Source organism: Streptomyces sp. NPDC002386 (genome assembly GCF_053593175.1).
The window spans coordinates 54816-110047 of the sequence record NZ_JBSFBX010000003.1 but is presented as its reverse complement, the minus strand read 5'-3'; the positions used below and the strand labels follow the sequence as shown (position 1 = coordinate 110047).

Here is a 55232-nt window from a genome sequence, read left to right as displayed (position 1 = left end):
CGTGATCCTCGACCGCGGCACCGAGGAGCGCTACACCGTCCGGGCGGACTACCTCGTCGCCGCCGACGGCCCCCGCAGCCCCGTCCGGAACGCCCTCGGCATCGGCCAGAGCGGCCCCGGCGACCTCTTCGCCAACGTCAGCGTCACCTTCCGCTCCACCCGGCTGGCCGACACCGTCGGCGACCGCCGCTTCATCTGCTGCTACCTCACCGACCCCGAGGCCGACGGCGCCCTGCTCCCCGTCGACAACAAGGAGCACTGGGTCTTCCACGCCCCCTGGCACCCCGAGCACGGCGAGACCCTGGAGGAGTTCACCGAGGAACGCCTCCAGCGCCACATCCGCCGGGCCGTCGGCGTCCCCGGCCTCGACGTCGAAATCACCGGAAAGGCGTCCTGGCGCGCCGCCGAACGAGTGGCCGACCGCTACTCCCACGGCCGCGTCTTCCTCGCCGGCGACTCCGCCCACGAGATGTCACCCACCGGCGCCTTCGGCTCCAACACCGGCATCCAGGACGCCCACAACCTCGCCTGGAAACTCGCCGCCGTCCTGGACGGCTGGGCGGACCCCGCCCTCCTCGCCACCTACGACACCGAGCGCCGCCCGGTCGCGATCGCCACCAGCGCCCGCGCCTCCGCCCGCTCCGTCGAGCACAGCCACCCCGGCTTCGCCCCCGCCCCCGGCGTCGGCAGCGGCAGGCGCGGCGGCATCCTCAACGTGGTCCTCGGCTACCACTACCCCCACGGAGCCGTCCTCGGCGCCGACACCGACCGGCCGATCGTGCCCGACTCCCTCGACCTCACCGGCCGGCCCGGCACCCGCGCCCCGCACCTCTGGCTGCGCCGCGCCAACCGCCGGCTGTCCACCCTGGACCTCTACGAGCGCTCCCTCGTCCTGCTCAGCGACGCCCCGGACGACGCGGGCTGGTACACGGCGGCCCGGAAGATCGCCGAGGCGGACGGCGTACGCCTGGACGCCTACCGCATCGGCCCGGGCGCGGACGCCGACCTGACCTACGAGGACGACGCCGCCGACTGGGCCGAGCTGCACGGCGTCACCGCCGACGGCGCGGTCCTGGTCCGCCCGGACGGCTTCGTGGCCTGGCGCGCGACGGGCGCCGCGGCCGACCCGGAGGGCGTGCTGCGCGAGGTGCTCGGAACCCTGCTGCGAACCGGCTGACCCCGGACGGCCGACAGGGCCACCCGCACCGGTGCGTGCGGGTGGCCCTGTCGTGCGGAGCCCCCTGTCGGATTCGAACCGACGACCTTCGCTTTACAAGAGCGGCGCTCTGACCAGCTGAGCTAAGGAGGCCTGCACGCGCGCGTGGCGCCGCGTGCCTGTGCAGTGTACCCACGTCCTGGCCGGGCCCCGGAGAGAAATTCCGCGAAGTTCACAGGGGTCCGGGTACTGACAGACCGCGTGCCGCCAGGTACCGTCCAGAGCCGGTTCACTTCGGTGGACTACACCAACCACCTTCCTACAACGGATCGTCCGGCACGTTCCTGCCGGTAGAAGGGGGCCCATTCACCATGGCCACTGTCACGTTCGACAAGGCGACCCGGATCTACCCGGGTTCCACCAAGCCCGCCGTCGACGGTCTCGACATCGCGATCGAGGACGGCGAGTTCCTCGTCCTGGTCGGCCCGTCGGGCTGCGGCAAGTCCACCTCCCTGCGCATGCTCGCGGGCCTGGAGGACGTCAACGGCGGCGCGATCCGCATCGGTGACCGCGACGTCACGCACCTGCCGCCCAAGGACCGGGACATCGCCATGGTGTTCCAGAACTACGCCCTCTACCCGCACATGACGGTCGCCGACAACATGGGCTTCGCGCTCAAGATCGCCGGCGTCAACAAGGCGGAGATCCGGCAGAAGGTCGAGGAAGCCGCGAAGATCCTCGACCTCACGGAGTACCTGGACCGCAAGCCGAAGGCCCTCTCCGGCGGTCAGCGCCAGCGTGTCGCCATGGGCCGCGCCATCGTGCGCGAGCCGCAGGTCTTCCTCATGGACGAGCCGCTGTCCAACCTGGACGCCAAGCTCCGTGTGTCCACCCGTACGCAGATCGCCTCGCTGCAGCGCCGCCTCGGCATCACCACCGTCTACGTCACCCACGACCAGGTCGAGGCCATGACGATGGGCGACCGGGTGGCCGTGCTCAAGGACGGTCTGCTCCAGCAGGTCGACTCGCCGCGCAACATGTACGACAAGCCCGCGAACCTGTTCGTCGCCGGCTTCATCGGTTCCCCGGCCATGAACCTGGTCGAGGTGCCGATCACCGACGGCGGTGTGAAGTTCGGCAACAGCGTGGTGCCGGTGAACCGGGACGCGCTGAAGGCCGCCGCCGACAAGGGCGACCGCACGGTCACCGTCGGTGTCCGCCCCGAGCACTTCGACGTGGTCGAGCTGGGCGGCGGCGCGGCCGCCACCACGCTGTCCAAGGACTCCGAGGACGCCCCGGCCGGCCTCGCCGTCTCCGTGAACGTCGTCGAGGAGCTGGGCGCCGACGGCTACGTCTACGGCACCGCCGAGGTCAGCGGCGAGGTCAAGGACCTGGTGGTCCGGGTCAACGGCCGCCAGGTGCCGGAGAAGGGCGCCACGCTGCACGTCGTGCCGCGTCCGGGCGAGACCCACGTCTTCTCCACCTCCACGGGTGAGCGTCTCTCCGACTGAGCCGCGCCCCGGCCGCGAAACCCCGGGTGAATCCGGGACGAACCGGTCAGGTTGACGCCAGAGGCCCCGCGAACTGCCGCGGGGCCTCTTCCGTTATGGAGATATACCCCGGCAGAGCGATCATTTCGGGCGGTCGACGTCAACCCCTTACCCAGAAAGTGAGGGCACTTCATCCCCCATAGGGGTGACTAAATGTCGCCAAATCATTACCGGGCGCTACCCTCACACGCGTGAAGCACTCCACCATCCCTCAGACACGACGCGGCCACCGGGGCGGCCCTGCCCGCCGTATCGGCCGCACTCTCGCCCTCGTCCTGCCCGTCGTCCTGGTGCTCTCCGGAACCCTCGCGGTCACCCGGGTCAACTGGACGGGGAGCTCATCCAGCTCGGTGCTCATGGCCTCGGACGTCTCCTCGGCGTCCGTCTCCTCCAAGGCCGTCTCCCGCGCCCCGCAGGACGTGCTCCGCGACCAGCTCATGACCGAGCTGCAGGACAAGAACCCGGGCGTGGTCCTGACCCACCTCCAGCAGGCGGTGAACGGGCACCCGTCACTGGCCCGGCACTGCGGCTCCATCGCCCGCGCCCTGGGCAGGGCCGCCGTGCGCATCTACGGCCCCACGCGCGCGCAGTCGTACGCCCGCCCGGTCTGCGACACGTCCTTCGCCTCCGGGGTGCTGACGGCACACAGCTGAGCGGCCGGGGCGCCACGTACAGTTCGGGACATGACCCATCCGAACGCGGCGTCGCGCCCCACCCAAGCCGTCGTCCTGGCCGGTGGCCAGGGCTCACGGCTGCGCCCCTACACCGACGACCGGCCCAAGCCGATGGTCGAGATCCCCGGCACGGGCACTCCGATCATCGGCCATCAGCTGGCCTGGCTCGCCGAGGAGGGCGTGACGGACGTGGTGGTCTCCTGCGGCCATCTCGCCGAGGTCCTGGAGAAGTGGCTGGACTCGGCCGATCTCCCGGTGTCCGTCACCACCGTCGTCGAGACGGAGCCCCTCGGCCGCGGCGGCGGCCTGAAGTACGCCGCCGCGCGTCTGCCCCACCCCGACCGGCCCTGGTACGCCACCAACGGCGACATCTGGACCCGCTTCTCCCTGCGGGACATGGCCGACTTCCACACCGAGCGGGACGCCGTCGCCACCCTGGCGCTGGCCCGGCCGCGGATCCCCTGGGGCGCGGTGCGGACCGACGGCTTCGGGCACATCACCGACTTCATCGAGTCCCCGCCGTCGACATTCGAGATCAACGCGGGTGTCTATGTGTTCTCGCCCGGGTTCGCCGGTCTGCTGCCCGAGCGCGGCGACCACGAGCGGACGACGTTCCCCCGGCTGGCCCGGGAGCGTCAGCTGGCGGGCTTCCCGATCCCGCAGGGCGCCTACTGGCGGGCCATCGACACCGCGAAGGACCTCGCCGAGGCCGCCAAGGAACTGGCGGCTCTGGGCCGGTAGCCCGGCCGCACACCGAACACGCCGAAGGGCCCGTACCGCGCTGGTACGGGCCCTTCGCCGTCCCTACGGCGGGGGTACGGCGGGCTAGCCGAGCAGGCCGCCCACCAGCCCCGGCTGACCGGAGGAGGTGCTGCCGCCCGAACCGGTGCCGCCGGTCGACCCGCCGCCGCCCGTCGAGCCGCCGCCCGTGCTGCTCGGACCCGCCGAGGTGCTCGGAGCGCCACCGGTCGGGGAGGTCGGACGGGGCGGGACCCGGCCCGTCGTGCCCTGGGTCTGGCTCGGCGTCGTCGTGGTGGTGCCGGCGCTGCTGCGGCTCGCTCCGGGCGTGGTCGCCGCACCGGACGGGCCGGTGGTGGCGCTGCCGCTGGGCGCCCTTGAGGCCGGCGGAGCGGACCGCCGCCCCTGACCGGGCTTCTCCGGGAGGGGGGAGCCGGGCGCGTTGTTGCGGGGGGCCTCGCCGGGACCGGGCACGACCACCCGGCTGGAGTCGCGCACCGCGCCGCCCAGCAGGGAGCCGACGAGCAGGGTGAGACCGACCGTGACGGCGGTGACGAGGGCGCCGCGGCGCAGGACGTAGCGGCGCAGCTCCCAGATGTCGGAGCGGGGTCCGAGCCTGCGCCAGGCGCTGCCGGCGAGGCGGCCGTCGACCGAGTAGACCGGCGCGCCCGCGATGATCAGCGGGGACCAGGCGGCCAGGTAGATGATGTCGGGCGCGTCGTAGGCCGGGACCGTCTTCCAGCTCACGGTGACGATCAGCGCGGCGGAGAGCAGGGCACCCACGACGGCCGCGACCCGCTGCCAGCAGCCGGCGATCGTTAGGACGCCGACGACCACCTGGAGGAAGGCGATGACCAGCCCGGAGCCGATGGGGTGGTGCAGGGCGAACTGGCGCAGCGGCTCGGCCACTTCCCACGGGTGCAGGGTGTTGAGCCAGGTGACCATGGAACCGCGCTTGCCGCCGTCGAAGTAGACGGGGTCGCACAGCTTGCCCATGCCGGCGTAGATGGAGATGAAGCCGAGGAAGATGCGCAGCGGGAGCAGGACGACGCCGAGGTTCATCCGGCGGCCCGGGAAGTAGGCGTGCCGGGCCGGGTCGTCACCGTGCCGCCCGCCGCGGCGGGGGCGGTCGGCGGCCGCCTCGGCGGAGTCCTCGTAGTCGTCGAACCCGTCGTCGCCGTAGGCCGGTTCGCCGTAGCCGGCGTCGCCGTACGCCGACTCGGCGTAGCCCGGTTCGTCGTAGACGCTGCCGCCGCCGCGCAGGGGCGGCAGCAGCCGGGTGCCGTCGTCGGAGGAGGTGCGCTGGTGGCCGACGACGGGGGTCTCCACGGTTCCGTCGAGGCCGCCGTAGGCGTCCGGGTAGCCGCCGCCGACGCGCGGGATGACCTGGGTGGCGCCGGGCTCGAGTCCGGGCTCCTCGGTGTGGCGGACGCTGCTGCCCCGCACGGCCTGGAGCAGCCGGTGGGCGCCGGTGTCGTCGGGGGCGGACCTGCCGCTCCACACGACGGGCCGGCGGCGTCCGGCCGCCCCGGCCCGGCCCGCCGCGCCCATGGACGGCATGTGGGAGGTGTCCTGGGCGGCACTCAGGTGACGGGCGATCCGCGGGGACTGGCTGCGCCTCGACGACGCGCCCAGCTGCACGCGGAAACTGGCGTGGGTGACGATGACCTGCGCCGGATCGCTCGGCACCTTCACCATGCTCAGCGCGGGAGCGTCGTCGTACCCCGACGAGCGGTCCCCCGTGGGTGTGCGGGGTGTTCTGGTGTCCACACTCATCTAACCGAGTGACGTGGAGTTAGGACACTGCCGTGATGGGGCGGATGTGTCCGGACCCCGTCAAAGGTGTCCCGAACACCCCGTGGACACCGGAATTCCCTCGTGCGAGTGAAGTCGCGGACGGGTGTTCAGTCCCGTCCGCGTGACGTCACGTCAGCTCCGGCGGCGCGCCGCCTCGTACAGCACGATGCCCGCCGCCACACCGGCGTTCAGCGACTCCGCGCCACCCGGCATCGGGATGCGGACCCGGTAGTCGCAGGTCTCGCCGACCAGGCGGGACAGGCCCTTGCCCTCGGAGCCGACCACGATGACCACCGGACCGCCCAGCGCCTCCAGGTCACCGAGCTCCACCTCGCCGTCGGCGGCGAGGCCGACGACCGAGATCCCGGCCTTCTTGCAGGCCTCCAGGGTGCGGGTGAGGTTGGTGGCGCGGGCGACCGGGGTACGGGCGGCCGTACCGGCGGAGGTCTTCCAGGCACCGGCGGTCATACCGGCCGAACGGCGCTCGGGGACGACCACGCCGTGCCCGCCGAAGGCGGAGACGGAACGGACGACGGCGCCGAGGTTGCGCGGGTCGGTGACGCCGTCGAGGGCGACGATCAACGGGTCCGCGCCCTCGTCGTGGGCGGCCGCGACGAGGTCCTCGGGGTGCGCGTACTCGTACGGCGGGACCTGCAGGACCAGACCCTGGTGGTTCAGGCCGTTGGTCATCCGGTCCAGCTCCGGGCGCGGGGCCTCCATGAGGTTGATCCCGCCGCGCTCGGCGGCGAGCTGGAGGGCCTCGCGGACGCGCTCGTCGTTGTCGATGAACTGCTGCACGTACAGCGTGGAGGCGGGCACGCCCTCGCGCAGCGCCTCGACGACCGGGTTGCGGCCGACGACCAGCTCGGAGGCGGACCTGCCGCCGCGGCCCCGGGCCACGGGGCGGCGCACGACCTGCTTCGCCTTCGCGTTGGCGATGCGGTTCTTCTTGTGGCCCTTGCGCATCTCGGCGGGCGGCGTCGGGCCCTTGCCTTCCAGACCCTTGCGCCGCTGGCCGCCACTGCCGACCTGCGCGCCCTTCTTGCCGGACATGCGGCGGTTGTTCGCGGCCATGACCTACCTGTTCTCTGACGGAAGTGTTCGTACGTCTATGCAGTGTGCCGCCCGGAGGGCCGGACGGCACAATCGATCACCGGATCGCCCGCGGGTTCAGCGCGGGCCGAGGCTCCAGCGCGGGCCCTGCGGGCCGTCCTCGATGGCCAGTCCGGCCTGGCCCAGCTGGTCGCGGATGGCGTCGGCGGTGGCCCAGTCCTTGCGGGCGCGGGCGGACTCGCGCTGTTCGAGGACGAGGCGCACGAGGCTGTCGACGACACCGTGCAGGTCCTCGCCCCGGTCTCCCTCGCCGGCCCACTGCGGGTCGAGCGGGTCGAGACCGAGGACGCCGAGCATGGCCCGCACCTCGGCGAGCCGGGCGACGGCGGCCTCCTTGTCGTCGGCGGCCAGCGCGCTGTTGCCCTGCCGGACGGTGGTGTGCACCACGGCGAGGGCCTGCGGGACGCCCAGGTCGTCGTCCATGGCGTCGGCGAACGCGGGCGGGACCTCGGCGGCGGGCTCGACCACTCCCCCGGCCAGTTCCACCACGCGCTGCACGAAGCCCTCGATGCGCGCGAACGCCGACTCGGCCTCGCGCAGCGCCTCCTCGCTGTACTCGATCATCGACCGGTAGTGCGGGGTGCCGAGGTAGTAGCGCAGGACGACGGGGCGCCACTGCCTGACCATCTCGGAGACCAGGACGCTGTTGCCGAGGGACTTGGACATCTTGTCGCCGGCCATGGTGACCCAGGCGTTGTGCACCCAGTACCGGGCGAACTCGTCGCCGTAGGCCTTGGCCTGGGCGATCTCGTTCTCGTGGTGCGGGAAGATCAGGTCGAGGCCGCCGCCGTGGATGTCGAAGGCGCTGCCCAGGTACTTGTGGGCCATGGCGGAGCACTCCAGGTGCCAGCCGGGCCGGCCGATGCCCCACGGGGTGGGCCAGGTGGGCTCGCCCGGCTTGGCCGCCTTCCACATGGCGAAGTCGCGCGGGTCCCGCTTGCCGGTCTCGCCCTCGCCGGCCGGCTGGAGCAGGTTGTCCAGCTCCTGCCGGGACAGCTCCAGGTAACCCGGGAAGGACCGCACGTCGAAGTAGACGTTGCCGTCGGCGGCGTAGGCGTGCCCGCGCTCGATGAGGCCCTGCATCATCTCGACCATCTCGGTGACGTGGCCGGTGGCGCGGGGCTCGTAGGTGGGCGGCAGGCAGCCGAGGGCGGTGTAGCCGTCGTTGAAGGCGCGCTCGTTCTCGTAGCCGATCGACCACCAGGGCCGGTTCTGCTCCTTGGCCTTGGCGATGATCTTGTCGTCGATGTCGGTGACGTTGCGGACGAACGTCACCTCGTAGCCGCGGTACTCGAACCAGCGGCGCATGATGTCGAAGTTCAGGCCCGAGCGGATGTGCCCGATGTGCGGGGCCGCCTGCACGGTGGCGCCACAGAGGTAGATCGAGACACAACCCGGCACGAGCGGGGTGAAGTCACGGATCTGCCGGGCGCTGGTGTCGTACAGGCGAATAGTCACCTCTCCAGGGTAGTGGGCCCGGAGAGGTGCCTCGTGCCGGTTGGCTAGAACATGCCCACGACCTTCTCGGGGGTGATCCGGACGACCACCCGATCGGCGTCGTCGACGGACGCCGGGTTGAACTCGGCGTACCTCTTGCCGGTGTATTTCACCGACAGCTCGTCGATGAGGTCGTCGGCGCCGTCGGTGGTGAACTCCGCGGTGCCCCGGATCTCCCCGTAGACGTACGGCATCTCGGGGTCCTGGACGACCACGCTCACCCGGGCGTCGCGGTCCATGTTCTTCTTCTTGCGGCGGTCGACGGTGGTGGAGAACAGGATCTGGTCGCCGTCCCGCTTCACCCACACCGGGGACAGTTGCGGGCTGCCGTCGGGCTGGATCGTGCCGACCACGATGAAGACGGGTCCGTCGAGCAGGGACTTGAGCCGGTCGGACAGGGCGGCGGGCATGGGTACCTCCACAACCTCGAGTCTGCGGTGACTCTGCAGGTACCCTCGCACGCCCTCAGCGCACCCGCACCACGAGTGCGGTGGCGACCGCCATGAGGCCTTCGTCGCGTCCGGGGAAGCCGAGGCCGTCCGTCGTCGCGCCGGACACCGACACCGGCGCCCCGGCCGCCTCGGAGAGGATCTTCTGCGCCTCGTCCCGCCGCTTGCCGATCTTCGGGCGGGGCCCGACGACCTGGACGGCGACGTTGCCGACGGTGAACCCGGCCTCGCGGACGATCCGGGCGGCCTCGGTGAGCAGGGTGACGCCGGAGGCGCCGGACCACTCGGGACGGCCGGTGCCGAAGTGCTGACCGAGGTCGCCGAGACCGGCCGCGGAGAAGAGCGCGTTGCAGGCGGCGTGGGCCACGACGTCGGCGTCGGAGTGCCCGGCCAGGCCCGGCCCCTCGCCCTCCCACTTCAGTCCGGCGCACCACAGCTCGCGGCCGTCCTCGAAGGCGTGGATGTCGGTGCCGATGCCGACCTGGGGCAGCACGGGGACGTCAGAAGCCATCGTTGAGCCTCCTGCGGGCCAGGACCGCCTCGGCGAGGACGAGGTCGAGCGGGCGGGTGACCTTGAAGGCCTCCTCGTGGCCGGGGACGGCGACGACCCGCGGGCCGAGCCGCTCGACCATGCTCGCGTCGTCCGTGACGTCCTCGGTCACCGTCTCGTGGGCGCGGACCAGGGTCTCGCGGTCGAAGCCCTGCGGGGTCTGCACGGCGCGCAGCCGGGACCGGTCGGGTGTGGCCACGACCGGCTCGGGGTCGCCGGGAACGGCGGCGGGCTCGACCTCCTTGACGGTGTCGGCCAGCGGCAGCGCGGGTACGACCGCGGACGCTCCGTCGCGCACGGCCTCGATGACCGCGTCCACGGTGTCGACCGGCACCAGCGGGCGGGCCGCGTCATGGACGAGGACGACGCCGTACTCGGGCGGCAGGGCGTCGAGGCCGAGCCGGACCGACTCCTGGCGGCTGTCCCCGCCGGGCACCACGAGGAAGTCGGTGCGGTCGGGCAGGGCGTGCGCGTCGAGCAGCGACTTGACCTCGGCGGCGCCGTCGGGCGGCGCGACGACGATCACCAGGGAGACGTGGCGGGACGCGGCGAGGGCGCGCACCGCGTGGATCAGCATGGGCGTGCCGTTCAGCGTGCGGAGCGCCTTGGGGGCGCCCGGGCCGAGGCGTACGCCGCGGCCGGCGGCGGGAATCACGGCGGCGACGGGGATCTGCGCGGGTGAGGGGCGCGAATCGTCAGACATCGGTTCCTGTCAGGTTTGTGTGCTCGACCTAGGTGGGTATGGCCTGGAGAGTGCCGGGCACGACCGCTCGACCGGACCCTTCCGTGACCCTGGTCGAGCCATCTGCCCGGGCCCGGCACACCAAGTATCGGGGGCTCTCCCCCGAGATGAACGGCAGACGCCCGCGGCGGCCCGGCTCGACGGCCGGTACGTCCGGGGACGAACATGCCGCAGCGCCCGGCGACAGGTTCAAGTGTCATCGGGCACCGCGGCATTTTCACTGCGCTGAGCGTGCCGACGGCGGCGGGAGCCGCCTGTCGTGCGTCAGGAGGCGAGCACCTCGTCGAGCAGGGCCTCGGCCTTGTCCTCGTTGGTGTTCTCCGCGAGGGCGAGCTCGCTCACCAGGATCTGGCGGGCCTTGGCGAGCATGCGCTTCTCGCCGGCGGAGAGTCCGCGCTCTCGCTCGCGACGCCACAGGTCACGCACGACCTCCGCGACCTTGATGACATCGCCGGAGGCGAGCTTCTCCAGGTTTGCCTTGTAGCGACGGGACCAGTTCGTGGGCTCCTCTGCGTACGGCGCGCGCAGTACCTCGAAGACCCGGTCCAGCCCGTCCTGACCGACCACATCACGCACGCCGACGAACTCCGCATTGTCCGCTGGCACACGTACCGTGAGGTCACCCTGGGCGACCTTCAGCACCAAGTAGGTCTTGTCCACGCCTTTGATCTGACGAGTTTCGATGGCCTCGATCAGCGCGGCCCCGTGATGGGGATAGACCACGGTGTCGCCAACCTTGAACGTCATGTGACAGGTACCCCTTCCGTGGCTATCCAGGGTAACACGGATACGGCGTGTTCTGAATGGCGTTTTCGCAGGTCAGGGCATATCTCGGGGCTTGACAACAGCAACACGAACGTGCTGCGAGGGGGCCGGCCGAGCCGGGGGGCGGCGGGAATTCGCAGGTCGGAGGGGCTCTCCGGGCAAGGCGAAACACGTACGCCACACACGCTCCGAGCCGCCTCCGAAACGTTGAACGTCCCGATATGTCCGCTCCCAAGCGTACGACTTCCGCTACTCCGTTCGGCGGCGGAGGTCGGGTCCGAGACGAATCCGGAATTGATCACAAGGCCCCGGAAGGGCGCCGGGTGATCAATATCCGGGGTGGTCGCACATTCCTTCACGGAAATTTCGCGCAGCGTGTTGCCGGGATGCGGACCGCGCTGTCGCGGGCGCGTTATACGAATGCGGCCGGCCGCTCCGGCAATGTGACCGGTGAGTCAGCCGAGGCCCCCGAGGTACCCCCAGCCGGAGGGAAGCGGGGCGCTTGGGGGAGGGTCGGGTGCGATCACGCGGGAACGGCTCGGTAACCTGAGGCCGCTGACAGCCACTTAGGGCGGCTTTATACGGGAGCCGCCCCTGCGTTCAAGGAGATGCCGCCGCCGTGAGCAGCAGCCTTCGACGCGGCGCCCTCGGCGCCGCCGCCATCGCCTTCTCGGTCGCCTCGCTCGCCGCGTGCGGCTCCGGCAACGACGCCCAGACCCTGCAGATCAAGCCGGACAACGCGGCGACCAGCGTCGGAAGCATCAAGGTCCAGAACGCCACGGTCATCACGCAGCCCGACCTGACGTCGACCGGGCCGGCCGTCGTGTCCGCCACCATCTTCAACACCGGCAAGACCGCGCAGACGCTGCAGTCGATCGCCGTTCCGGGCACCGGCAAGACCGCCACGCTGCACCCCGCCAAGGGCCAGAGCCTCACCATCCCGCCGCAGGGCTCGCTGATCCTCGGCGGCAAGGACAACGCCTCCGCGGTGCTGGAGAGCAGCCGCGAGGCGGTCCGCGACGGCAACGCCCAGAAGGTCACCTTCACCTTCGACAAGACCGGTGACGTGAGCCTGCGCGCCTTCGTGGTGCCGGCCACCAGCTTCTTCAGCGGCTGGGGTCCGAGCACGGTCCCGTCCGCCTCGGCCTCCGCGGCCCCGGGCGCGAACGCCTCCGACAAGGGCAAGGGCAAGAACGACAAGGCGAGCGCCTCGGAGGGCACGACCGTCTCGGGCGGTGACGCCTCCGGCGGCGACGCCACCGGCGCCACCCCGAGCGACTCCGCGTCGCAGTCGGCCGCCGGCAACTGAGCCGCGCCCGGACACGCGAAGGGCGGCACCCCGCACGGGGTGCCGCCCTTCGTCGTAGACGCTCGCCGCGGGCCTGCGGCTCGAACTCGCAGCCCAGCCCCCGCACCGTCACCAGACAGCGCGGCGCGCCCGGGCCGGGCCGATCACGGCTCGAACTTGTAGCCCAGCCCCCGCACCGTCACCAGATAGCGCGGCGCGCCCGGGTCGGGCTCGATCTTCGCGCGCAGGCGCTTGACGTGGACGTCCAGGGTCTTGGTGTCCCCCACGTAGTCGGCGCCCCAGACCCGGTCGATGAGCTGCATGCGGGTCAGCACGCGGCCCGCGTTGCGCAGCAGCATCTCCAGCAGGTCGAACTCCTTCAGCGGGAGGTCGACCTTGGAGCCGGAGACCGTCACCACGTGCCGGTCGACGTCCATGCGGACCGGGCCCGCCTCCAGAGCGGCCGGGGTGACCTCCTCCGGCTCGCCGCGGCGGCGCAGCACCGCGCGGATCCGGGCGACCAGTTCACGGGAGGAGAAGGGCTTGGTGACGTAGTCGTCGGCTCCTATCTCGAGGCCCACGACCTTGTCGATCTCGCTGTCCTTCGCGGTCACCATGATCACGGGGACGTTGGAGCGGCCGCGCAGCTGACGGCACACCTCCGTACCGGGCAGACCCGGCAGCATCAGGTCGAGGAGAACGAGGTCGGCGCCGTTGCGCTCGAACTCGTCGAGTCCGTCGGGGCCGGTCGCCGCCACGGCGACCTCGAAGCCCTCCTTGCGGAGCATGTACGACAGGGCGTCGGAGAAGGACTCCTCGTCCTCGACGACGAGCACTCGGGTCACGGAAGGACCTCCGGGGCGGGAAGCGGTTCGTAAGGAGATGAGTCGGGGGCACCGCCGGTCTCGTCATCGAGGTCGGGGTGCTGCTGTGCGCGGTCGCGGGCCGCGCCCGCCTCCGGCAGCCTGAGGGTGAACGTGGAGCCCTGGTTCTCGGCGCTCCACACCGTGACCTCCCCGCCGTGCGAGGCGACCACGTGCTTGACGATCGCGAGACCCAGGCCGGTGCCGCCGGTGGCCCGGGAGCGGGCCGGGTCGACGCGGTAGAAGCGCTCGAAGATGCGCTCCTTGTCCCGGTCGGAGATGCCGATGCCCTGGTCGGTGACGGCCAGCTCGATCAGGTCGCCGCCCGGGGCGCTGATCCTGCGGGCGGCGATGCCGACGCGGGTGCGGGCCGGGGAGTAGTTCACGGCGTTCTCGACCAGGTTGCCGAGGGCGGCGGCGAGCTGGCCGCGGTTGCCCCAGACGTGCAGGTCCGCGGTGCCTCCGGCGGCCATGGTGATCTGCTTGGCGCCCGCCTGGTGGCGGCAGCGGTCGACGGCCTCGGCGACCAGCTCGTCCACCCGGACCGGCTCGGCGTCCTCCAGGGGGTCGTCGTTCTGGACCCGCGACAGGTCGATGAGCTCCTGGACCAGGTTGGTCAGCCGGGTCGCCTCGATCTGCATGCGGCCGGCGAAGCGCTGGACGGCCTCGGGGTCGTCGGAGGCGTCCATGACGGCCTCGGAGAGCAGGGAGAGCGCGCCGACGGGCGTCTTCAGCTCATGGCTCACGTTGGCCACGAAGTCGCGCCGCACGGCCTCGATCCTGCGGGCCTCGGTCAGGTCCTCGACCAGCAGCAGGACCAGCCGGGAGCCGAGCGGGGCCACACGCGCGGAGACGGCGAGCGCCTCGCCGCGTCCGGTGCCGCGCCGCGGCAGGTCCAGCTCGACCTGGCGTATCTCGCCGTCGCGTCTGGTGTCCCGCGCCATCTGCAGCATCGGCTCGACCGAGAGCTTGCCGCCGCGGACCAGCCCGAGGGCGTAGGCGGCGGAGCTGGCCTTGACGACGGCGTCGGCCTCGTCGAGGACGACGGCCGAGGAGCGGAGCACGGACAGCACGGTGTCCACGCCGGGCGGGAGTACGGCATCGGTGTGCAAGGAAGTCCTGGTGGGTCGCTTCTGGTCGCGTTCGCTCCAGCGGAACGCCAGCATGGCGATGACACCGGTGAGCACCCCGGCGATCGCTGCCGCTGCGGCGACCGCCGCGTTCACGTCCATGCCACCAGGTTAGGCATGGCGTGCCACCTGACCACAGCCGTCGAGGTGCGACCTCGAACACTCGTCGCCCAGAGTTCACCTTGGAGCCAGGACTGATTCATTTGGGGTGGCGGAAACGGACGCGTACGGGGCAGAACGTGGGAGCGTGGGGTTCATACCGCCGGTCACGCCACGGGGCGCCTGGTGTCACGGCCCCCGGAACCCCGAAGGAAGAACGTACGAGAGGGAATCTCTGATGCGGGACGCGTACCACGAGGAACTTGACTCGATCGGCGACAGCCTGGTGGAGATGGCCCGGCTGGTCGGGTCGGCGATCGGGCGCGCCACGACCGCCATCCTCGACACCGATCTGAAGCTGGCCGAGAACGTGATCGAGGCCGACAAGAAGGTCGACGAGCTCCAGCACGACCTGGAGGCACGGGCGATAGCCCTGCTCGCCCGCCAGCAGCCGGTGGCGACCGACCTGCGGATCGTCGTCACCTCGCTGCGCATGTCGGCCGACCTGGAGCGCTCCGGCGACCTCGCCCAGCACGTGGCGAAGCTGGCCCGGCTGCGCTTTCCCGAGCGCGCGGTCCCGCACGACCTGCACGCCACGATCCTGGAGATGGGCCAGCTCGCCCAGCGTCTGATGGCGAAGGCGGCCGAGGTGCTCGTCACCAAGGACGTCGACCTCGCGATGCAGCTCGAGCAGGACGACGACGAGATGGACCTGCTGCACCGCACCCTCTTCCAGCACCTGATCGACGACCGCTGGCAGCACGGCATCGAGACCGCCGTCGACGTCACCCTGCTGGGCCGCTACTACGAGCGGTACGCCGACCACGCGGTGGCCGTCGCCAAGCGCGTCGTCTACCTGGTGACCGGCGAGCACGCGGACGATCTGCAGCAGGACATCCAGCCGGTGACCAAGGTCGAAGGGGCGTAGGGCCTCCCGACGGGAGCGGACGGTTCCCCCGGGCCGGCTCGTGCCCGGCTCGCGGGGGGGGCCGGGCGGGGACGCCGGACGCCTCGATGCGCCGTTGATGCGCCCGGCGGAACGGGCATGGAATGGGCGAAGGCACTTTGCCGAGCCTCTGAGGAGGGGACCCATGGCCGAATCCCCCGGCACCACGCCCGACCCCACGCAAGCGCGTGAGTCGGACCAGCCCACCGAGAGCAGGCACCTCCCGCTCGTCGCCGCGTGCGGCTGCGGGTCCGGCTGCGGCTGCGGGTGCCAGTCGGGCGCTCCCTGCCAGTGCGGCTGACCCGGAACTAACCCCGAGGGCCGGTGCGAACCCGTTTCGCACCGGCCCTCCGGCCTTCCCGGTCCCCGCGCGCCGGCGTTCAGGACTCCTGTGCGCTGCCGTGCAGGTCCTCCAGCGCGTCCAGCACCGTGGTCGTCCGGTGCCAGTCCAGCCACGCCCCCGCCTCCCGGGCGACCCTGTCCAGGGCGGCGAACTGAGCGCCGGTGAAGTCGTGGCCCGGCCGGGCGTGGTGGGTGGAGAACACGCCCAGCGCGCGTCCGGCGGGGCCGGGGATGGGCGTGCACTGCACCGAGCGGCTGTGCGCGGCGAGCGCCACGGCGCGTGAGGGCTCGTCGAAGTCCGGGGCGCGGGCCACGTCGTCCACCACGACCCGTTCGCTCTTGCGGACCGCGTGACCGCACGGGGTGCCGGTGCCGTCGACCACCGCGAAGAAGTGCGCGAACTCGGCGGGGAAGCCGCGGTGGGACTCCAGCCACAGCGTGTTGTCACTGGGGTCCAGGAGCTGCACGTCGCCCATGTGGGTGCGGGCGATGGCGCAGCCGGTGTCGCGCAACGCGTCCAGGAACACCGACAGCGGCAGCGCCCGGCCGTCGGGCGGGGGCAGGAAGCCGACGGCGGGCTCGGCGGGGTGCCCGCGGCCGGGGAACCAGGGCTCGCCGGGCCGCGGCGCCTCGGTCCGCGCCAGGACGCCGGCGAGCCGGACCGCCGGCATCCCGTGCCGCCGGGCCACCGTGCGCAGCAGTGCGCCGGCCACGTCGGGGCCGGCAAGGCCGTACCGCTCCGTGAGCAGGCCCTGCGCGCGGGCGACCAGGGCGTGCGCGAGCAGGCGGTGCCGCATACCCACCGCGTCGGTGCGCACGAACGACGGCCCGGGCGGCGGCTCCGGTGCCGCCGCGGCCGCCGACATCACCGCGGCGAGCGCTTCGGCCACCGTCGCGAACAGCTCGGGCCCGGTACGGCCGTCCCGTTCCCGGGCCGCCCCGGTCCGGGCGAGCACGGCGGCGGCCTGGGCGGTGCAGCCGGTCACGCGCAGCGGGCGGCCTTCGGCGGCCGACTCCTCGGCGAACCGGTGCAGGGCCTCGGCGCCCGCCGGCTCCAGCCGGTACAGGCCGGTCAGGTCGACGACGAGCTGGGCGGGTCCCGGCGCGGCGAGGGCGGCGGCGACAGCGGCACCGGTCGTGGCGTCGGCGACGCCGTGCACGGCGAGCACCGTCAGCCTGCCGGTGGCCAGTCCGGGGACCGCCACGTCGGCCACGGTCTCGCAGGAGAAGTGCTGCACGGCCGCTCCCTGTGCTGGGGGGCACGGGACCTGCGGGCCTCGCTGCCGGGCGCTTCCCGGCTCTCTCAGCGTAGTCGCGTGCGGACGGGACGGCAGATCAGCACGACGGGGCCGATGTCGTCGGCGAAGGAGTCGGCCGGCCCGACGAGCGCCCGGGCGAGCCGCCGTTCCCGGCTCATGACCGGTCCCCGTGCCTTCCCTGCTCGTCGCCGCGGCCGTCCGGCTCCGGATCGAAGCGGAGCCTGCGGGTCACGACGCTCCGGGCCACCTGGCTGACCGTGAGGCCTTCGGCGAAGGCGCGGGCGCGCATCCGGTCCAGGGCCTGCTCGGGGTCCACGTCGGACTGCACCATCACCATGCCGACCGCCTGGTAGACCTCGGTGTGGCCGGCTTCCGAGGCCTCCACCCACGACGCCGGCCCGTCCGACGCCTCGTCATCGGGGTCGTCGTAGGCGGGCTGCACGCTCATCAGGGCGTACGTGACCGCGTCGCGCACCCACAGCGCGGTCCGCAGGTCGGGTTCGGACAGCCCGCCCGCCTGGTCGCGGTACAGATCGAGGGTGCCGACGGCCGCGCCGCTCACCCCCAGGGGCAGCGAGAACACCGCGAGCACACCCAGCCCGGCCGCCTCGTGCGCGAAGACCGGCCAGCGCCGGGCGTCCCGGCCTCCGGTCAGGTCGGCGGCGATCACCGGCGCGCCCTGCTCCAGGGCGGTGTGGCAGGGCCCGTCGCCCAGGGTGTACTGCAGTTCGGCGAGCCGCGCCGAGACGCGGTCGCTGGCGCACCAGGTCACCTGGACGCCGCGTCCGCCGGATATCGACACGGAGGCGCCGGTCACCGGCAGCAGGCGTACGCACGCCGCGCACAGCGCCTGCGGCGTCCGCTGCGGGTCGTTCCGCACCTCGCGGGCGGCGGCGGCCGGCGCTTCGTCGACATGCGGCCGTCCTCGCGCCTCGGGCGGCGTCCCACCACCGTCCGGCTGCTCGGGCTGCTCGGGCGGCATGGTCGTCACCCCCGTCGGGCCAAGCGGTCAGCGGACATGATCCCTCGGTATCGCGTCCCCGGGTCGCTGCCCGGGGTGCTACGGGGGCCGAGTTCCCCGCCTGGCGGAAGTAGCACGGGAAACCGGGACCGACCGCGGGACGGAGCGGCCAGGACGACGGGTCACCGGGGATCAGCGGTCCGCGGACGCCGCCACGACCCCGTAGGTGACCAGGCCGTAGACGAGGTGCGGGATCACGTCCGAGGCCCAGTCCGTCGCGGACCACGTCCGGGGATCGCTCACCCCGAGGCCGGCGATCGGCGCGTCGGCCGCCGCCATCGCGAGGGCCCCGGTGAGCGGCGCGCCCAGCCACACCGGTACGCGCAGGCCCGATCGGTGAGCCAGCGCCACGGCCGCACCGGCCGCGACACCCACGGCGATGCCCGACAGGGCCCCAAGCCCGGTCAGCCGGTTCTCCCGCCCCTCCGACTCCGGAAGCGGATGCCCCAGGCCCGAGCTGACCCTGTCCACCACGGTCTCTGGGGTCCCGCTGGAGGGCCGCCCGCGCAGCGCCATGTCCGCGTACGTCACGGCGTTCAGCGCGGTGGTACCGGCAGCCCCCGCGACACACCCCCACACGATGCTTCGGAACATGCCGCTACTGGTTTCCGGAACCAGCCCGGCCCAATCGCCGCCGGCCCCACGGTCACCGAAGCGGGTCAAGCGTCAGGCGGCCGCACGGCGCAAGGGCGCCCCCACGCGCGGGGCGCCCGAGGCGGCCTGCCCGCCCGGGAGGCCACCCGCACCTCGCCCCCGGCGCCGACAGGGCCTCCGGCGGCCTGTGCCGGGATCACGGAGCCAAGACGGCCTGGACGGAGCCGAGTTGCCGCGGCAGCCGTCACGGGTTGACAGTGCCGGGGCGTGCCGACAGAGTCCCGGCTGATGGAGACGAACGATCTCTCGCCGGTCGAGCTGAGGGTGTGGCAGGCCTTCCCCAGAGGGGAGGCGGTGGACCTCCGTACCACCGAGGACGAGGACACGGCGCAGGGGGCGGACTGGGGGCCCGACCGCACCGTCCGCGCGTCCGTACTGCGGGCCCTGCTCCTCGACGGACCGCTTGAGGACGGGGAGATACCCGCCCTCAGACTGGGCGGCGCGCGCGTCACCGGCGTCCTGGACCTGTCGCACGGCACGATCGGGCATCCGATACGGCTGAGCGACTGCTCCTTCGAGGACGTGCCCCTGCTGTACGCGTCCAGGCTCCGCCACCTCGACCTCAGCGGCTCCGTGCTGCCCGGCCTCGCCGCCGCCACCATGCAGGTGGACGGCATCCTGCACCTCACGGGCTGCCGGTTCCTCGGTCAGGTCCGGCTCGGCGGGACGCACATCGCCGGGACGGTGTTCCTGGACCGGGCCGAGATCACGGCGCCGGACACCGCGCAGCGCGCGCTCCTGCTCAGCCACGCGACCATCGGCGACGATCTGTGGGCCCCCGGACTCCGCACGCACGGGGCCGTGGACCTCAACAGCACCTCGATCGCCGGCTCGGCCAGCCTCGACGAGGCACGGCTGAGTCACCCCGGCAGCTTCGCCCTGGACGCCCAGACCCTCCTGGTCGACGGCGACCTCCACATGCGGCACACCCGCGTGCAGGGCTGGATCGGCCTGCGGGGCGCCCGCATCAGCGGCCGGCTCGACCTGTCGTACGCGTCCCTGTCGAATCCCGGGGACGCGGCGCTGCGCGCCGGCAGTTGCACCATCGGGGAACTCTGGCTGCGCAGGAGCGCGCCCATGGAGGGCACGCTCAATCTGCGCCGGGCCCAGATCGAGGTCCTGTTCCTGGAACCGGAGGCGGCCCCGGAGCGGGTGCTCCTCAACGGCCTCGTCTACACCGACCTCACCCCGCACGAGCCCGCCGAACGCCGCCTGCCCATGCTGGAACGCGACGAGGACGGCTACGTCCCCCACGCCTACGAGCAGTTGACCGCCGCTTACCGGCGTGTCGGCGACGACCACGCCGCCCGGCTCGTCCAACTCGCCAAGCAGCGCCGCCTGCGCGGCACCCGGGCCTGGTACGGACGCCTGTGGGGCTACGCCCAGGACGCGACGGTCGGCTACGGGTTCCGCCCCCTGCGCGCCTGCGCCTGGCTGCTGTCGCTGCTGGCCGTCGGCTCGATCGCGTACGCCCTGCACCACCCCCGCGCCCTCAAGGCGTCCGAGGCCCCGCACTTCAACCCGGTCTTCTACACCCTCGACCTGCTGCTGCCCGTGATCTCCTTCGGGCAGGAGGAGGCCTTCGCACCGGACGGCTGGTACCAGGCGCTGTCCTACGCGCTCGTCATCACCGGCTGGATCCTGGCCACGACCGTCATCACCGGCGTGACCAGAAACGTCAGCCGTCAGTGAGCCGGCTCGCGGCCGGCCGGCGTGTCCACCGGCCGGTGTCCGTCGAGCTAGGCCGCCTTGCGCCGCCCCGCGCGGGCGGCCGGGGCCGGCTCCTCCGCGTCGTCGTACGGAAGGAATTCCTCGTCCCCGAAGTCGGGGGCCTGGAAGGGGTTGGTCGCCGGAGGCGGCGATGCCACCGTGGAGCGGCTGGGTTGGCCTTCCAGGGCGGAGAACAGCGACGTCATGTCGATCAGAGGACTTTCTCTAGGTGCAGGTCCCTGAGCGGGACCTGGTTGTGCCGTGACCGGGCACAGCGGTCCTACAGCTTGGTCATCTTGGCGTACGGGCTCAGGATCCGCCTCTGCGCCGAGCCGAAGTCCACGAGTACCGCGACTCCGTCCTCGATGCCGACCACGCGGCCGAGGCCGTACATGTCGTGCGTGACCTGGTCGCCCACGGCGAAGTACTTGGGGGCCGGTGCGACCGGCGCCTTGAAGGGGCTCGTGGGCAGATGGCGCTTCGGCGCAGCGGGCTTTGTCATGGCTCAGTATGCGCCTTCTTCGGACCCGTTTACTGTGGCCGTCGGCACAGATCAACACAGCCACGCCCACTCCACGGCGCTGACCTGCGCTTTCGAGGCCGGCGAAGTAAAAACCGGACCACGGCTCCGCTTCTCCGAGCAGGGCTGACGCACCCGGCGGACGCCTGGTGCGCCGTCCAGGTCTCCGCTGGTGTTCCTTCCCGGCTCCGCCGGTGTGCCGTCCCGGCCTCCATCGGTGTGCCGACCCGACTGCGCCGAACACCCTCCGGAAGCGGGCGGATGCCTTCGGTAACGAAAGAGCCACGCATGTGGGGAAGTTGTGTCAGATGAAACCATCGTGTGGTTATTGTTCTATCGAGACATCAGCGGACTAATCGCACAGATGTCTGCAAACGAGGCATGAGCTGCCGGCGGACCGAGGGGGGCCTCGTACCGCCGGTACCGGGCAGGGGGCCCGGCAGCCTCGGCGGTCGGTGGGGAGCCGGCCGGAAGCTCAGGGGGTAGGGAACGGTGCAACACTTAGTCGTAGCCGGACAGGGCTACGTCGGGCTTCCACTTGCCGTGGAGGCCGTGAGGGCGGGACACGTCGTCGTGGGATACGACGTCGACGAGCGGAAGATCGCCAGCCTCGAACGCGGAACCTCGTACATAGCGGACATCGACTCCGAAACACTCTCGGAGATCGCCCGAACGGGTCGCTACACCCCTTCCTCCCACTGCCGGGAGATGAAGGGGTTCGACGTCGCGATCATCACGGTTCCGACTCCGCTCCGGGACGGCGACCCGGACCTGTCCCACATCGAGAGCGTCGCCGAGACAGTCGGCCGCTTCCTCGAGAGGGGGCGCCGCCAGACAGTGGTCCTGGAGTCGACCACATACCCCGGGACCACCAGGGACGTACTCGTCCCCATCCTGGAGCGCGTCTCGAAGCTCACCGCGGGCGTCGACTTCCACGTCGGCTTCAGCCCCGAGCGGATCGACCCGGGCAACGGGACCTGGTCCTTCCGGAACACTCCGAAGATCGTCTCGGGACTACGGGACGAATGCCTGCGCAGGGTCGCCGAGTTCTACGGCTCGGTGTGCGACGACGTCGTAACCGCCCGGGGGCTGGAGGAAGCCGAGTTGGCGAAGGTCATGGAGAACACCTTCCGCCATGTCAACATCGCACTCGTCAATGAACTCGCGGCCTTCGCCGACGAACTCGACATCGACGTGTGGCACACGCTGGACCTCGCCGCCACCAAGCCGTTCGGCTACATGAAGTTCACGCCGGGACCCGGCGTCGGCGGCCACTGCCTGCCGATCGATCCCGCCTATCTCGCGTGGCACGTCAAGAAGCAGGTCGGCCGGCCGTTCCGGTTCGTGGAGACCGCGAACGAGATCAACCGGGCCCAGCCCCGGTACGTGGTGGAGCGACTCACCCGGCTGCTGAACAGCCGGCGGATGCCGGTGAACGGCGCGAAGGTCCTGATGTACGGCTACGCCTACAAGAAGGACAGCTCGGACCACCGCGAGTCTCCGGCGATCGAGATCCACGCGCTGCTCAAGGCGCTCGGGGCCACGGTCGACGTGGTCGACTCCTTCGTGGCGGGCCAGGGGATCGAGGACGTCCAGGGCGCCGTCGGGCCCGATCGGATCTCGCAGTACGACGTCGCCCTGATCGTCACCGATCACAGCGACATCGACTACGAGAAGGTCGTCCGGGACTCGAAGCTGGTCCTGGACACGCGGAACGTCGGTTGCGTGGCCGACCACGTAGAGCTGCTCTGAGCGGACAGCCAGAAGCACGGGGCAGGGCCGCCTTCCGGGGCCGGACCCGTCTCGTACCAGCGCACGCAAACCATCTCACCATCACCTTTTCGGGGGCTTTCGTATGTCTGGACGCGCGCAGCTTGCGCAAACCGGTCTTCCCGTAGTCGTCCTGGGCGGCATCACCATTCCGTTCGGCCTGTATCTGGCGCTCGCGCTCACCACCGCCGCTCTCGGCGTCCTGCTCTTCCTGAAGTTCGGCTGGCGCCGCCACCTCACGGCCGGCCAGCTGGCTCCCGCCAAGGGCACCGGCGCCGAGCGCCGTCGGCACGGTAAGTGAGCAGGACACGTCGTCCGCCGGTGCTGAGCGCCCATCAGCACCGGTCGGCAACCGTCCTGATGGGCATGATCGTTCTTCTTCTGCTGGCCGGCTGGGCCACGCACCACACCCTGGTGGTTCTCGCCACCGACCCGGCGACGCGCAGTCGCGCCACCTTCCTGTTCTCCGGGCTGTTCCTGATCTTCGTCATCCAGACGCTGCTCTACCACCTGGAACGGGCCCCGAGAATGACGCCGCGCATCGCTCGGCGTCTCGACGGACTGCACGCGGCGGTGCTCGTGCCCGCGTACAACGAGGACCCCGGATACCTCAAACTCGGGCTCCAGGCGTTCCTCGCCCAGACCCGTCTTCCGGACTCCGTCCACATCGTCGACGACGGCTCCACGAGCACGGACTACGCCGCGGTGCGGACCTGGTGGGAACGTGCCGCCGCGGAGAAGGGCGTGGCGACCACGTGGCAGCGCGTTCCCAACGGGGGAAAGCGCAGCGCCCAGGCCCACGGGGTGCGCGTGAGTCCCGACGCGGACATCTACGTCACGTGCGACTCCGACAGCTGCTTCGCTCCCACCGCCCTCGAGAACCTCCTCACCCCGTTCTCGCGGGCCCGGGTGCAGTCCGTCGCCGGCATCGTGGTCGCCACGAACAACCGGGTGAACTGGTTCGTACGGATCATGGACCTGTGGTTCACCGTCTGCCAGCTCGTCGACCGCTCGGGGCAGTCGGCCGTCGGCGCCGTCATGGTCAACTCGGGAGCCATCGCGGCGTACCGGGCGGGCGTCATCCGGGACAACCTCGACGGCTATCTGAACGAGACGTTCATGGGGCGCGGCGTCGGTTTCTCGGACGACTCCATGCTCACCCTCTTCGCGCAGGAACGCGGCCTGACGGTGCAGCAGCCTCGCGCGATCTGCTTCACGGCCATGCCGGAGAAGTGGTCGCACTTCAACCGCATGTACCTGCGGTGGATGCGGGGCTCGACCATCCGCTCGGTCTGGCGCATGCGCTACCTGTCGGCCCGGCGCCCCGCGTTCTGGCTGCACATCGTGCGCTGGGTGCAGATGATCCTCACCCAGACCATCACGGCGTGGCTGCTGATCGCGGAGCCGGTCGTCACCCGCGAGCCGCCGCCCGTCACGATGCTCGTCATCCCCGTCCTCATCGGCTGGGCACAGGGACTGAGGTACCTGAGCATCATCCGCTCCGACGAACGGATCCGCTCGCGCATCCTCACCTGGCTGGCCATGCCCGTCGCCATCGCCATCGCGTGGACGGTACTGCGCTGGCACCGCTGGTACGGGGCGCTGACCTGCCTGAAGACCGGCTGGGGCACCCGCCAGAACGGAGCCGAGGTCTCCCTGGAAACAGAGGTCTCCCTGGAAACAGAGGTCTCCCTGGAAACAAGTGACACCTCGACGCCGGCAGTCCAGAAGCTCTACGACCCGCTCGACGATTCGACACTGGAGATCAGGCAGTACCGGTCGATGTCCTCCGCTCCCTGACGCCGCGGAGCCGGAGTACGGCGATGCCCCCGAGCGGCGCGGTCTGCGCGGCTCGGGGGCGTGATCGCGAGGGCTACTTCTTCTTGACCTCGGTGTTGCCGGGGATCTTGGGGAGCTGGGTTATTGCTGGTCAGGAGGAGTGGGTTCGTGTGCCTAGTGGTCGTCGTTTGTCGTCCTTGGGCACTGTCGAGCGACCTCGGCGGCCCAGAGACGGCTCGACTTCGGTCCACTCTGCTGACGGCCGACACTTCGATATGACCCGTCTACACCTCAGCCGACGACAGTCGGCCACGATGGCGGGCGCGCCGACCGACCACACACGTGTATGCCTCACTGCACCCCCACCGCCTCAGCCAGGCTGCCGCTGCCCCCGGCCACAGCAAGCCAGGACGGCCAGCCCGTGACGACGCTTCCTGAGCCCTCAGCTCGGGAAGCTGCGAGCGTTGGCGGGCTGTTGGGCTGCTGACCTGACTGAAGCCTCGTCGGGCCCACTGGCCTCTACGGTGATCCCCCGCTGTCCGCGCTTGATCCGGTGCGCCGCTGGTGCAGGCCGCACGGCGTCGAGATTGCGCTCGGGGATGCGTTGTCAGTGGGCATGGCTGAGGTCTCAGACGCGCGGCCGGCTTCCGAGGTGTCCAGCTCTGTAGATCAGTTGCATCCCCGGTTCTGTCTGGGGGCGGCCCGGGTACGACCCGGGACCTAACCAACGGCCGGGCTTCGTCGATGGCCAAGGAGAAACCTGCCAGCGCCGGCGGCGCACCGAGCAGCGCGCTGCGAAAGCATGGGGTGGGGCCGGGTGCTGTGGTTGCTGCATCCGGCTGCTGTAAAGCGGGATCCGGGTGGGAGTACGGGTGTGGAGCGGGAACGACTCGAACGACTGCTGGTCGGTAGCGATGAGGCGTCTGTAGCCGCTCGTGTTGCGCTCCGCTGCAACGGCTCCTACGTGGTCTGGGACGGGGCTACGTCCGCCGGGTCGCTCGCCCTTGTCTATGGACGCCGGCTGCGGCTCACGCGTCGTCGGGGCATCGAGACCACGAACTTGGAACGCGCCGTGGAGTTGCTCGCTCGGCACCAGCACCCGGTTCGCGTGGGGCAGATCAGGACTGCCGATGGCTCGTGGACGTTCATGCTGTTCCTTACCGATGACGGCAGCAGCCTGATCGCGTGCACTGGCGTGCGGCGGACGCAGGTCTGAGCCCTGGCCGACGACAGTCAGCCACGATGACGGGTGCGTCAACCGATCAGGCGCGTGTGTAGCGTTGCCGACGTCCCGCTTCCTGGCCCCGTGGCCGACGCGCTTCGGGAGCAGATGAGGCGGTTCCCGCCGGTCGAGATCACCTTGCCGTGGAAGGTGGCTGGCGGCGCCAGGAGCGGACCCGCAAAGCCGTGGCTTCGGTCCTCGATCACCAGTAATGCATGCGCCGTGGGCACAGGCCGGTATTGCTGCAGCCGCACGGGCATTGCGGTGGAGAGCTTCGCTGACAAAGCAAGCGAGCAAAGTTCGCGGACAACGCTCACAAAGTTGATTCGTGATTTCACGCGTGAGAGATTGGAGCGTAGAAAGACTGCGGACCTGGATCCGGTTGCCTCCGGACCCAGGCCCTGATGCAGTCAACGAGCCCGGTCGCCTACGAGCAGACCGGGCTCGCTGCATGTACAGCTCCCGGTCGCGACCGTCCTCGCGCGTGACTCGCTCATCGAGCGAGCTGCATCACGCTGATAGCGGTGGTCACCAGCAGGCTGACTCCCGCAAGCCAAACCTGCCACTTTTCAGCGGCGGTCCACCTACGAGGCCTGTCCTTCTCAAGGCTCACCTCTACCGCCTCCCTTCTCCTCCAGCCGGCCCGCTTCTCGGGCCGGGGCCTTGGAACTCACGTGCGTCTAGACGGAGTTCAGGGAAGGTTCAGATGAGGCGCGACCAGCATACCGGGCACATCGCTTTTCACCGAGGCACACGGGAACGCTTGACAGCGGCCCCGGATCCCGTTCACGGCCCAGCGACGGCCCCAGTACAGAAACAAGCCCCCTGCTCGCGGCCAAATCGCAGGCAGGGGGCTTATTCGTGGGCGCTTACTTCTTCTTGCCCTGGTTCTTGACCGCCTCGATGGCCGCTGCCGCGGCCTCCGGGTCGAGGTACTTGCCGCCCGGGGTGACCGGGCGGAAGTCGGCGTCGAGTTCGTAGTACAGGGGGATGCCCGTCGGGATGTTGAGGCCCGCGATGTCGGCGTCCGAGATGCCGTCCAGGTGCTTGACCAGGGCGCGAAGGGAGTTGCCGTGGGCGGCGACGAGGACCGTGCGGCCGGTCAGGAGGTCGGGGACGATGTCGTCGTACCAGTACGGGAGCATCCGGGACACGACGTCCTTCAGGCACTCCGTGCGCGGGCGCAGCTCCGGCGGGATGGTGGCGTAGCGGGCGTCGTGCGCCTGGGAGAACTCGGAGTCGTCCGGGAGCGGGGGCGGCGGGGTGTCGTAGGAGCGGCGCCAGAGCATGAACTGCTCCTCGCCGAACTCGGCCAGCGTGGCCGCCTTGTCCTTGCCCTGCAGGGCGCCGTAGTGGCGCTCGTTCAGGCGCCAGCTGCGGTGGACCGGGATCCAGTGGCGGTCCGCGGCCTCGAGGGCCAGCTGGGCCGTGCGGATCGCGCGCTTCTGGAGCGACGTGTGGACCACGTCGGGGAGGAGGTCGGCGTCCTTCAGGAGCTCGCCACCGCGGACTGCCTCCTTCTCGCCCTTCTCGTTCAGGTTGACGTCCACCCAGCCGGTGAACAGGTTCTTCGCGTTCCACTCGCTCTCGCCGTGGCGGAGGAGGATCAGCTTGTACGGTGCGTCGGCCATGCCTCAGAGCGTAATCCACGTGTTCGGGCCGTTGCCCGCCCTGCTCGGTGGGCGGACGGGGCGCCCGTCCGCCCACCGAGCAGGGCGGGCGTCCGGTCGGGTGTCGGGTGCGGATGGCGTGCGGCCCTCCGTGCGGCCCCCACGCGGCTCTGGTTAATCGAGTGGCCCTCGACGGCCCCGTACATGTAACTTGCGCTTACCGCATGAGCCGCTTACATCTCCGTACCCGTGGGGGGTCCCGTCCATGTCTGCCGCGTCCGTCGCGTCCGTCGCCCGTCTCAGACGTGCCGCCCGGGAGACCGTCTCCGGACTGCCCCGCGAGTTCTGGTGGCTGTGGACGAGCACCCTGGTCAACCGGCTCGGGGCGTTCGTCGCCACGTTCATGGCGCTGTACCTCACGATCGACCGGGGCTACTCCGCCTCGTACGCCGGGCTCGTCGCCTCGCTGCACGGGCTCGGCGGGGTCGTCTCCTCGCTCGGGGGCGGGGTGATGGCCGACCGGCTCGGCAGGCGGCCCACCCTGCTGATCGCCCAGACGGCCACCGCCGTGTCCGTCGCGGTGCTCGGGTTCATGCAGGACCCGGTCACCATCGCCGGCGTCGCCTTCCTCGTCGGCATGGCCTCCAACGCCTCCCGGCCGGCCGTGCAGGCGATGATGGCCGACATCGTCCGGCCGGAGGACCGGGTGCGGGCGTTCTCGCTCAACTACTGGGCGATCAACCTCGGCTTCGCCGTCTCCTCCATGGCGGCCGGGTTCATCGCCGAGTTCAGCTATCTCGCCGGGTTCCTGATCGAGGCCGGGATGACCCTGGCGTGCGCGGTGGTCGTCTTCCTCAAGCTGCCGGAGTCGCGGCCCGTGGCCACGGCCAAGCGGGCGGAGGGTGACGTCGGTTTGGGCACGGTGCTGCGCGACGGGCGGTACATGGCCGTCGTCGGACTGTCCTTCCTCGTCGCCCTGGTCTTCCAGCAGGGGTCCGTCGGACTGCCGGTGGCCATGGGCCGGGCCGGGTTCACGGCCGCGGACTACGGTTTCGCCGTCGCCGTCAACGGCGTCCTCATCGTCGCGCTGCAGATCCCCGTCACCCGCTTCATCGAGCACCGCGACCCGCGCACACTGCTCGTGGCCTCCTCCCTGCTCGCCGGGTACGGCTTCGGGCTCACCGCCTTCGCCGGCTCGGTCGGCGTCTTCGCGCTCACCGTGTGCGTGTGGACGCTCGCCGAGATCGTCAACGCCCCGACCCAGACCGGTCTGGTGGTACGGCTGTCCCCGGCGCACGGGCGCGGGCGCTACCAGGGGATGTACACGCTGTCCTGGTCCGTGGCCGCGCTGGTGGCGCCGCTCATGTCCGGCGCGGTCATCGACCGCTTCGGCGCCGCGTGGCTGTGGGCCATGTGCGCCGGCGTGGGGACCGTGGCCGGGATCGGGTACGGGGTGCTCATGCGGCGGCCGGCCGCCGAGCGCCGGGCGCCGGAGTCCGCCCCGGCGGACGCGGACACGGAGAGCGAGCTGAGCGCGGCCTGAGCACCGACGCGACGGCGGCCGGGACAAAGGGGTGAGCCCCCTGCACGCGGTGCTCCGCGGGCAGGGGGCTCGTCGCCTTGCGCGCCGGGGGGGCGGCGCGGGGGCGATCAGAGGGAGGCGTAGACGCCGACCCGGTTGAACTGGGCGGCGGCACCCTGGAGCTGGCCGACGGCGCCCTGGACCGTGTCCGTGACGGTGCCGAGCTGGGCCAGCAGGTCCGTGCTGTCGAGGGCGGCGGGACCGGCGACGATGCCGGCCTGCGGGCTCAGGCCGCCGGAGACGTCGTCCAGCTCGGCGTCGGAGATCTCGGCGGTCTGGACCTGGGGAGCGGAGGTCATGTCGAAACTGCCCTTCGTTGGAGGTTCCACAAGGGGGGAGCGGCACCGCTGGGGACAGACGGCCGGCCGCGACCGCGGGCGTTGGGCATCCGTTTCCGGACGACCTGGCTTGAACCCGGCGGCGCGAAGGATCAAATCACGGAGCGTGTCCGGCAGCCAGTCGACCGGCCTGCGCCACACGGCAGTTGGGGCGACCGGCTCCTCATCCGTGCCCACCTGCCCATCGGTTGCGGGCAGCTTCTCCACAAGCGGTCCGGGACGGAGGGGGTCGCAGCCCTTGCCAGGGCGGACCCGAACCGGACAACTCCGCACCAACCGCGTTCACGTACGCGGGCTTGCGCATGCGCTGTGGAGATTCGGTCACCGATGCATCCGGGCACCCTTCAGCACCTTGTCGACCCCGTTGCGCGGGCCGTACACGGCGAGCCCGACGAGGTCCAGGCCGGCGGTGCCCACGGCCCGCACCGCCGCGCGGTTGTCGCGGTCGTTGCCGGTGGCGAACAGGTCGGAGGTGAACACCGACCGGGGCAGGGCGCGGGACAGGGCCCGGGCGTGGGCCGCCGTGAGCGTCTCCTTGGTGCCCTCGAAGACCAGCACCGGCTGGCGGAACATCGGCAGGTAGGACACTGCGTCCGCGTCCTCGTACGGCTCGCCGATCACCTCGGGGACCTCACTGCCCAGGCCGCTGACCAGGAACGCCGTCACGTTCAGGCGTTGCCAGGGCGCCAGGTCCTCGCGGAGCAGTACCGCGATCTTGGTGTCGAAGCGGACGGGGGCGGCGGCCGGCTCGGCGTGCGGTTCGGTGTTCATGGAGTGAGACTGCCGACCGACGCGCGCCGCGGTCTTGTACGTTTTTTGCGTGGCCGCCGACCAGTCCGACGTCTCCGCCTGGCGCCCGCGCGTCCCGGGTGTGGTGGAGGTCTTCCACGCCCACTTCACCGAGTACGCGTACCCGATGCACGTCCACGACGCCTGGACGCTGCTGATCGTCGACGACGGCGCCGTACGGTACGACCTCGACCGGCACGAGCACGGCACCCCGCACGACACCGTCTCGCTGCTGCCGCCGCACGTGCCGCACAACGGCTCCCCCGCCACCCCGCACGGATTCCGCAAGCGGGTGCTGTACCTGGACGGCAGCCACCTGGGCGACGATCTGATCGGCCCGGCCGTGGACGGCCCCGATCTGCGGGACCCGGTGCTGCGGCTGCGGGTCGGGCAGTTGCACTCCGCCCTGGCCCGGCCCGGTGACGAGCTGGAGGCGGAGAGCCGGCTGGCGCTGGTCGGCGAGCGGCTGCGGGAGCATCTGCGGCACCGGGACGCCGGGGCCCGCCGCCCCGGCCGCGGTCCCGGTCTCGCCCGCTCGCTGCGCGAGCTGCTCGACGAGCACGTCACCGAGGGGCTGGCGCTCGCCGACGCGGCGCGGCTGCTGCACGCCCACCCGGCGCACCTGGTGCGGGCGTTCAGCGGTGCGTACGGCATCCCGCCGCACCAGTACCTGACCTCGCGCCGGGTCGGCCGGGCCCGGCGGCTGCTGCTGGACGGGCTGCCGCCGGGCGAGGTGGCGGTGGCGACCGGGTTCTGCGACCAGGCCCACCTCACCCGGCACTTCAAGAAGCTGGTGGGCGTGCCACCGGGGCGTTACCGGCTCAGTGCCCGGTGAGGGCGCGCCGGGTCACCTGACGTCGACGTAGTCGCCGGCGGCCGTGGCGCCGCCGGTCGTGGCCGTCTCGCTGTAGGTCCAGCGCCAGTAGCCGTCCGTGGCCGCGGTGACCGTGGTCGACAGGTAGCCCGCGGAGTCGGCCTGCACGATCTTGACGGTGGAGTAGGTGCTGGTGCCCGCCTTGCGGAACTGCAGCTTGGCCGACTTGCCGCCGAAGCCGGTGTAGCTGTGCTTCACCCAGTCCGCGCGGGTGAGCCGCCCGGTCACGGTGAGCTTGCCGCCCTTGGCGACGGGTTCGGGCGAGGCGTTGACGGTGGCCTTCCCGGCGCGCTTGACCTGCACGGAGCTGAAGCCGGTCAGGTACTCCTCGCCCTTGAAGTTCTCGTTCGAGTCCCAGAGGCGCACCCAGACGGCCGTCTTCCAGGTCGTCGCGTCGTTGTTGGAGTCGAGCCGCCAGCGCGGGTCGATGTACAGCTCGCCCTGACAGTCGGCGGCGCGGGTGCCGGCCGCGTCGCAGCCGGTGAAGCCCGTGTAGATGCCGCCGGAGTCGGCTCCCTTGGCGGCCGTCGTGTCGTGGTACAGGTACGGGAACGGGGTCACGTCGTCGGCACTGACGCCGGACGGCAGGGACATGTGGAAGGTGAAGCCGGGCCTCACCTCCGCCGTGGTGCCCACGATGACGGGCTTGCCCTGGTTGATGACCAGGTTCGACACCGAGACGCCGGTGTCCGCCGCCGCCGCGGACGGTGCGGCGTACGCCCCCAGGGCGAGCGCTCCCGCGAGCGCGACCGCGAAGCCGGATCTGCCTGCGCGCATGCACAACCTCTTACGGAGAGAGACAGGTAAGAACCCGGTAAGGAACCGGGTCGCCGCAGGCTAACAGCAGGCGCGCGGAACCCGGTTGGAGCCCCCGGGCTCAGTCGGCCGGGCGCTCGATGAGGTGGCTGAACGCGTCCAGGTTCCGGGTCGACTCGCCGCGTGACACCCGCCAGGCGTACTCCTTGCGGATCGCCGAGGCGAACCCCAGCTCAAGCAGGGTGTTGAAGGCGCCGTCGGCGGCCTCCAGGACCTGTCCGAGGAGGCGGTCGGTCTCCTCGGGCGTGACGGCGGCCAGCGGCAGGCGGGCGGTGACGTAGATGTCGCCGAGCCGGTCCACGGCGTAACTCACCCCGAACAGCTTGAGGTTGCGCTCCAGCAGCCAGCGATAGACGCCCGCCTCGTTCTCGTCGGGCTGCCGGATGACGAAGGCGTTGAGGGAGAGGGTGTGGCGGCCGACGATGAGGCTGACCGTGGTGGAGAGCTTGCGGGTGCCGGGGAGCTTGACGACGTACGTCCCGGAGTCGGGGCTCTCCCATTCCAGCTCCGCGTCCTTCAGGACGTCCTCGACGACCCGCGTGGCCTGCTCGGTGTCACCCATGCTGGGAGCGTACGCGACGGCGGTGGGACTGGGTCGCGGCCGTGTACACGTCGGCGGTGGCGGCCGCCGCGGTGTCCCAGCCGAAGCCCAGCGCGTGCCGGGCGGCGGCCGCGCCCATGCTGTCCGTCAGCGAGGGGTGGTCGGCGAAACGGGCCAGCACGCGCGCGTACTCGGCCGGTCGGTGGCCCTGTACGAGGAAGCCGGTGGCGCCGTCGCGCACGGCCACCGGCAGACCGCCGACGGAGGCGGCCAACACCGGGGTCCCGGCCGCCTGCGCCTCTATGGCGACCAGCCCGAAGGACTCGCTGTAGGAGGGCATGACCAGCACGGAGGCCGCCCGGAACCAGTCCGCGAGCTGCTCCTGGCCGACCGGCGGGCGGAACTGCACGACGTCGGCGATGCCCAGGCGGGCGGCCAGCTTCTGCAGGCCCTCGGGCCTGGCGAGCCCGCTGCCCGAGGGCCCGCCGACGACGGGTACGACGATCCGGGAGCGCAGCTCGGGGCGCTCGTCCAGCAGGGCGGCGACCGCCCGGAGCAGCACGTCGGGCGCCTTCAGGGGCTGTATGCGGCCCGCGAAGAGGGGGATCAGGGCGTCCTGCGGAAGACCGAGGCGGGCACGGGCGGCGGCACGGCCGTCGCCGGGACGGAACCGGTCGAGGTTCACGCCGGGGTGGACGACGGCGACCTTGGCGGGGTCCGCCGTGTAGTGCCGGACGAGTTCGCCGGCCTCCTCCTCGGTGTTGGCGATGAGGCGGTCGGCGGCGGCGACGATCTGGGTCTCGCCGATGACACGGGCGGCGGGCTCGGGGGTGTCGCCGTCGGCCAGGTTGGCGTTCTTGACCTTGGCCATGGTGTGCATGGCGTGCACCAGCGGCACGCCCCAGCGCTGGGCGGCGAGCCAGCCGACGTGGCCGGAGAGCCAGTAGTGGGAGTGGACGAGGTCGTAGTGTCCCGGGCGGTGGCCGGCCCACGCCTGCATCACGCCGTGCGTGAAGGCGCAGAGCTGGGCGGGCAGGTCCTCCTTGGCCAGGCCCTCGTAGGGACCGGCGTCGACGTGCCGGACGAGGACGCCCGGGGCGAGGTCGACGCGGGGCGGGAGGCCGCCCTCGGTGGCCCGGGTGAAGATCTCGACCTCGATGTTGATCGCGGCCAGCCGCTGGGCCAGCTCCACGATGTAGACGTTCATGCCGCCGGCGTCACCGGTTCCGGGCTGGTGCAGCGGCGAGGTGTGCACGGAGAGCATGGCGACGCGGCGGGGCCTGCGGTGCAGCCTGAGCCGCGAAGGCGCCGCCGGGGAGCGACGCCCGAGCCTGCCGGCGTACTGGCTCACGTGGCGTTCCTCCTCGGTGCGGGCATGCCTGCCGGAGGACAGACCGCGCCCTCCAGGGAGTGCAACAGCCGACGGGTGCCCCGCCATTTCCCGATCACGCGCCTTTACCGAATCATGACCCAATCTCGCTCAACCGTTCGACACGCGCGCGCGTGAGAGCTGCGGAGGCGTACGCGGCGGCCGGTGGCGGGACCGAGCGCGAGCCGTTCGCCGCCGGGCCCCGCTTACTCTCGTAGGCATGACCGCCCGCACCACGCCCCTGCCCCACGCCCGGCTCCGTCCGGGCGGGGCGGCCCCCGTCGTGGGGAACGTGACGCGCGGGACCACCAACCCCAACCGGCTGCGCCGCATGGACCGCTGGATCGCCGCCACGCACGGCGCCGCGCTGCGCCGCGCGGCGGAGCCGGTGGCGATCGACCTCGGATACGGGGCCGCGCCCTGGACCGCCGTGGAGCTGCTCGGGCGGCTGCGCACCGTGGCACCCCGCGCGCGCGTGGTCGGTGTCGAGATCGAACCGGCGCGGGTCGCGGCCGCCCGGCCGTACGAGCGGGACGGGCTGGACTTCCGGCACGGCGGCTTCGAGATCCCCGTGCCCGGGCGCCCGGTGCTGGTGCGGGCCGCCAACGTGCTGCGGCAGTACGACGAGGACCAGGTCGCCGCCGTGTGGCAGCGGCTGTGCGCACGGCTCGCGCCGGCGGAGGGCGGCTCGCCCGGGGGGCTGCTGGTGGAGGGCACCTGCGACGAGATCGGCCGACGGCACGTCTGGGTGGCGCTGGGTCCACAGGGTCCGCGGACGGTGACCTTCGCGACCCGGCTCGGTTCGCTCCAGCGGCCCTCCGACCTCGCGGAGCGGCTGCCGAAGGCGCTGATCCACCGGAACGTCCCCGGCGAACCGGTGCACGCCTTCCTGCGCGACTTCGACCGCGCCTGGGCCGCCGCCGCGCCGTACGCCTCGTACGGCGCCCGTCAGCGCTGGATCCGCGCGGTGCGGGACCTGACCGCCGACTGGCCCGTCACGGACTCGGCCGCCCGCTGGCGGCAGGGGGAAGTGACCGTCGCCTGGAGCGCGTTGGCGCCACGCGGCCACTGAACGCGCGGACCCGGGCCGACCGGCGAGACCCGGCGAGGACCGGCGAGGACCGGCGAGGCCCGGCCGGCGGGAACGATCTCGGTGCGTCGTTCGTCACATCGGCGAGAAGATCGTCGTGACCGGCGCCGCCCGGGGGAGGCGGTCGGAGGGGGCGACGGATGACCGGGGTGCGCGCGAGGGCGCGGAGGGCGGGCGGAAACCCGACTTCCCATGACCTCTGTCGTTTTGCGCGCCGCCGTGGCACGATCCATCGGACGACCGCAAGTTACTGACGGTTAACCAGCTTGGGGGACTGTATGGGGACGGGCAAGCGCGGCCTGCTCATGGCCGCCGTGACCGTGGTCTGCGCGATGACCGTGCTGGCGGCGCCCGGCACGGCGTTCGCCGCTCCGACACCCACACCGAGCGGGAGCGCGACACCGGACGCGTCCCCGAGCCCCACTCCCCCGCCGAACAAGGACCTGGAGAAGGTCCGCGCGAGACTCGACCGCCTCTACCACGACGCGGCCGTGGCGACGGACGCCTACAACGCGGCCGAGGAGAAGACGAAGAAGCAGTCCGCCCGGATCGCCGCGCTGACCAAGAAGATCACCGAGGGTCAGGAGAAGCTGGAGCGGCTCAGGAACCAGGCCGGCGCGTCGGCCCGCGCCCAGTACCGCAACGGCGGGCTGCCGCCCACGGCCCAGTTCCTGCTCAGCGACGACCCGCAGCGCTTCGTCGACGGCGCCGGGACGGTGCTGAACGGCCAGCGGGCCACGAACAAGCTGCTCGGCGAAATGACCCGCACCCAGCAGGAGTTGCGGGACTACGCCGACGACGCCTCCGCGCAGTGGAAGAAGCTCGAGGTCCACCGCAAGGCCAAGGCCGCCGCCAAGAAGCGGATCAAGCGGCAGATCTCGGAGGCCGAACTCCTCGAGGACCGGCTCGAGGAGAAGGAGAAGGAGCGGCTCGCCCAACTGGAGGCGGACGCCGCCGACAAGGCGCAGACCAGGTGGCTGGACACCGGCGTCCTCAACGACATCAAGACGAAGGCGTCCAAGCAGGGCCGCGAAGCCGTGGAGTTCGCCACCGCCCAGCTCGGCAAGCCGTACGTGTGGGGCGCCGAGGGCCCCGACTCCTTCGACTGCTCGGGGCTGACCTCCCAGGCCTGGGCCGACGCCGGCCGGCCCATCCCGCGCACCTCGCAGGAGCAGTGGAAGCAGCTCGAGCACGTCGACATCAAGGACATGCGCCCCGGCGACCTCATCATCTACTTCGACGACGCCAGCCACGTCGCGATGTACGCCGGTGACGGCCGGATCATCCACGCGCCCCGGCCGGGGCGGACGGTGACCGTCGCGGGCGCCGGCACGATGCCGATCCTGGGCGTCGTACGGCCGGACGCGTGACCCAGCTCATGTGACGGCCCGCACGCCGGGCGCCCCGCGGGCCCTCGCGCCTCTCGCCGCGCCCCGGCCGTGTGACCCACCGCACGGCCAACCCCCGCGCAAACCGGGGCGATACGTGAGCTTCGTCATCCCCGCCCCGCGGGCGGGCTGTCCAACTGCGTTACGAATCGCGGCATATGACAGCGGCCTGAGCGCGAGCGACGCGGCTCACACCATTCCATCGGGGTGGGCAGTACCGCTATGGTCACCCGACGGTGGGTCGAGGTCCCTCGCCCCGCCTGCCCTCGGGGGGAGGGAAGGAAAACAGGACGATGCCCGTACCCGTACCGCGGCAGAGAGCGATCCCGGCCGTGGAGAGTGGTCAGGCGCAGGCCGTCGCCCAAGGCGGCCCCCTCAAGGAAGAGGCTCACCGCAACGCCACGGCCGGCGCCAACAGCGCCACTCTCACCCTGCTGCTGATCGAGGACGATCCGGCAGGTCTGCCGATCGTGCCCGACATGCTGGACTCCTCCGGCAAGCCGGTCCGCGTCCGCACCGCCCGCAACCTCACCGAGGCCGAGCGGCTGCTCACCGACGACGTCCACTGCATCCTGCTGGACCTGGCGCTCCCGGCGCCCGGCCGGCCGCACGGCGAGGACGCCGACGAGCTGGCCGTGCTCCGGCACGTGCTCCAGATAGCGCCGCGGCACGCCGTGCTCGCGCTGACCGCCTCCGGCGACGCCGAGCGCGGCGCCGAGGCCGTGCGCGTGGGCGCCCAGGACTACCTGTTCCGCGACGAGCTGGACGGCCGGCTGCTCAGCCGCGCCATCCGCTACGCGGTGGAGCGCAAGCGCTCCGACACCGCCGAGCGGCGGCTCGCCGAGGGCAGGCTGCGCGCCCAGGAGAACCGCCGGCTGGAGCGGGGCCTGCTGCCCACGCCCCTGCTGGAGGGCTCCTCGCTGCGCTTCGCCGCCCGCTACCGGCCGGGGCGCTCCCGCGCCCTGCTCGGCGGTGACTTCTACGACGCCGTACGCACCCCCGACGGCACCGTGCACGCCATGATCGGCGACGTCTGCGGCCACGGCCCGGACGAGGCCGCGCTCGGCGTGGAGCTGCGCATCGCCTGGCGCGCGCTGACGCTGGCCGGGCTGTGCGGGGACGAGCTGCTGGGCACGCTCCAAGAGGTGCTGGAGCACGAGCGCGCGGACGAGGAGATCTTCGCGACGCTGTGCACGGTGGACATCGCCCCCGACGGCCGCCGGGCGGGCCTGTGCCTGGCCGGCCACCCGTCGCCGCTGATCGCCCGCCCCGGCCGGGCGCCGAAGCTGCTGCCGTACGAGAACAACGGTCCCGCCCTGGGTCTGCTGCCCGGTGCCCGCTGGCCCCGGATGCAGGTGGAGCTGGGCGCCGAGTGGAGCCTGATGCTCTACACCGACGGTCTGATCGAGGGCCGCGTCGGCACGGACGGGGAGCGGCTCGGCCAGGACGGCATGGTGGACATGATCCGCCGCCAGCTGGCCGAGGGGCTGCGCGGCGAGAATCTGCTGCGGGCCGCCGTGAGCGAGGTCCGCGACCTCAACGGCGGCGAGCTGACGGACGACGTCGCGGTGGTCCTGCTGGACCGCACGTCCTGACCGGCCGGCGGCCCGCCGTCAGCGGCCGCCGTTGTACGGACCGTAGGGGCCGTCGCTGCTGCTTCCGCCGCGGCGGCGGCCCCAGCCGCTGCCGCCGGAGACCTGCTTGAGCGCGGGACGCACGTCGACGATGTAGACGATGCTCGCGATCACACCGGCGATCGGCAGGATGGACAGCAGCGAGAACAGGTAGCTGACCACGAGCGCGATGCCGAGGATGATCAGCCAGAAGACCTTGTTCTGCTTGTCGGCCGCGCGGAAGGCGTCCTCGCGCCGGAAGGCGGCGTCGAACAGCCCGAACGCGGCGAGGGCCATCATGACGATCTTCAAGATCCCCATGAACCCCGCGAAGCCCAACATCAGCATGCCGTCCACCGCCTGTTGTCTCCCGATCCGTACGCGGTCACCGTACCCGTAGAACGGGCCGGGCACCCCAGGGGTGCCCGGCCCGTTCAGATCCTGCCGGACGTGCTCACTTGGCCGGCGGGGTCGTCTTCTTGGCGGTCGGGGTGACCTTGCGCGGCGCCGGGGCCTTCTTCGCGCCGGAGTCCTTGGCCGCGGGCTCCTTGACGACGGACTCCTTCACCGCCGGCTTCTTCACCGTGGCGGGCTCGGTCCGGACCGCGGCCGGCTTCGGCGCCGTCCGGACCTCGCCCGGCTCGGGCTTGCCCTCGACGGCGATGGCCAGGTCCTCGATCTCCTCGGCGGCCTCGCCGCGCCAGGTCCGCACGGTCTGCTCACCGTGCTCGGCGACCTTCTCGTAGGCCTCGCGCGCCTTGACGGCGTACTCGGCGGCGACGCCGACACCGCGCAGGGCGAGGTCCTGGGCGTTCTCGCCGAGCTTCTTCAGGTCGACGTCGAGGGTGCCGATGAACTCGTTGACCTTGCTCTGCAGGGTCGTCTGGGCCTCCTTGGCCCGGCTGGCGGCCCGCTCCTGCACGGCCTTCGGGTCGGTGTTGCGCACCGCGTCGATGCGGGCCGGCGCCTCGGCGCGCAGCTGCTCGACCAGGGCGGGCACCTTCTTGGCCTGCTGGATCGCGAGGTCGGCGGTCCCGGCGGCGAAGTAGAGCGGCTTCGGGTCGCTGAGGGTCTTGCGCAGGTCGTCGGTGATGGCCATGGTGAGGGTCCTCCCGGATTCGCGTTCGGCTGAGGTTGGTGTGTCCGCGGTCTGGGCGGCCGGGCCCTGGTCCGGCTATCCGGCCGTCCGCCGCGGACCGGCATCACTGCCGCCGGCCGTGCGGGTGCCGCGTTCGGCGGTGTCGCCCGGGACATCGGTGCCGTCGGTCCGCTCCGCCGCCTCCCCGTCCTCCGCCGCCGGTTCGCCGACCCCGAATCCGTTCTCCTTGCGGAAGGACTCGTAGATCTGGAGCAGCACCTGCTTCTGCCGCTCGTTGAGCGAGGGATCGGCGAGGATGACGGCGCGCGTCTCCACCTCGTCCCGGTCCCGTTCGGCGTCGAGGATGCCGGCGCGGACGTACAGCGTCTCGGCGGAGATGCGCAGCGCCTTGGCGACCTGCTGCAGCACCTCCGCGCTGGGCTTGCGCAGCCCGCGCTCGATCTGGCTCAGGTACGGATTGGACACTCCGGCGGCGTCGGCGAGCTGCCGCAGCGAGAGCTGGGCGTTTCGCCGCTGCTCGCGCAGGTACTCACCGAGATTGCCGACGTTGAGCGATGCCATGGCTCCACCATGCCGCACTTCCGCTAACAATTGCAAGCATCTGCTTGCAAGAGTGCGCCATGCCACTCGTGGACTTCACCCGGCCGCCGCAGTTGTCCTGTCTCTGTGATGTGCGGGCAGTCTCGGAGATCTCCGGACATCTGAACTGGCGTCTCAGTCGTCTCCGGGCATTTAGTGGGGTGTCTCAGTCTTCTCCGGGTACGCCGCTGTGGCTGTGTCTACGGTCGTCGTGGCTGGTCGGCATCGTGCCGGGGGCCCGGATGGATGCGTGTGAGGTGTCGGCGGAGGACGTCGAGCAGGAGTACGTCAACGCGGGCGGGGTCCGTGAGCGCGGGCCGCTGGGGCGTCTGTGGTCGGTCCGGTTCGAGTCGGTACGGCCCGAGCGCCGGTTCCCGGCTTTCCGGGGTCAGGGCAACTGGTGCGGCTGGTACTGGTCGGCGACGTGCCCCGGCCCCTCCCCCCGTTCCCGAACGAGACCCTGAACTCGTACTGCCAGCGGCTGGCCCACGCCAACCGCATTCCCGCAGAACGTCTCCACACCCCCTCGCGCTGGCTAGCGCACGACGACGACTCCGTCACCGCGCTTCTGCGGCGTCTGACGATCCTCACCGGCCTGCCCCGGGAGACGTTCTGGCACGCACTGCCGGAACTGCGCTGGAGACACGAGCACGGCATGAGCCCCCTGGGCCGCTCCCGGCCGCCGGTCGCGTCCATGCGCCTCCGACGGCGCTGGGCCTGCCGGCGCTGCACGGCCACCCGAACGCCAGGCCAGCACGTCATGACCTGGATCCCTATCTACACCCACGCCTGCCTCCAACACAGGCTCTGGATCGGCGAAGCCGTCACTGTCACGCGCGAACAGGTCGACCTCGCGCAGATGCCGGAAACCCTCTGGGCTCAGCGTCGCCACCACCGCCTCGTCCGACGTCATGGAGAGAGAGTCACCGCTGAGTGCTTTCGGACCGGCGGCGCCCTTTGAAAACTGTTCGCGGCGCATCACTACACGCTCGTCCCGGACGCCCTCGGCCAGGGACTCGCCAAGCCCCGCGGCCCCTACCTGTCCTGGGGGCCACAGCTCTACGCGGCGGCCTATCCAGCGACCGTCACGATGATGTCGCTGGTCGCCTCCCCTGCCTGGCGATCTCTCCTCGCCGAGAGCATGTTCCCCAGCGATGTCGACCGCTTCATGAAGGAGTTCACGCGACGGCTCCCACCAGGCCACCCCGCCTATGTCACCAACCTGCCCGCCCTCCCCAGCAAGACCGGCGCCATGATCCGCCGCGTCACGCAGATCCTGCGCGAGACCAAGACCGCCTGAATTCGGAACGGGTGGCAGGCTTTGACGGCACCCCGTCACCGCCGTTGCGGGAACCGGAACCGGTCGAGAGCACGTACTTGTTCGTACCTGCTCGACACGAACCCGTGGAGCCGCTGCACCATGAGCACACCCTTACCACCCTCCTGGCGCTACTGCGGGCACGGCGCGGATCCGGCCACCGACCCCGTCGGCTGCCTGGGCATTCACGTCCCCGGCCACACTAAATGCCTGGCCCATCTCACCGACACCGACCGCACCACCTACCTGACCGGTCTGACCCCCGGCGCCGACGTAGACCACCGCGGCACCCTCTTCACTCCAGACCTGCTGCAAAGCCTCCTCCACGCCCTCACCGACCCCACCACCAGCAATCCCCACCTCGGCACCGCCCTCTTCAACCGCGCGCAATTCTCCGGCGACGCCCGGTTCACTGATACACATTTTTCCGGTACCGCCGAATTCAAAGAAACACAGTTCCTCGGCGAAGCCCATTTTGAAAGAACACGCTTCTCCCGCAACGCCTGGTTCCAGGAGACACAAGTTACCGGCGACGCCTGGTTCGAAATGGCACAGTTTTCCGGCACCGCCTCGTTCGTCACAGCGAACTTCTCCAGCAACGCACAGTTCCACGATGCGCACGTCTCCGGCGACGCCGAATTCCCCGGAGTAAAGTTCTCCGGTAACGCAGGGTTCGGTGACATGCAGGTCTTCGGCTACGCCCTGTTCGACCAAGCGAAGTTCTCCGGCGACGCACTGTTTGACAGGACAAAGTTCTCCGGAAATGCCTCCTTCCGCTCGGCGAATTTCTCCGGCAAGGCATGGTTCGATGCAGTGCTGATCTCTGGCAACGCCTTGTACGCTGGGGCGCGGTTTGAGGGTACATCAGCGTTGGGGCCATTAGTTTGTGCGAATCAGGTGGAGTTGTCGCGGGTTGTATTTGTACTGCCGGTGACATTGGAGATAGCCGCGAAGAAGCTGGTGTGTGAGCGGACCCGATGGGAGTCGACGGCAACTGTACGGGTCCGGTACGCGGAAGTGGATCTCAGCCAAGCGGTCCTGACCGCCCCCACCGCGGTCACCGTTCATCCCGCCCCCTTCACCCATCGCACCAACCTTGTGGCCGAGACCCCGCTGACGAGTGGGGATTCCCAGGAGCCGCGCCCGCCGGATCGGGTACGGATCCTGTCGGTGCAGGGCGTGGACGCCGCGCATTTGGTACTGACCGACACCGACCTGACTAAATGCCTGTTCTCCGGAGCCTTCCACCTCGACCAGATCCGCCTGGAAGGCCGCACTACCTTTGCTGGCCCGCCTATCGGCCAGCGCTGGCGCGGCATCCGGCCCATCCGCTACACCCGTCGGCGTACGCTCGCCGAGGAACACCACTGGCGCACCCACACCCTCGGTCCCGACGCTGGATGGCATCGCCCGGCCGACGCCGCTGCTCGCACCCCTGATGCGGTAGACGTGGCCGCGCTGTACCGGCAGCTACGCAAAACCTTCGAGGACGGCAAGAACGAACCCGGCGCCGCTGACTTCTACTACGGCGAATGCGAGATGCGCCGCCGCGACCCCACCGGCACCACGAAGGGCGAACGCCGCCTGCTGTGGGGGTACTGGCTGCTGTCCGGCTACGGCCTGCGCACCTCCCGTGCCTTCACCTGGCTCCTCGCCGCCATGAGCTTGACCGTGCTACTCCTGATGGGCGTCGGCCTGCCCACCCATGACCCCGACCCCGCCACCACCGGCACCCTCCACGGCACCAAGATCAACCTCAGCACCAGAACCCCCGACCCGGCCCTGCACGGCGGATGGCAGCAGCGACTGACATGGGCCCGCGCGGAGAAAGCCACCCGCGTCGCCGTCAACTCGGTCGTCTTCCGTTCCAGCGGACAGAACCTCACCACCGCCGGCACCTACATCGAGATGACCTCCCGCCTCCTCGAACCCACCCTCCTTGCCCTCGGTGTCCTCGCCATCCGCGGACGCATCAAACGCTGACCGTGCCCCCGGCAGCACAGACGGCCCGAGGGGCATCCCAGCCGGAAGTTCTGGAACGGTTCGGGCGAACCGTTTCCGGCTATGTGCCTTACGTGCATGCACCACTGGACATGCTCCTGAGCTCTACAGAGTCTCTCCACCCCTGGATGACCCTTGCCACCACGGCATAACAGCTACCCGGAGCAAACTGAGACGATCCCAGGTCCAGACGTCTCAGAGTTCTCCGGGCACCCCAGGCCAGTGGGCCCCAAATGCCCGGGCCTAGCTGAGACAGGACAGCAGTGCGCCCGGCTCGGGACCACGACCGCCGCGGAAACTCACTGGCGTCCCGCTCCCCCGGGCCGTGAGACTGCCGCGGTGACGCTTCACGAGGACGAGATCCCGGTCGACGAGACGCTCATCCGGTCGCTGCTGCGGGCCCAGCGCCCGGAGTGGGCCGGTCTGCCGTTGTCGCCCGCGGGCGCCGGTTCGGACAACACCATGCACCGGCTGGGCGACGACCTGCTCGTACGGCTGCCGCGGATCGCCGACGGGCGGTCCGTGCGCAAGGAGCAGGAGTGGCTCCCCCGTCTGGCGCCGCTCCTGCCCTGCCGCGTCCCCGAGCCCGTGCACGCCGGGACGCCCACCGGGGCCTTCCCCGTCGCCTGGTCGGTGCACCGCTGGATCGACGGCGACGAGGCCGGCCCGGACACCGTCCGGGACTGGGCGGCCTTCGGCGCGGACCTGGCTGCGGTGGTGCGTGAGCTGCACGGCATCGATCTCATGGGGGCGACGCGCGCCGGGGACCTGAGCTGGTACCGCGGCGGCCATCTCCGGCCCTGCGACGAATGGGTCGGTACGGCCTTCGAGGACTGCCGGGCCACGGTGGGCTCCGGGCTCGACATCGACACCCTGGAACGGCTGTGGCACGCGGCGCTCGCCCTGCCCGACCCCGCCGGCCCCCATGTCTGGCTCCACGGCGACCTGAAGCCGACCAACCTGCTGGTCCGGGACGGCCGACTGCACGCGGTCATCGACTTCGGAGCGCTCTCGGTCGGCTTCCCCGACGCCGAGCACGCTCCCGTGTGGGACCTGCCGCCGCTGGCGCGGCAGGCCTACCGGGACGCCCTGGACCTCGACGACGCGACCTGGGCGCGCGCCCGCGCCTGGGCGATCGCGGTCGGGGTCAGCGGGATCTCCTACTACTGGCACACCTGGCCCGCCTTCGTCGCCGAGTGCCGGGCCCGGCTCCAGGCGGTCCTCACCGACACCGCGGCCGGCTGAGCGTCCGGGCCGGCCGCCGCAGCCAGTCCGCCACGGCGCTGAAGTCGGCCCCGGTCAGGCCGTACCGGTGGTCGACGCGGTGCAGCAGGGCGGGCGCGGGATGGTGGACGGCGACCCAGGAACGGTCGGCCTCGGTCACCTCGTCGTCGATCCAGACGAAGGGGCGGCCCGCCGCCCAGGCGACCAGCGGGCGGGTCTTCCAGTGCAGCAGGCCGGGCGGCTCGTCCTCGTCCGGCCACCGCACGACCGGCAGCGCGGGCAGCCCGAGCCAGGGCGCCAGGCACGTGTTGGCGTCGTCCATCCAGGTCGTCGCCCACACCAGTTCGCAGCCCAGCCCGCCGAGCCGCGCGCCGAGCGCGGGGTCGACGCGGTTCAGCAGCGGATGGCCGCCCGCGTCCGGCGGCCCGGCGAGGCCGCGGTCGTACACCGGGTAGGACAGGTCCGCCGCGCCGAACGGGATGAGCGGCCCGTCCACGTCGAGGAAGAGAAGCATCACCGTTCAGGATGCCCCTCGTCGGGCGCCGGCTGAAGCCCGCGGCTGGAACGGCAGCGGCCGGGCGTGGACGACGTCCAGGCGGGAGACCGCCCGAGTCAGCACCACGTACAGCCGGTTCGCGCCCCGCTCCTCCGCCTCCGCGACGGCGGCCGGCTCCACGGCGACGACGTGGTCGTACTCCAGCCCCTTGACCAGGCCGGCGGGCACCACGGCCACCCGGGCGCCCGGTTCCTCCGGGCCGGCCGTCCCGATGCCGGCGGCGGTGAGCGCGTCGCGGACGCGGGCCAGGTCGGCGTCCGCCGTGACGACCCCGACCGAGCCCTCGCGGGCGAGCGCCGCGCGTACGGCGGTCACGGTGGTGCCGGGCACGTCGTCGGTGGGCCGGACGGTCAGCTCTCCGTCCGTCCGGAGGGACCTGGCAGCGGGTACCGCCACGTCCAGCCGGTCCAGCAGCCGGTTGGCCAGCTCGATCACCGCGCCGGGCACCCGGAAGCCGGTGGTCAGCGGCACCACGGCGGCATCCGGCTTGCCGAGGTGGCGCAGTTGCACGGCCCAGTCGCGGGCCGCCCACGGGGTGGTGCCCTGGGCGAGGTCGCCGAGCACGGTCAGCGAGCCGAACTCGGCGCGCCGGGCGACCGCCCGGCACTCCATCGGCGAGAGGTCCTGCGCCTCGTCCACGACGATGTGCCCGTACCCCTCGGGGTGCTCGACCAGCCCGGCGACCTCGTCGAGCAGCACGAGGTCGGCGGCCGACCAGCGGGCGGACCTGTACGAGCGCGGCGGGCGGGCCCACAGCAGGGCCTCCTGCTCCCCGGCGTCCAGCAGCCCCTCGGCGGCCCGGGCCAGCGCCGCGCGGTCGGTGAACAGTGCGGCGAGGACCTCCTCGGGCCGCGCCTTCGGCCATACGGCGTCCAGATGGGCGGTGATCGCCCGCGCCCGCTCGATCCGGCGCACCCACGCGTTCGGAGGCGGCCCGGAGCGCCGTTCGGCCTGCTCCAGCAACCGGCGCACCACCCGGGCCCGTACCCGCTCGCGGCCGACCGCGTAGGGCTGCCGTTCGGCGCGCACCTCCTCGACGATGCCGGCCAGACGCGCGGCGGACACCCGCCACCGGCAGGAGCCGTCCGGTACGGCGAGGTCGCTGACGCCGTCGGTGGACACGCGCGCGTACAGGGCGCGGCGCAGCACCTCGGCCATCCGGGCGTCGTGCTTGACGGCGGCCGTGCGGGCGGGGTCGTCGCCGGTCACCGGGTGGCGGGCGATCTCGTCGAGCAGCGTGGCCTGACGCACGCCGCTCTCCCCGAGCGAGGGCAGCACCTCGGCGATGTAGGAGAGGAAGGTGCGGTTGGGGCCGAGGATCAGCATTCCGGCGCGCTGGACGCGCTGGGGATGGGTGTAGAGGAGATAGGCGGCGCGGTGCAGGCCGACGGCCGTCTTGCCGGTGCCGGGGGCGCCCTGGACGCAGACGGAGGCGGTGAGGTCGCCGCGGACCAGGTCGTCCTGCTCGGGCTGGATGGTGGCGGCGATGTCCCGCATGGGGCCCACCCGGGGCCGCTCGATCTCCCGGGCGACGATGTCGCTGACCCGGGACTCGCCCCGGCCGAGGCGCTCGTCCTCGAAGCCGGTGAGGTCCGCGGAGTCGCCGCGGCCGCCCGCCGCCCAGCCGAACCTGCGGCGGATCTCGACGCCCTGCGGCTCGCCCGCGCTCGCCTGGTAGAAGGCGCGGGAGACGGGGGCCCGCCAGTCGACGACGAGCGGCGGGGCGGCCGGGTCCTCGGTGATCCGCAGGCGGCCGACGTGGTAACTCTGCCCGCCGTGTCCCGGATCGTCCGTGGCGAAGTCCAGCCTGCCGAAGAACAGCGGGCCCTCGGGCAGTTCGCGCAGTGCCTTGGCCCGGCTGCGCAGCCGGTAACCGAGCACCTCGGCGTCGGCACCGGAGGCGGAGACGTCCTCGCCGGTGACGACCTGCGCCGCGGCGCCGTCGACCATGGCGGCGAGGGCGGCGCGGCAGGTGTCGTGGTAAGCGCGCTCGGTGCGGAGGGTGCCGTCGAGGGCGCGCTGGGATGACGTCATGCCGTCAGCGTAGCGAAAATTCGTTACCAAGTTACATTTATTACTGAGTCTCAGCGGCGTGGAGCCCGGGCAGCCCGGCGGCCAGCCGGCCGAAGGCCCGCTCGGCGGCCCGCACGGCGTCCGGCCGGACCTCCTCCACACCCTCCCCCGCCGCGATCCGCCGCCAGTTCTCCAGCGCCAGGATCCGCTGCACGGCGACGATCTGGCCCGCGGCGAGCCGCGCGTCCAGTCCGCCGCCGAGCGCCTCGGCGAGCGCGGCCTCCGACCGCTCCAGATAGCCGTACACCCGCGCCGCCAGGGCGGGGGTCCCGTACAGCAGCCGGTGGAAGGCGAGCACCGCCGGGTGGTCGTTCAGACCGGTGACCGGATCGCACCGTTCGAGCCCGTCGAGGAAGTTGCGGCGCAGCGCCTCCAGCGGTTCCGCCGCTCCCGCCACGATCCGCGCGGCCTCCGTCTCGTGGTCCGCGATCCGGTGCAGGACCAGGTCCTCCTTGGCCGGGAAGTACCGGAAGAGCGTCGGCTTGGAGATCCCGGCCGCGGCGGCCACCTCCGCGACGGACACGGCGTCGAACCCCCGCTCCAGGAACAGCCGCACGGCGGTGTCCGACACGTCCTGGTACATCCGCCGCTTCTTGCGCTCGCGCAGGCCCATCTCTTCCATGGGGGGAGCCTAGGCGGCGGGGAGCCCAGGCGGCGGGCCCGGTCTCACGCCAGAGCGCGGGCCAGGTAGGGGTTCGCGGTCGGGCGGCGGGCGGGCAGGCCGAGGGAGGCGGTCGCCGCGGCCAGGGTCATGGGGTACGAGTCCACGGCCCGGCGGACGTTCGGGGCGTCCAGGCTCGCGCCGGTCACCAGGCGGTCGAGGTCCACGTAGGCCGAGCGCACGATCTCGATCCAGCGGTAGATCCGCCAGTCCTGCGACCAGTCGACGGTGTGACCGGGGGCCAGCAGCTTCTGCCAGCGCTGGAACATGCGGTCCCGGATCTCCGGGCGGGTCGGGGTGAGGTGCATGTGTCTGACCAGGTCGTAGAGCGGGTCGCCGACCACCGCCATCTCCCAGTCGATGATCGTCAGCGCCACCTCGTCCGCGCGGCGCACGAGGTTCCAGGGGTTCAGGTCGCCGTGCAGCAGGGCGGGCTCCCGGCGGCTCACGGTGTGCCGGGCCAGGATCTGCCGGAGCCGGGTGCCGTCGGGCAGCCCGAACAGCCGCGCCAGTTGCTGGGACTCCTTCGGCAGCTCCTCCACCAGCAGGACGAGCTGGTCGCTCAGCCAGCCGTAGAAGTCCCCCTCGCCGGCCGCCGGGTCCAGTTCCTTGTAGCTCACCCGCGTCAGGGCGTGGAGCTGGTCCACCAGCCGGTCCGCCTCGTGCGGCAGCAGGCCGTGCACGGGGTGGCTGGGGGGACGCTCACCGTCCCGCGGCCCCTCGTAGGTGTGGATGGAGAACTGCTCCCCCTGGTAGCCGGCCCCCAGGGCCAGGAGTTTGGGGGCCGCCACGCCCACGCCGGCGAGTTCGATGGCCCGGAGCACGGCGTGCTCGCTGAGGAAGCCGCGCTCCCTGCGGCAGACGTTGGCCACCTTGCGCCGGACCACGACGGGGAAACCGACATCGGGGACCCGCACCACCGAGTTGAGGTGACCGGTGCCCTTGAAGACGCGGCTGGCGGGCGTGGCGCCCTCCGCGGACAGGGCCTGGCGCACCGCGGAGTGCGGGAAGTCGGGGTGCTCGGGGACGCGTTGGTCCTGGTGCCAGTCCATGGACTTGGCGGACAGGCCGAGGCCGCCGTTCCTCGCGGCGCGCCAGCGGAAGAGGATCCGCTCGATCTCCCGCGGGTCCGGCAGGTTGCCCAGCCCGAGCGGAGCCGCCGCCGCCTCCAGGGCGCGCCGCACCTCCGCGGTCGCCTCGTCCAGGCTCTTCTGGTCGGGCGACGCGTGCAGGGAGTCGGCCGCGCGCATCACGTCCGGGTAGACCGACTGCGCCCGCTCGAAGGCGATGTAGTGCCGCAGGTCCTTGGCGAGCCCGTTGACGGCCGCGGGCCGGATCAGCCGCATGGTGTCCGCCCAGGCGTCGATCACCTCGTTCCACTGGTGCGCGGGGTAGCGCATGCGGACCAGGTGGGTCGCCAGGTCGTGCAAGGGGTCGCCGTAGGTCGCCAGCTCGAAGTCGACGCAGATCAGGGGCGGGTCACCGCCGTAGGACATGATCAGGTTGTCGCGGTGCAGATCGGCGTGGAGCAGGCTGTAGGGCCGCCGGGCCATCGCCGGGACCCGCTCGGCGAACCGCGTCAGGGCGTCCTCGGGGATGCCGAGCGCGGCGAACAGCCCGCCGAAGCCCGGCCAGTTCGCCCGCCGGATCTGACGGTCCGCGAGATGCGCCAGCGTCTGAAGGAAGCCCTGGCTGTCCTTGTCGTTGCGCGGCCAGGCGGCCGGCAGGGGCGGCAGCGCCTCCCTGCGCACCTGCGCCATCTGACCGAGCAGACCGGCCAGGGCCTTGACGAGCAGGGCGTCGACCGGCTTGCCGTTCTCGCACACGCTGGACAGCGGGACACCCTCGACATAGCTGTGGATCGTGTAGCCGTCGCCCTTGGCCAGGCACTGCGGCACGTGCGGCAGGATGCCCTTGATGGCGTCCAGGATCGCCGACTCGTCCTGCCACGTCCTGATCACCACCGGCAGCACGTCGCCTCGGCGGACCCGCACCGTGACGGAGGTACCGGTGTCACGCCCCAGCAGGTGCCGCACGTCCTCGGTGACCGGCAGCACGTAGTTCCGGTTGTGGTGCCCGCTGCTCGCCACGCCCTGTTCGGCGGCTCTGCGTACGAATGCGCTGACGGCGCCGGGCCGGGCGCCTTCCCCGGGGTGCCGACGGGGAAGAGAGGGTGCGCCCACTGGCCGCTCCGGGTGATTCGCGCGAGGGAGAAGAAAGGTAAGCCAAACATTAGGTGCAGCTGATTCCAGGCACGACCAGGGACGGCCTCGAATAATCACAACGGGTGGTCTGCCGGGCTTCGAGGCCGGGCGCCGGGCGCGTGCTGGTTCGCCGTCTCCATGCGCGGGGAACAGACCGACCGGTTCAGCGGTGCGGGAATGCTAGCGCACCCGGGCCGCCCTCCGGGGCGCCCCGCGCTATTCGGCGAGGCGGTCCCAGACCGAGTCGAACCACGCCCGCATGCTGCCGACGAACACCGATCCGGGCGAGCTCGGATCGCCGTCCTTCACGTGGTGGGTGAGGGTGGCGCCCAGGCCGAGCACGTCCAGCGCGGTGATCGCCTCTCCGTCGTCGAGCTCCATCGGGCGGTCGATCACCTCGTACATGCCGTGCAGGGCCTCGACGCCGTTGAGCAGGTAGAGCTTGCACACGGGGACCAGCGGAACGTGCCGGATCCGGAGCTCCACGGACGGGACCAGCTTCTCCGTCGCCAGTTCCCTCAGCATGGTCCGCAGCGACTCCGTGTGGCGCCGGCAGATGGCCCACAGGCGCTTCTGGGGGCGGCTGTCCGTCCGGTCGTTCTTGTTCCGCGGATAGGGCAGGACCAGCGACTCCGAGGGCAGCAGCACGCGCAGGGCGATGCGCTGCGGCCGGATGCTGCCCGCGCGGATGCGCTCCACCTGGAGGCGGATGTGCGCGTCCAGGGTCTCGGACGTCAGCGTGTAGACGTCCAGCTCCACTTCGGTGCGTTCGAACGCCTCGCTGATGAGCGGGCCCAGGGTCGCGCCCCGGGCCGACCGGGTGGCCTGGGGTGCCGCGGACTGTATGACCTGCGTCTTGACCACCCGCCAGCCGCTGCCCTGGCGGGACTCGATCCAGCCTTCGTCGGCCAGTTCGCGCAGGGCCCGCTGGACCGTGACCCGGGCGACCTCGAGCTCCTCGGCGAGGTCGCGCTCCGACGGCAGGAAGGAACGCAGCCGGTACGTCCCGTCGGTCACCCTGGAGCGCAGTTCACCGGCGACGCGCTGGAACTTCCGCCCCGGGCCGCCGTCACTGGTCTGCTGCTCCTCCACGACAGGACCGTACCGCTTCCCGTCCACCGGCAAACCAGTTCTTCAGTCAACTCACCTTTCATTACTGCCGGTTGGTTAAGCGATCAGCCGGGGCGGGCAGACCAGTTTCAGTCCAGCAGGCCAATTGGACCGAGCACTGGGCGGGTGCCGGAAGTGGACGGAAGGTGGGGGGCCATGCTCCTGCTTCAGATCGTCAGAGCGGTCGTCGAACTCTCGCTGGGCGCGCAGGCGCAGGCCAGGCTCGGCGCCGTCGGTGTGCTGCTCCTGACCGCCGTGGCGGTGGGCGTACGGGCGCGCCGGGCCGGCCTCGCCGTCGGGGCCGCCGTGGTCTTCACTCTGCTGATGGCTCAGGCCTAGCCCGCACCTGCAGCAGCACCGACCGCAGCGAACGCACGGTGTGCGTGGCACCGGCCTCCCGCAGCAGCTTCTCCTTGCGCTCGTTGCGCGCGTAGCCGAGGAAGGGAACCCCCGCACTGTTCGCGGCGAGCAGGTCCGAGGGGGTGTCGCCGATCATCAGGGCGGCCTCGGGGGCCGCACCCATCGCGTTCAGGGCACGGTTCAGGCAGTGCGGGTCCGGTTTGAGGTGACGGAGCTCCTCGCTGCGACCGTAGACGTGCGGGGTGAAGCAGTCCACCAGGCCACGGCCCGCCAGGTACTCGCGCACCACGCGCGGTGAGTTGTTGGTGGTGATGGCGAGCCGCGATCCGACCGCCGCCCAGGTGCGGATCAGCGGATCGGCGTACGCGGTGGGCATGGCCGACCCGGTGGCCCGCAGTTCCTCCTGGGTGAGACGTTCCTCCAGCTCACCGACCAGGTCGCTGCCGGGGTGCCTGCGGTCCACGGCGCGCAGGACGACGTGCGGGTCCAGGGACTCCCGCTCCTGCTGCGAGAGCAGGCCGTGCAGGCCCCGGCTCTCCAGCCACCGGGCCAGGTCGGCCGCCACGCGCTCCGCCGAGTGCCCGGCGAAGAGCCGGCAGATCGGCCCGTCGAAGTCCCACAGCACGACTCGTGCGCGTCTGATCAGATTCCGCAGTGCCTCGGTCTCGCCCTCGGTCTCTTCCGTCACCGGTTCGGTCCGCGTCGCATCAGAAGTCACTAGGAGAGTGTCAGGTCCGTCGTGATGGTTTCCCAGAGGGCGTCGAACCACTTCTGCGATTGCTCCACGAATGCCGCGTCCCGCTGACCTGACCGCTTCTCGAAGGAGAAGAGCAGGGACTCGGAGCCGAGCGTGTCGTACATCTCCAGCGTGCCGGAGTCCGTGGGCTCCTCACGCCGGGTGACCATGTAGTGCGCGAAGAGCGCCTCCACGCCGTTGAGCAGGTACAGCTTGACCGGCGGGGTGAACGGCAGGGCCCGGAAGGTGACCTGGACGTCGATGTCGTGCGTGGTGCGCAGGGCCCGCAGGTTGTACTGCAGGACCTGGCCCTGGGCGTTGCGCATCTCCAGCCAGCGCCGGTGCACGGGGTCGTCGTCGCCGTGCGCCTCGACCGAGACCGGGAAGGCGAGGTTGATGTCCCGGGACGGCAGCAGGATCCGCACGTCGACCCGGTCGGGGCGGATGCGGCCCTCGTGGATCAGCCGCAGCGGCTCACCGAGCGCCGGGATCAGGCTCTGCGCGGTCAGGCACACGGCGTCGATGCGGACGTGCGGCGCCGCGAACGCCTCGGTCAGCCGGGGAGCGAGGCCCACCATCGTCGGCTGGGGGCCGCCGTGGGCGGGAGCGGGCTCGGCGACGCGCGGGGGGCTGCCCTTGCTGACGCCGCTCAGCAGGCCGTCGTCCGCCAGCGCCCGCAGGGCCTGCCGCACGGCGCCGCGCTCCACGCCGAACTCCTCGGCCAGTTCGGCCTGGGTGGGCAGGCGCGCTCCCACCTTCAGCTCGCCGGTGCGGATGCGTTCCCGCAGGATGTCGGCGATCTGCCGGGACGTGAGCCTTCTGCTTCCGTTCACTGCCACGTTCTCCTGAGCCACAACAAAACGCTACAACCCTGATCCATCTGACGGGAGTTGTCGCCAAGTTGTTTATGAGTATGAGCCAAGTGGGGACAACTTAAACAGAGTTGGCTGCCAACTTGGTCGAGTTGGCATACCGAAGGGGGAACGTCCATGCCTGTCCTCGCGCTCCTCTGCGCCGTCCTCGTCGTCGGCTTCGAACAGCTCGTCGAATGGAAGTACGGCGCCGTCGGACTGGTCGGCCTGCTGCTGCTCTCCGTGGGCATCAAGGCCAAGAGCCCGGCGGTCAGCTCCGCCGGGGCCCTGCTGCTCGCCCTGCTCCTCGCCGGCCCGGCCCTGTGACCGGCACGGCGCACCCTAGGGCCTGAGCAGCAGATCCGAACTGATGGTCTCCCACAGTGCGTTGAACCAGAGGTGGGACTGCTCCACGAACGTGGTGTCGCGCGGGTCCGCACTCCGCGCGAAGGGGAACAGCATCGACCGCGTGCCCTCGGCGTCGTAGAGCTGCAGGTGCTCGTGGTCGATCTCCCGCTCCCGGCGGACGAGCGTGTAGTAGGCGAACAGCGCCTCGCTCCCGTTGAGCAGGTACAGCTTGACCGGCGGGGTGAAGGGCAGCGCCCGGAAGGACACACTCACGTCGATCCCGTGCGTGGTGCGCAGCGCGAGCAGGTTGTCGCGCAGGACCTGCCCCTGGGCGTTGCGCATCTCCAGCCAGCGCCGGTGCACGGGGTCGTCGTCCCCGCGCGCTTCGACCGAGACCGGGAAGGCGAGGTCGATGTCCCGGGACGGCAGCAGGACCCGCACATCGATCTTGGCCGGTTTCAGCTTGCCGGCGTGGATCTGCCGGAGCGGCTCCCCGACCGCCAGCGTGAGCGAGACGGACGTCAGGCACAGGGCGTCGACCTCGACGTGCGAAGCCGCGAAGGCGGCCGCGATCCGCGGGGCGAGGCCCACCATGGTGGGCTGGGGCCCGGCCGCGGGGCCCGCGGCGGAACCGGCCCGCTGGGCGAGGGCGGCCACGATGGCGGGGGCACCCTTGGAGACGCCGGTGAGCAGGTGCTCCGACTGCAGGATGCGCAGGGCCTGGCGCACGGCACCGCGCTCCACACCGAACTCGTCGGCGAGCTTGGCCTGGGTGGGCATGCGCTGGCCCGCCCGCAGTTCCCCGGACCTGATCCGGGCGCGCAGTTCGTCGGCCACCTCGCGGTGTGACGTGCGTGACCGCTGTGGCCTCTTCCGCCCACTGGCGGAGGCGTGTTCCGGGTCCACGAACGAACACTACAACTTCGCGCCAAGTTGCGGCAGTTCAGGGAAAGGTGGTTATGAGACGCTTCCAAACGGAGATAAGTACAGTGAAGTTGGTCGCCAACTTGGGCGACATGGTCAAGCTTCTCAGTGGTTGGCCGACCGGGCCCCCTTCCGGAGGGGAGCCGGGAGCCCGGGCAGGGGGCGGCCACCGGAGCGCACAGTCACAACTGAACGGCCTGCACGGCCCGCACAGTCACAACTGAACACGGCACCGCACAGCCACAACCGAACACCGTGACAACTGAACAGCTCGCTACGGATGAACGGCACGCGTCACCGGAGGAAGGGACCGTCAGAAGATGTCCGGGCACCACGGTCGCCCGGACGTGCGCAGCAGGGCGTCGGCCTCACGGGCGGCGCCCTCTCGCTCTTCCTGGACCCGCCCGAGGGCCGCGAGCCGCACCAGGGACTCGTCCCCCAGCCAGACCGTGCCCAACTCCGCGACCGGCAGCGTGAGATCGGCGCTCGCCCCGCCGGCCGGGACGCAGGAGGCACCCTGCGGCGAGGTCTCCAGCCGGAACCGCCCGCCGGCCAGGCCGTCCGCGTCCACGACCTCCAGCACCAGTGAGCCCGACCTGTCGTACGTACGCGCCTCCAGCGCCCGCACGACGTCCAGGATCCGCACCCACAGCCAGTCCGCGTGCGCGGTCACCCGAGCCGCACGGGGGTCGGGCAGGAAGAACGGCAGCAGGTCGTCCGGACCGCGCCAGCCGCTCTTGACCTTCGTGATCCAGTCGATCGAGCACAGGAACCGCCACAGCGCCCGCTCGGCCGCCGGGGTGGCGGCGAGCAGCCAGTTGACGTCGGCGGTGCTGTGCGGCTGCTTGTCGTGCCAGTGGTCGTCGCACTCGTACGAGACCAGGCCCTCGACCTCACCCGAGGCCGCCCGGTAGACGGCGTAGAACGGCTCGGTCCAGCCGCTGCCCCGGCCGAGGACACCGGTGTTCACCTGCCACCACAGCTCGTTCCTGCTGACCGCCCCGGGCTGGGCGCGGCGGACCCGCTCGTGCAGGCCGGGACCGAGCGCGCGGACGTCCTCGCCGTCCACGAGGTCGATCCGGCCTCCGTCCTCCGGGCCCGACCAGCGCGGGTCGAGGCCGCTGCGGGGCACCTCGACGGTCCACTCGGTCGTCCAGGTGCCGGGGCCGAAGCCGTAGCGGCCGTAGATGGGGTACTCGGCGGCGATCAGCGTGGCGACGACGTCACCGCGCTCCTTCGCCGCCGCCAGGTCCCGCTCCATCATGCGGCTCAGCAGGCCGCGCCGGCGGTGGGTGGCGGTGACGGTGACATTGGTGATGGCGTCCGCGGGCACGGCGGTGCCGCCCACCGCGGTGATCTCCTGGTCGAAGGAGCGGAAGGTCGCCACGCAGCGGCCGTCGTCGAAGGCGCCGAGCGGCCAGCTGGTGACGAAGTGCTTGCGACGCCCCTCGAGCTGCTCGGGGCTGATGACCGGCTCCTGGAGGAAGCCGACGTTCCGCGCGCGCTGCCAGCCCTGGAAGTCGGCCTCGGTCGCCGTGCGGATG

54 protein-coding genes and 1 tRNA gene (2 of these 55 cut by a window edge) are annotated in these 55232 nt (G+C 71.5%); 22 read left to right on the top strand and 33 right to left on the bottom strand.

The genetic code is table 11. The features are described from left to right. Window positions 1–1177: the 3' portion of an FAD-dependent oxidoreductase gene (locus ACWCPN_RS07625; protein WP_451203256.1), read on the top strand. Its footprint begins 464 nt before the window's first position; only the last 1177 of its 1641 coding nucleotides appear in the window; its start codon lies beyond the left edge, outside the window; the stop codon is at window positions 1175–1177. A gap of 58 nt (window positions 1178–1235) precedes the next feature. On the opposite strand, the gene ACWCPN_RS07620 is transcribed toward ACWCPN_RS07625, so the two are convergent. Beyond that, window positions 1236–1309, bottom strand: a tRNA-Thr gene (locus ACWCPN_RS07620). A gap of 218 nt (window positions 1310–1527) precedes the next feature. Between ACWCPN_RS07620 and msiK the strand changes: the two genes are divergently transcribed. The 3 genes from msiK (at window position 1528) to ACWCPN_RS07605 (ending at window position 4121) form a co-directional block, all read left to right on the top strand. Then, complete coding sequence (gene msiK, locus ACWCPN_RS07615) at window positions 1528–2667, top strand: diacetylchitobiose ABC transporter ATP-binding protein MsiK (protein ID WP_365127439.1); 1140 nt, start codon at window positions 1528–1530, stop codon at window positions 2665–2667. 230 nt (window positions 2668–2897) lie between these two features. Continuing rightward, a complete protein-coding gene (locus ACWCPN_RS07610) occupies window positions 2898–3359 on the top strand; it encodes a hypothetical protein (RefSeq protein WP_451203254.1) in 462 nt (153 codons plus the stop codon). 30 nt (window positions 3360–3389) lie between these two features. After that, a complete protein-coding gene (locus ACWCPN_RS07605) occupies window positions 3390–4121 on the top strand; it encodes a nucleotidyltransferase family protein (RefSeq protein WP_365127441.1) in 732 nt (243 codons plus the stop codon). A gap of 84 nt (window positions 4122–4205) precedes the next feature. Here the strand turns inward: ACWCPN_RS07605 and ACWCPN_RS07600 are convergent, their stop codons facing one another. From ACWCPN_RS07600 to ACWCPN_RS07570, 7 genes are all read right to left on the bottom strand, one after another. Beyond that, window positions 4206–5894 carry a DoxX family membrane protein gene (locus ACWCPN_RS07600; RefSeq protein ID WP_451203252.1) on the bottom strand — a complete coding sequence of 563 codons (1689 nt, stop codon included), beginning with the start codon at window positions 5892–5894 and terminating at the stop codon, window positions 4206–4208. 153 nt (window positions 5895–6047) lie between these two features. Next, complete coding sequence (gene rlmB / locus ACWCPN_RS07595; RefSeq protein ID WP_451203250.1) at window positions 6048–6989, bottom strand: 23S rRNA (guanosine(2251)-2'-O)-methyltransferase RlmB; 942 nt, start codon at window positions 6987–6989, stop codon at window positions 6048–6050. Between the two features lie 96 nt (window positions 6990–7085). Continuing rightward, entirely contained in the window at window positions 7086–8486 is a 1401-nt protein-coding gene (gene cysS / locus ACWCPN_RS07590; protein ID WP_451203248.1) for a cysteine--tRNA ligase, read from the bottom strand. A 44-nt stretch (window positions 8487–8530) separates the two neighbouring features. Beyond that, the gene (locus tag ACWCPN_RS07585) at window positions 8531–8935 is read right to left on the bottom strand and encodes a PPOX class F420-dependent oxidoreductase (protein ID WP_199211034.1); all 405 of its coding nucleotides are present in this window, start codon (window positions 8933–8935) and stop codon (window positions 8531–8533) included. Between the two features lie 55 nt (window positions 8936–8990). Beyond that, entirely contained in the window at window positions 8991–9485 is a 495-nt protein-coding gene (gene ispF, locus ACWCPN_RS07580; RefSeq protein WP_451203245.1) for a 2-C-methyl-D-erythritol 2,4-cyclodiphosphate synthase, read from the bottom strand. Further along, complete coding sequence (gene ispD / locus ACWCPN_RS07575; RefSeq protein WP_451203243.1) at window positions 9475–10227, bottom strand: 2-C-methyl-D-erythritol 4-phosphate cytidylyltransferase; 753 nt, start codon at window positions 10225–10227, stop codon at window positions 9475–9477. The genes ispF and ispD overlap by 11 nt, the downstream gene beginning before the upstream one ends. Before the next feature lie 303 nt (window positions 10228–10530). Then, the gene (locus tag ACWCPN_RS07570) at window positions 10531–11013 is read right to left on the bottom strand and encodes a CarD family transcriptional regulator (RefSeq protein ID WP_003953493.1); all 483 of its coding nucleotides are present in this window, start codon (window positions 11011–11013) and stop codon (window positions 10531–10533) included. A gap of 637 nt (window positions 11014–11650) precedes the next feature. On the opposite strand from ACWCPN_RS07570, the gene ACWCPN_RS07565 reads away from it, so the two are divergent. Then, window positions 11651–12340 carry a DUF461 domain-containing protein gene (locus ACWCPN_RS07565; protein ID WP_451203241.1) on the top strand — a complete coding sequence of 230 codons (690 nt, stop codon included), beginning with the start codon at window positions 11651–11653 and terminating at the stop codon, window positions 12338–12340. A gap of 143 nt (window positions 12341–12483) precedes the next feature. Here ACWCPN_RS07565 and ACWCPN_RS07560 read toward each other — a convergent pair whose 3' ends face one another. Both ACWCPN_RS07560 and ACWCPN_RS07555 read right to left on the bottom strand, forming a co-directional pair. Next, window positions 12484–13164 (bottom strand): response regulator transcription factor, encoded by a 681-nt coding sequence (locus tag ACWCPN_RS07560; RefSeq protein WP_010358452.1) that lies wholly within the window; start codon window positions 13162–13164, stop codon window positions 12484–12486. Further along, window positions 13161–14414 (bottom strand): sensor histidine kinase, encoded by a 1254-nt coding sequence (locus tag ACWCPN_RS07555; protein WP_392295278.1) that lies wholly within the window; start codon window positions 14412–14414, stop codon window positions 13161–13163. Before ACWCPN_RS07555 ends, ACWCPN_RS07560 begins: the two co-directional genes overlap by 4 nt. Window positions 14415–14649: 235 nt before the next feature. Here ACWCPN_RS07555 and phoU point away from each other — a divergent pair, with 235 nt between their 5' ends. Continuing rightward, window positions 14650–15339 (top strand): phosphate signaling complex protein PhoU, encoded by a 690-nt coding sequence (phoU, locus tag ACWCPN_RS07550; protein ID WP_199211038.1) that lies wholly within the window; start codon window positions 14650–14652, stop codon window positions 15337–15339. A gap of 398 nt (window positions 15340–15737) precedes the next feature. Here phoU and ACWCPN_RS07545 read toward each other — a convergent pair whose 3' ends face one another. The 3 genes from ACWCPN_RS07545 to ACWCPN_RS07535 all read right to left on the bottom strand — a co-directional run bounded on the left by ACWCPN_RS07545 (window position 15738) and on the right by ACWCPN_RS07535 (window position 18573). After that, window positions 15738–16937, bottom strand: coding sequence for a GAF and ANTAR domain-containing protein (locus ACWCPN_RS07545; RefSeq protein ID WP_451203237.1), 1200 nt, complete (start codon window positions 16935–16937; stop codon window positions 15738–15740). Window positions 16938–17112: 175 nt separating this feature from the next. Continuing rightward, window positions 17113–17940: a GAF and ANTAR domain-containing protein gene (locus ACWCPN_RS07540; protein ID WP_451203234.1), complete on the bottom strand. Its 828-nt coding sequence runs from the start codon at window positions 17938–17940 to the stop codon at window positions 17113–17115. 171 nt (window positions 17941–18111) lie between these two features. Further along, window positions 18112–18573 (bottom strand): hypothetical protein, encoded by a 462-nt coding sequence (locus ACWCPN_RS07535; RefSeq protein WP_365127466.1) that lies wholly within the window; start codon window positions 18571–18573, stop codon window positions 18112–18114. 288 nt (window positions 18574–18861) lie between these two features. Between ACWCPN_RS07535 and ACWCPN_RS07530 the strand changes: the two genes are divergently transcribed. Then, window positions 18862–20325, top strand: a complete 1464-nt coding sequence (locus tag ACWCPN_RS07530; protein ID WP_451203231.1) for a membrane-associated oxidoreductase — start codon at window positions 18862–18864, stop codon at window positions 20323–20325. 47 nt (window positions 20326–20372) lie between these two features. Here ACWCPN_RS07530 and ACWCPN_RS07525 read toward each other — a convergent pair whose 3' ends face one another. Together ACWCPN_RS07525 and ACWCPN_RS07520 are read right to left on the bottom strand one after the other, a co-directional pair. Further along, window positions 20373–20549, bottom strand: a complete 177-nt coding sequence (locus ACWCPN_RS07525) for a hypothetical protein (protein WP_451203228.1) — start codon at window positions 20547–20549, stop codon at window positions 20373–20375. Window positions 20550–20623: 74 nt separating this feature from the next. After that, window positions 20624–20845 (bottom strand): hypothetical protein, encoded by a 222-nt coding sequence (locus ACWCPN_RS07520; RefSeq protein ID WP_199211041.1) that lies wholly within the window; start codon window positions 20843–20845, stop codon window positions 20624–20626. A 510-nt stretch (window positions 20846–21355) separates the two neighbouring features. On the opposite strand from ACWCPN_RS07520, the gene ACWCPN_RS07515 reads away from it, so the two are divergent. The 4 genes from ACWCPN_RS07515 (at window position 21356) to ACWCPN_RS07500 (ending at window position 25628) form a co-directional block, all read left to right on the top strand. Then, window positions 21356–22615, top strand: coding sequence for a nucleotide sugar dehydrogenase (locus ACWCPN_RS07515; protein WP_451203225.1), 1260 nt, complete (start codon window positions 21356–21358; stop codon window positions 22613–22615). Between the two features lie 103 nt (window positions 22616–22718). Further along, the gene (locus ACWCPN_RS07510) at window positions 22719–22934 is read left to right on the top strand and encodes a hypothetical protein (protein WP_451203222.1); all 216 of its coding nucleotides are present in this window, start codon (window positions 22719–22721) and stop codon (window positions 22932–22934) included. 65 nt (window positions 22935–22999) lie between these two features. Then, complete coding sequence (locus tag ACWCPN_RS07505; protein WP_451203220.1) at window positions 23000–24433, top strand: glycosyltransferase family 2 protein; 1434 nt, start codon at window positions 23000–23002, stop codon at window positions 24431–24433. An 853-nt stretch (window positions 24434–25286) separates the two neighbouring features. Further along, complete coding sequence (locus ACWCPN_RS07500; protein WP_451203217.1) at window positions 25287–25628, top strand: hypothetical protein; 342 nt, start codon at window positions 25287–25289, stop codon at window positions 25626–25628. Between the two features lie 875 nt (window positions 25629–26503). Here ACWCPN_RS07500 and ACWCPN_RS07495 read toward each other — a convergent pair. Next, window positions 26504–27265: a phosphoglyceromutase gene (locus ACWCPN_RS07495; protein ID WP_199211045.1), complete on the bottom strand. Its 762-nt coding sequence runs from the start codon at window positions 27263–27265 to the stop codon at window positions 26504–26506. A gap of 244 nt (window positions 27266–27509) precedes the next feature. On the opposite strand from ACWCPN_RS07495, the gene ACWCPN_RS07490 reads away from it, so the two are divergent. Beyond that, window positions 27510–28787, top strand: coding sequence for an MDR family MFS transporter (locus tag ACWCPN_RS07490; protein ID WP_365127479.1), 1278 nt, complete (start codon window positions 27510–27512; stop codon window positions 28785–28787). 107 nt (window positions 28788–28894) lie between these two features. On the opposite strand, the gene ACWCPN_RS07485 is transcribed toward ACWCPN_RS07490, so the two are convergent. After that, window positions 28895–29125, bottom strand: coding sequence for a hypothetical protein (locus tag ACWCPN_RS07485; protein WP_451203213.1), 231 nt, complete (start codon window positions 29123–29125; stop codon window positions 28895–28897). Between the two features lie 360 nt (window positions 29126–29485). Beyond that, window positions 29486–29935 carry a DUF2000 family protein gene (locus ACWCPN_RS07480; RefSeq protein WP_451203211.1) on the bottom strand — a complete coding sequence of 150 codons (450 nt, stop codon included), beginning with the start codon at window positions 29933–29935 and terminating at the stop codon, window positions 29486–29488. A gap of 49 nt (window positions 29936–29984) precedes the next feature. Between ACWCPN_RS07480 and ACWCPN_RS07475 the strand changes: the two genes are divergently transcribed. Beyond that, complete coding sequence (locus ACWCPN_RS07475) at window positions 29985–30788, top strand: AraC family transcriptional regulator (protein WP_199211048.1); 804 nt, start codon at window positions 29985–29987, stop codon at window positions 30786–30788. Window positions 30789–30800: 12 nt separating this feature from the next. On the opposite strand, the gene ACWCPN_RS07470 is transcribed toward ACWCPN_RS07475, so the two are convergent. The 3 genes from ACWCPN_RS07470 to mshA form a co-directional block, all read right to left on the bottom strand. Next, a complete protein-coding gene (locus tag ACWCPN_RS07470; protein ID WP_451203208.1) occupies window positions 30801–31604 on the bottom strand; it encodes a hypothetical protein in 804 nt (267 codons plus the stop codon). A gap of 100 nt (window positions 31605–31704) precedes the next feature. Further along, on the bottom strand, window positions 31705–32205 hold the full coding sequence (locus ACWCPN_RS07465; protein WP_451203205.1) for a YbjN domain-containing protein: 501 nt from the start codon (window positions 32203–32205) through the stop codon (window positions 31705–31707). Beyond that, the gene (mshA, locus tag ACWCPN_RS07460; protein ID WP_365127486.1) at window positions 32198–33535 is read right to left on the bottom strand and encodes a D-inositol-3-phosphate glycosyltransferase; all 1338 of its coding nucleotides are present in this window, start codon (window positions 33533–33535) and stop codon (window positions 32198–32200) included. The genes ACWCPN_RS07465 and mshA overlap by 8 nt, the downstream gene beginning before the upstream one ends. Before the next feature lie 349 nt (window positions 33536–33884). Here mshA and ACWCPN_RS07455 point away from each other — a divergent pair, with 349 nt between their 5' ends. The 3 genes from ACWCPN_RS07455 to ACWCPN_RS07445 all read left to right on the top strand — a co-directional run bounded on the left by ACWCPN_RS07455 (window position 33885) and on the right by ACWCPN_RS07445 (window position 37626). Then, window positions 33885–34625 (top strand): class I SAM-dependent methyltransferase, encoded by a 741-nt coding sequence (locus ACWCPN_RS07455; RefSeq protein WP_451203805.1) that lies wholly within the window; start codon window positions 33885–33887, stop codon window positions 34623–34625. Window positions 34626–34921: 296 nt separating this feature from the next. Continuing rightward, a complete protein-coding gene (locus ACWCPN_RS07450) occupies window positions 34922–36013 on the top strand; it encodes an NlpC/P60 family protein (RefSeq protein WP_451203201.1) in 1092 nt (363 codons plus the stop codon). 311 nt (window positions 36014–36324) lie between these two features. Further along, window positions 36325–37626 carry a PP2C family protein-serine/threonine phosphatase gene (locus ACWCPN_RS07445; protein WP_365127490.1) on the top strand — a complete coding sequence of 434 codons (1302 nt, stop codon included), beginning with the start codon at window positions 36325–36327 and terminating at the stop codon, window positions 37624–37626. A gap of 18 nt (window positions 37627–37644) precedes the next feature. Here the strand turns inward: ACWCPN_RS07445 and ACWCPN_RS07440 are convergent, their stop codons facing one another. The 3 genes from ACWCPN_RS07440 to ACWCPN_RS07430 all read right to left on the bottom strand — a co-directional run bounded on the left by ACWCPN_RS07440 (window position 37645) and on the right by ACWCPN_RS07430 (window position 39304). Further along, window positions 37645–37992, bottom strand: coding sequence for a DUF2516 family protein (locus ACWCPN_RS07440; protein WP_392295383.1), 348 nt, complete (start codon window positions 37990–37992; stop codon window positions 37645–37647). A 106-nt stretch (window positions 37993–38098) separates the two neighbouring features. Continuing rightward, window positions 38099–38743, bottom strand: a complete 645-nt coding sequence (locus tag ACWCPN_RS07435) for a hypothetical protein (RefSeq protein WP_451203198.1) — start codon at window positions 38741–38743, stop codon at window positions 38099–38101. Between the two features lie 75 nt (window positions 38744–38818). Next, window positions 38819–39304, bottom strand: a complete 486-nt coding sequence (locus ACWCPN_RS07430) for a helix-turn-helix domain-containing protein (RefSeq protein ID WP_358937083.1) — start codon at window positions 39302–39304, stop codon at window positions 38819–38821. Between the two features lie 418 nt (window positions 39305–39722). On the opposite strand from ACWCPN_RS07430, the gene ACWCPN_RS07425 reads away from it, so the two are divergent. The 4 genes from ACWCPN_RS07425 (at window position 39723) to ACWCPN_RS07410 (ending at window position 43886) form a co-directional block, all read left to right on the top strand. Next, the gene (locus tag ACWCPN_RS07425; RefSeq protein ID WP_451203195.1) at window positions 39723–40283 is read left to right on the top strand and encodes a TniQ family protein; all 561 of its coding nucleotides are present in this window, start codon (window positions 39723–39725) and stop codon (window positions 40281–40283) included. Between the two features lie 180 nt (window positions 40284–40463). Further along, a complete protein-coding gene (locus ACWCPN_RS07420; RefSeq protein ID WP_451203192.1) occupies window positions 40464–40622 on the top strand; it encodes a hypothetical protein in 159 nt (52 codons plus the stop codon). Between the two features lie 120 nt (window positions 40623–40742). Then, window positions 40743–42623, top strand: coding sequence for a pentapeptide repeat-containing protein (locus ACWCPN_RS07415; RefSeq protein WP_451203190.1), 1881 nt, complete (start codon window positions 40743–40745; stop codon window positions 42621–42623). Window positions 42624–42980: 357 nt separating this feature from the next. Then, window positions 42981–43886: an aminoglycoside phosphotransferase family protein gene (locus ACWCPN_RS07410; RefSeq protein WP_451203187.1), complete on the top strand. Its 906-nt coding sequence runs from the start codon at window positions 42981–42983 to the stop codon at window positions 43884–43886. On the opposite strand, the gene ACWCPN_RS07405 is transcribed toward ACWCPN_RS07410, so the two are convergent. The 5 genes from ACWCPN_RS07405 to ACWCPN_RS07385 form a co-directional block, all read right to left on the bottom strand. Then, on the bottom strand, window positions 43864–44379 hold the full coding sequence (locus tag ACWCPN_RS07405) for a hypothetical protein (protein ID WP_451203184.1): 516 nt from the start codon (window positions 44377–44379) through the stop codon (window positions 43864–43866). The genes ACWCPN_RS07410 and ACWCPN_RS07405 overlap by 23 nt on opposite strands. A 6-nt stretch (window positions 44380–44385) precedes the next feature. Further along, window positions 44386–46455, bottom strand: coding sequence for a HelD family protein (locus ACWCPN_RS07400; RefSeq protein WP_451203182.1), 2070 nt, complete (start codon window positions 46453–46455; stop codon window positions 44386–44388). A gap of 40 nt (window positions 46456–46495) precedes the next feature. Next, on the bottom strand, window positions 46496–47116 hold the full coding sequence (locus ACWCPN_RS07395) for a TetR/AcrR family transcriptional regulator (RefSeq protein ID WP_451203179.1): 621 nt from the start codon (window positions 47114–47116) through the stop codon (window positions 46496–46498). Window positions 47117–47160: 44 nt separating this feature from the next. Further along, complete coding sequence (locus ACWCPN_RS07390; RefSeq protein ID WP_451203176.1) at window positions 47161–49338, bottom strand: phosphotransferase; 2178 nt, start codon at window positions 49336–49338, stop codon at window positions 47161–47163. 237 nt (window positions 49339–49575) lie between these two features. Further along, window positions 49576–50451: a GntR family transcriptional regulator gene (locus ACWCPN_RS07385; RefSeq protein WP_451203173.1), complete on the bottom strand. Its 876-nt coding sequence runs from the start codon at window positions 50449–50451 to the stop codon at window positions 49576–49578. Between the two features lie 174 nt (window positions 50452–50625). Here ACWCPN_RS07385 and ACWCPN_RS07380 point away from each other — a divergent pair, with 174 nt between their 5' ends. Next, the gene (locus tag ACWCPN_RS07380; protein WP_365127505.1) at window positions 50626–50808 is read left to right on the top strand and encodes a hypothetical protein; all 183 of its coding nucleotides are present in this window, start codon (window positions 50626–50628) and stop codon (window positions 50806–50808) included. Here ACWCPN_RS07380 and ACWCPN_RS07375 read toward each other — a convergent pair. Together ACWCPN_RS07375 and ACWCPN_RS07370 are read right to left on the bottom strand one after the other, a co-directional pair. Beyond that, window positions 50783–51517 carry an HAD family hydrolase gene (locus tag ACWCPN_RS07375; RefSeq protein ID WP_451203170.1) on the bottom strand — a complete coding sequence of 245 codons (735 nt, stop codon included), beginning with the start codon at window positions 51515–51517 and terminating at the stop codon, window positions 50783–50785. The two genes, ACWCPN_RS07380 and ACWCPN_RS07375, sit on opposite strands and share 26 nt — an antisense overlap. A 29-nt stretch (window positions 51518–51546) precedes the next feature. Then, complete coding sequence (locus ACWCPN_RS07370) at window positions 51547–52398, bottom strand: GntR family transcriptional regulator (protein ID WP_451203167.1); 852 nt, start codon at window positions 52396–52398, stop codon at window positions 51547–51549. 156 nt (window positions 52399–52554) lie between these two features. Here ACWCPN_RS07370 and ACWCPN_RS07365 point away from each other — a divergent pair, with 156 nt between their 5' ends. Next, window positions 52555–52743: a hypothetical protein gene (locus tag ACWCPN_RS07365; protein WP_199211058.1), complete on the top strand. Its 189-nt coding sequence runs from the start codon at window positions 52555–52557 to the stop codon at window positions 52741–52743. Window positions 52744–52758: 15 nt separating this feature from the next. Here ACWCPN_RS07365 and ACWCPN_RS07360 read toward each other — a convergent pair whose 3' ends face one another. Beyond that, the gene (locus ACWCPN_RS07360; RefSeq protein ID WP_451203164.1) at window positions 52759–53670 is read right to left on the bottom strand and encodes a winged helix-turn-helix domain-containing protein; all 912 of its coding nucleotides are present in this window, start codon (window positions 53668–53670) and stop codon (window positions 52759–52761) included. A gap of 331 nt (window positions 53671–54001) precedes the next feature. Further along, window positions 54002–55232, bottom strand: partial view of a GNAT family N-acetyltransferase gene (locus tag ACWCPN_RS07355; protein WP_451203161.1) — the 3' portion only. Its footprint extends 11 nt past the window's final position; only the last 1231 of its 1242 coding nucleotides appear in the window; the start codon falls outside the window, past its right edge; it ends in the stop codon at window positions 54002–54004.

What these genes read in the sequence shown, in the direction of transcription:
- ACWCPN_RS07485 (WP_451203213.1), bottom strand. Translation starts at nt 29,125, where the DNA reads ATGACCTCCGCTCCCCAGGTCCAGACCGCCGAGATCTCCGACGCCGAG.
- ACWCPN_RS07455 (WP_451203805.1), top strand. Translation starts at nt 33,885, where the DNA reads ATGGACCGCTGGATCGCCGCCACGCACGGCGCCGCGCTGCGCCGCGCG.
- ACWCPN_RS07520 (WP_199211041.1), bottom strand. Translation starts at nt 20,845, where the DNA reads ATGACAAAGCCCGCTGCGCCGAAGCGCCATCTGCCCACGAGCCCCTTC.
- ACWCPN_RS07415 (WP_451203190.1), top strand. Translation starts at nt 40,743, where the DNA reads ATGAGCACACCCTTACCACCCTCCTGGCGCTACTGCGGGCACGGCGCG.
- ACWCPN_RS07535 (WP_365127466.1), bottom strand. Translation starts at nt 18,573, where the DNA reads ATGTTCCGAAGCATCGTGTGGGGGTGTGTCGCGGGGGCTGCCGGTACC.
- phoU (WP_199211038.1), top strand. Translation starts at nt 14,650, where the DNA reads ATGCGGGACGCGTACCACGAGGAACTTGACTCGATCGGCGACAGCCTG.
- ACWCPN_RS07480 (WP_451203211.1), bottom strand. Translation starts at nt 29,935, where the DNA reads ATGAACACCGAACCGCACGCCGAGCCGGCCGCCGCCCCCGTCCGCTTC.
- ACWCPN_RS07600 (WP_451203252.1), bottom strand. Translation starts at nt 5,894, where the DNA reads ATGAGTGTGGACACCAGAACACCCCGCACACCCACGGGGGACCGCTCG.
- ACWCPN_RS07540 (WP_451203234.1), bottom strand. Translation starts at nt 17,940, where the DNA reads ATGCCGCCCGAGCAGCCCGAGCAGCCGGACGGTGGTGGGACGCCGCCC.
- ACWCPN_RS07440 (WP_392295383.1), bottom strand. Translation starts at nt 37,992, where the DNA reads ATGCTGATGTTGGGCTTCGCGGGGTTCATGGGGATCTTGAAGATCGTC.
- rlmB (WP_451203250.1), bottom strand. Translation starts at nt 6,989, where the DNA reads ATGGCCGCGAACAACCGCCGCATGTCCGGCAAGAAGGGCGCGCAGGTC.
- ACWCPN_RS07395 (WP_451203179.1), bottom strand. Translation starts at nt 47,116, where the DNA reads ATGGAAGAGATGGGCCTGCGCGAGCGCAAGAAGCGGCGGATGTACCAG.
- ACWCPN_RS07405 (WP_451203184.1), bottom strand. Translation starts at nt 44,379, where the DNA reads ATGCTTCTCTTCCTCGACGTGGACGGGCCGCTCATCCCGTTCGGCGCG.
- ACWCPN_RS07555 (WP_392295278.1), bottom strand. Translation starts at nt 14,414, where the DNA reads ATGGACGTGAACGCGGCGGTCGCCGCAGCGGCAGCGATCGCCGGGGTG.
- ispF (WP_451203245.1), bottom strand. Translation starts at nt 9,485, where the DNA reads ATGGCTTCTGACGTCCCCGTGCTGCCCCAGGTCGGCATCGGCACCGAC.
- ACWCPN_RS07380 (WP_365127505.1), top strand. Translation starts at nt 50,626, where the DNA reads ATGCTCCTGCTTCAGATCGTCAGAGCGGTCGTCGAACTCTCGCTGGGC.
- msiK (WP_365127439.1), top strand. Translation starts at nt 1,528, where the DNA reads ATGGCCACTGTCACGTTCGACAAGGCGACCCGGATCTACCCGGGTTCC.
- ACWCPN_RS07365 (WP_199211058.1), top strand. Translation starts at nt 52,555, where the DNA reads ATGCCTGTCCTCGCGCTCCTCTGCGCCGTCCTCGTCGTCGGCTTCGAA.
- ACWCPN_RS07510 (WP_451203222.1), top strand. Translation starts at nt 22,719, where the DNA reads ATGTCTGGACGCGCGCAGCTTGCGCAAACCGGTCTTCCCGTAGTCGTC.
- ACWCPN_RS07470 (WP_451203208.1), bottom strand. Translation starts at nt 31,604, where the DNA reads ATGCGCGCAGGCAGATCCGGCTTCGCGGTCGCGCTCGCGGGAGCGCTC.
- ACWCPN_RS07525 (WP_451203228.1), bottom strand. Translation starts at nt 20,549, where the DNA reads ATGACGTCGCTGTTCTCCGCCCTGGAAGGCCAACCCAGCCGCTCCACG.
- ACWCPN_RS07420 (WP_451203192.1), top strand. Translation starts at nt 40,464, where the DNA reads ATGTTCCCCAGCGATGTCGACCGCTTCATGAAGGAGTTCACGCGACGG.
- ACWCPN_RS07505 (WP_451203220.1), top strand. Translation starts at nt 23,000, where the DNA reads ATGATCGTTCTTCTTCTGCTGGCCGGCTGGGCCACGCACCACACCCTG.
- ACWCPN_RS07400 (WP_451203182.1), bottom strand. Translation starts at nt 46,455, where the DNA reads ATGACGTCATCCCAGCGCGCCCTCGACGGCACCCTCCGCACCGAGCGC.
- ispD (WP_451203243.1), bottom strand. Translation starts at nt 10,227, where the DNA reads ATGTCTGACGATTCGCGCCCCTCACCCGCGCAGATCCCCGTCGCCGCC.
- ACWCPN_RS07450 (WP_451203201.1), top strand. Translation starts at nt 34,922, where the DNA reads ATGGGGACGGGCAAGCGCGGCCTGCTCATGGCCGCCGTGACCGTGGTC.
- ACWCPN_RS07585 (WP_199211034.1), bottom strand. Translation starts at nt 8,935, where the DNA reads ATGCCCGCCGCCCTGTCCGACCGGCTCAAGTCCCTGCTCGACGGACCC.
- ACWCPN_RS07465 (WP_451203205.1), bottom strand. Translation starts at nt 32,205, where the DNA reads ATGGGTGACACCGAGCAGGCCACGCGGGTCGTCGAGGACGTCCTGAAG.
- ACWCPN_RS07490 (WP_365127479.1), top strand. Translation starts at nt 27,510, where the DNA reads ATGTCTGCCGCGTCCGTCGCGTCCGTCGCCCGTCTCAGACGTGCCGCC.
- ACWCPN_RS07430 (WP_358937083.1), bottom strand. Translation starts at nt 39,304, where the DNA reads ATGGCATCGCTCAACGTCGGCAATCTCGGTGAGTACCTGCGCGAGCAG.
- ACWCPN_RS07605 (WP_365127441.1), top strand. Translation starts at nt 3,390, where the DNA reads ATGACCCATCCGAACGCGGCGTCGCGCCCCACCCAAGCCGTCGTCCTG.
- ACWCPN_RS07435 (WP_451203198.1), bottom strand. Translation starts at nt 38,743, where the DNA reads ATGGCCATCACCGACGACCTGCGCAAGACCCTCAGCGACCCGAAGCCG.
- ACWCPN_RS07570 (WP_003953493.1), bottom strand. Translation starts at nt 11,013, where the DNA reads ATGACGTTCAAGGTTGGCGACACCGTGGTCTATCCCCATCACGGGGCC.
- ACWCPN_RS07445 (WP_365127490.1), top strand. Translation starts at nt 36,325, where the DNA reads ATGCCCGTACCCGTACCGCGGCAGAGAGCGATCCCGGCCGTGGAGAGT.
- ACWCPN_RS07530 (WP_451203231.1), top strand. Translation starts at nt 18,862, where the DNA reads ATGGAGACGAACGATCTCTCGCCGGTCGAGCTGAGGGTGTGGCAGGCC.
- ACWCPN_RS07495 (WP_199211045.1), bottom strand. Translation starts at nt 27,265, where the DNA reads ATGGCCGACGCACCGTACAAGCTGATCCTCCTCCGCCACGGCGAGAGC.